This is a genomic window from Caballeronia glebae, from assembly GCF_001545035.1.
Taxonomy (GTDB): domain Bacteria; phylum Pseudomonadota; class Gammaproteobacteria; order Burkholderiales; family Burkholderiaceae; genus Caballeronia; species Caballeronia glebae.
Window position 1 is genome coordinate 1 of record NZ_FCOJ02000042.1, and the last position, 57,671, is coordinate 57,671.

50 protein-coding genes, 1 pseudogene and 1 riboswitch are annotated in these 57,671 nt (G+C 60.8%); of the genes and pseudogenes, 24 read left to right on the forward strand and 27 right to left on the reverse strand.

All coding sequences use genetic code 11. The annotated features are described in order from the left end of the window. A partial coding sequence (locus AWB82_RS24740) for an IS30 family transposase (protein WP_143756833.1) occupies nucleotides 1-651 on the forward strand: 651 nt, incomplete at its 5' end. A 735-nt stretch (nucleotides 652-1,386) separates the two neighbouring features. Here AWB82_RS24740 and AWB82_RS24745 read toward each other — a convergent pair. From AWB82_RS24745 to AWB82_RS24800, 10 genes are all read right to left on the reverse strand, one after another. Beyond that, complete coding sequence (locus AWB82_RS24745; protein WP_086971944.1) at nucleotides 1,387-2,787, reverse strand: 3'-5' exonuclease; 1,401 nt, start codon at nucleotides 2,785-2,787, stop codon at nucleotides 1,387-1,389. 487 nt (nucleotides 2,788-3,274) lie between these two features. After that, on the reverse strand, nucleotides 3,275-5,140 hold the full coding sequence (locus AWB82_RS24750; protein ID WP_086971946.1) for an ADP-ribosylglycohydrolase family protein: 1,866 nt from the start codon (nucleotides 5,138-5,140) through the stop codon (nucleotides 3,275-3,277). Then, nucleotides 5,137-5,829, reverse strand: coding sequence for a DarT ssDNA thymidine ADP-ribosyltransferase family protein (locus AWB82_RS24755; protein ID WP_086971948.1), 693 nt, complete (start codon nucleotides 5,827-5,829; stop codon nucleotides 5,137-5,139). The genes AWB82_RS24750 and AWB82_RS24755 overlap by 4 nt, the downstream gene beginning before the upstream one ends. Beyond that, the gene (locus tag AWB82_RS24760; RefSeq protein ID WP_086971950.1) at nucleotides 5,826-7,226 is read right to left on the reverse strand and encodes a 3'-5' exonuclease; all 1,401 of its coding nucleotides are present in this window, start codon (nucleotides 7,224-7,226) and stop codon (nucleotides 5,826-5,828) included. The genes AWB82_RS24755 and AWB82_RS24760 overlap by 4 nt, the downstream gene beginning before the upstream one ends. 1,210 nt (nucleotides 7,227-8,436) lie before the next feature. Further along, nucleotides 8,437-9,072 carry a hypothetical protein gene (locus AWB82_RS24770; protein WP_143756835.1) on the reverse strand — a complete coding sequence of 212 codons (636 nt, stop codon included), beginning with the start codon at nucleotides 9,070-9,072 and terminating at the stop codon, nucleotides 8,437-8,439. 1,833 nt (nucleotides 9,073-10,905) lie between these two features. Further along, nucleotides 10,906-12,723 carry a glutamine--fructose-6-phosphate transaminase (isomerizing) gene (glmS, locus tag AWB82_RS24780; RefSeq protein ID WP_086971956.1) on the reverse strand — a complete coding sequence of 606 codons (1,818 nt, stop codon included), beginning with the start codon at nucleotides 12,721-12,723 and terminating at the stop codon, nucleotides 10,906-10,908. 82 nt (nucleotides 12,724-12,805) lie between these two features. Next, nucleotides 12,806-14,167, reverse strand: a complete 1,362-nt coding sequence (gene glmU / locus AWB82_RS24785) for a bifunctional UDP-N-acetylglucosamine diphosphorylase/glucosamine-1-phosphate N-acetyltransferase GlmU (protein ID WP_086971957.1) — start codon at nucleotides 14,165-14,167, stop codon at nucleotides 12,806-12,808. A 97-nt stretch (nucleotides 14,168-14,264) separates the two neighbouring features. Next, nucleotides 14,265-15,224 (reverse strand): tRNA 2-thiocytidine(32) synthetase TtcA, encoded by a 960-nt coding sequence (gene ttcA, locus AWB82_RS24790; protein WP_086971959.1) that lies wholly within the window; start codon nucleotides 15,222-15,224, stop codon nucleotides 14,265-14,267. Next, nucleotides 15,221-15,622 carry a dihydroneopterin aldolase gene (locus AWB82_RS24795; RefSeq protein WP_086971961.1) on the reverse strand — a complete coding sequence of 134 codons (402 nt, stop codon included), beginning with the start codon at nucleotides 15,620-15,622 and terminating at the stop codon, nucleotides 15,221-15,223. The genes ttcA and AWB82_RS24795 overlap by 4 nt, the downstream gene beginning before the upstream one ends. A 28-nt stretch (nucleotides 15,623-15,650) precedes the next feature. Then, complete coding sequence (locus AWB82_RS24800) at nucleotides 15,651-16,493, reverse strand: SDR family oxidoreductase (protein ID WP_086971963.1); 843 nt, start codon at nucleotides 16,491-16,493, stop codon at nucleotides 15,651-15,653. A 13-nt stretch (nucleotides 16,494-16,506) separates the two neighbouring features. Here AWB82_RS24800 and AWB82_RS24805 point away from each other — a divergent pair, with 13 nt between their 5' ends. Further along, nucleotides 16,507-17,712, forward strand: a complete 1,206-nt coding sequence (locus AWB82_RS24805; protein WP_086971965.1) for a class I SAM-dependent methyltransferase — start codon at nucleotides 16,507-16,509, stop codon at nucleotides 17,710-17,712. 10 nt (nucleotides 17,713-17,722) lie between these two features. Further along, a complete protein-coding gene (locus AWB82_RS24810; RefSeq protein WP_086971966.1) occupies nucleotides 17,723-17,917 on the forward strand; it encodes a DUF2905 domain-containing protein in 195 nt (64 codons plus the stop codon). 19 nt (nucleotides 17,918-17,936) lie between these two features. Here AWB82_RS24810 and AWB82_RS24815 read toward each other — a convergent pair whose 3' ends face one another. The 4 genes from AWB82_RS24815 to AWB82_RS24830 form a co-directional block, all read right to left on the reverse strand. Then, nucleotides 17,937-19,172, reverse strand: a complete 1,236-nt coding sequence (locus tag AWB82_RS24815; protein WP_086971968.1) for a multifunctional CCA addition/repair protein — start codon at nucleotides 19,170-19,172, stop codon at nucleotides 17,937-17,939. Beyond that, nucleotides 19,169-19,789 (reverse strand): glutathione S-transferase family protein, encoded by a 621-nt coding sequence (locus AWB82_RS24820; RefSeq protein WP_086971970.1) that lies wholly within the window; start codon nucleotides 19,787-19,789, stop codon nucleotides 19,169-19,171. Before AWB82_RS24820 ends, AWB82_RS24815 begins: the two co-directional genes overlap by 4 nt. Nucleotides 19,790-19,807: 18 nt before the next feature. Then, nucleotides 19,808-20,764 carry a complex I NDUFA9 subunit family protein gene (locus AWB82_RS24825; RefSeq protein WP_086971972.1) on the reverse strand — a complete coding sequence of 319 codons (957 nt, stop codon included), beginning with the start codon at nucleotides 20,762-20,764 and terminating at the stop codon, nucleotides 19,808-19,810. A gap of 122 nt (nucleotides 20,765-20,886) precedes the next feature. After that, entirely contained in the window at nucleotides 20,887-22,854 is a 1,968-nt protein-coding gene (locus AWB82_RS24830) for a lytic transglycosylase domain-containing protein (RefSeq protein WP_086971974.1), read from the reverse strand. Nucleotides 22,855-22,873: 19 nt separating this feature from the next. Between AWB82_RS24830 and AWB82_RS24835 the strand changes: the two genes are divergently transcribed. After that, nucleotides 22,874-23,503 (forward strand): 5-formyltetrahydrofolate cyclo-ligase, encoded by a 630-nt coding sequence (locus tag AWB82_RS24835; RefSeq protein WP_086971976.1) that lies wholly within the window; start codon nucleotides 22,874-22,876, stop codon nucleotides 23,501-23,503. Here AWB82_RS24835 and AWB82_RS24840 read toward each other — a convergent pair. Further along, the gene (locus AWB82_RS24840; protein WP_086972063.1) at nucleotides 23,500-24,012 is read right to left on the reverse strand and encodes a winged helix DNA-binding protein; all 513 of its coding nucleotides are present in this window, start codon (nucleotides 24,010-24,012) and stop codon (nucleotides 23,500-23,502) included. The two genes, AWB82_RS24835 and AWB82_RS24840, sit on opposite strands and share 4 nt — an antisense overlap. A gap of 183 nt (nucleotides 24,013-24,195) precedes the next feature. On the opposite strand from AWB82_RS24840, the gene pxpB reads away from it, so the two are divergent. The 20 genes and pseudogenes from pxpB (at nucleotide 24,196) to AWB82_RS39215 (ending at nucleotide 45,508) form a co-directional block, all read left to right on the forward strand. Continuing rightward, a complete protein-coding gene (gene pxpB / locus AWB82_RS24845) occupies nucleotides 24,196-24,849 on the forward strand; it encodes a 5-oxoprolinase subunit PxpB (RefSeq protein ID WP_086971978.1) in 654 nt (217 codons plus the stop codon). Further along, nucleotides 24,846-25,886 carry a 5-oxoprolinase subunit C family protein gene (locus AWB82_RS24850; RefSeq protein WP_086971980.1) on the forward strand — a complete coding sequence of 347 codons (1,041 nt, stop codon included), beginning with the start codon at nucleotides 24,846-24,848 and terminating at the stop codon, nucleotides 25,884-25,886. The genes pxpB and AWB82_RS24850 overlap by 4 nt, the downstream gene beginning before the upstream one ends. A 67-nt stretch (nucleotides 25,887-25,953) precedes the next feature. Next, on the forward strand, nucleotides 25,954-26,703 hold the full coding sequence (gene pxpA / locus AWB82_RS24855; protein WP_086972065.1) for a 5-oxoprolinase subunit PxpA: 750 nt from the start codon (nucleotides 25,954-25,956) through the stop codon (nucleotides 26,701-26,703). A 132-nt stretch (nucleotides 26,704-26,835) separates the two neighbouring features. Next, a complete protein-coding gene (locus tag AWB82_RS24860) occupies nucleotides 26,836-27,555 on the forward strand; it encodes a DUF969 domain-containing protein (RefSeq protein ID WP_086971982.1) in 720 nt (239 codons plus the stop codon). Continuing rightward, nucleotides 27,552-28,508, forward strand: coding sequence for a DUF979 domain-containing protein (locus tag AWB82_RS24865; RefSeq protein ID WP_086971984.1), 957 nt, complete (start codon nucleotides 27,552-27,554; stop codon nucleotides 28,506-28,508). Before AWB82_RS24860 ends, AWB82_RS24865 begins: the two co-directional genes overlap by 4 nt. Nucleotides 28,509-28,953: 445 nt before the next feature. Then, nucleotides 28,954-30,327 carry an undecaprenyl-phosphate glucose phosphotransferase gene (locus AWB82_RS24870; protein ID WP_086971986.1) on the forward strand — a complete coding sequence of 458 codons (1,374 nt, stop codon included), beginning with the start codon at nucleotides 28,954-28,956 and terminating at the stop codon, nucleotides 30,325-30,327. 16 nt (nucleotides 30,328-30,343) lie between these two features. After that, nucleotides 30,344-31,522: a polysaccharide biosynthesis/export family protein gene (locus tag AWB82_RS24875; protein WP_407643040.1), complete on the forward strand. Its 1,179-nt coding sequence runs from the start codon at nucleotides 30,344-30,346 to the stop codon at nucleotides 31,520-31,522. Continuing rightward, nucleotides 31,519-31,956: a low molecular weight protein-tyrosine-phosphatase gene (locus AWB82_RS24880; RefSeq protein ID WP_086971987.1), complete on the forward strand. Its 438-nt coding sequence runs from the start codon at nucleotides 31,519-31,521 to the stop codon at nucleotides 31,954-31,956. The genes AWB82_RS24875 and AWB82_RS24880 overlap by 4 nt, the downstream gene beginning before the upstream one ends. Beyond that, a complete protein-coding gene (locus tag AWB82_RS24885) occupies nucleotides 31,953-34,169 on the forward strand; it encodes a polysaccharide biosynthesis tyrosine autokinase (protein ID WP_086971989.1) in 2,217 nt (738 codons plus the stop codon). The genes AWB82_RS24880 and AWB82_RS24885 overlap by 4 nt, the downstream gene beginning before the upstream one ends. 47 nt (nucleotides 34,170-34,216) lie before the next feature. Then, a complete protein-coding gene (locus tag AWB82_RS24890) occupies nucleotides 34,217-35,476 on the forward strand; it encodes a lipopolysaccharide biosynthesis protein (protein WP_086971991.1) in 1,260 nt (419 codons plus the stop codon). Between the two features lie 27 nt (nucleotides 35,477-35,503). Next, nucleotides 35,504-36,504 (forward strand): annotated as a pseudogene (gene pseB / locus AWB82_RS24895) (UDP-N-acetylglucosamine 4,6-dehydratase (inverting)). After that, nucleotides 36,505-37,662 carry a UDP-4-amino-4,6-dideoxy-N-acetyl-beta-L-altrosamine transaminase gene (pseC, locus tag AWB82_RS24900; RefSeq protein WP_086971993.1) on the forward strand — a complete coding sequence of 386 codons (1,158 nt, stop codon included), beginning with the start codon at nucleotides 36,505-36,507 and terminating at the stop codon, nucleotides 37,660-37,662. Next, on the forward strand, nucleotides 37,659-38,375 hold the full coding sequence (gene pseF / locus AWB82_RS24905) for a pseudaminic acid cytidylyltransferase (RefSeq protein WP_086971995.1): 717 nt from the start codon (nucleotides 37,659-37,661) through the stop codon (nucleotides 38,373-38,375). The genes pseC and pseF overlap by 4 nt, the downstream gene beginning before the upstream one ends. After that, nucleotides 38,353-39,477 carry a UDP-2,4-diacetamido-2,4,6-trideoxy-beta-L-altropyranose hydrolase gene (gene pseG, locus AWB82_RS24910; RefSeq protein ID WP_086971997.1) on the forward strand — a complete coding sequence of 375 codons (1,125 nt, stop codon included), beginning with the start codon at nucleotides 38,353-38,355 and terminating at the stop codon, nucleotides 39,475-39,477. Before pseF ends, pseG begins: the two co-directional genes overlap by 23 nt. Continuing rightward, nucleotides 39,478-40,557 carry a pseudaminic acid synthase gene (gene pseI / locus AWB82_RS24915; RefSeq protein WP_086971999.1) on the forward strand — a complete coding sequence of 360 codons (1,080 nt, stop codon included), beginning with the start codon at nucleotides 39,478-39,480 and terminating at the stop codon, nucleotides 40,555-40,557. A gap of 41 nt (nucleotides 40,558-40,598) precedes the next feature. Beyond that, nucleotides 40,599-41,618 (forward strand): hypothetical protein, encoded by a 1,020-nt coding sequence (locus tag AWB82_RS24920; protein WP_086972001.1) that lies wholly within the window; start codon nucleotides 40,599-40,601, stop codon nucleotides 41,616-41,618. Beyond that, the gene (locus AWB82_RS24925) at nucleotides 41,615-42,823 is read left to right on the forward strand and encodes an O-antigen ligase family protein (RefSeq protein ID WP_086972003.1); all 1,209 of its coding nucleotides are present in this window, start codon (nucleotides 41,615-41,617) and stop codon (nucleotides 42,821-42,823) included. The genes AWB82_RS24920 and AWB82_RS24925 overlap by 4 nt, the downstream gene beginning before the upstream one ends. Nucleotides 42,824-42,894: 71 nt before the next feature. After that, nucleotides 42,895-43,593: a WecB/TagA/CpsF family glycosyltransferase gene (locus AWB82_RS24930; protein WP_143756837.1), complete on the forward strand. Its 699-nt coding sequence runs from the start codon at nucleotides 42,895-42,897 to the stop codon at nucleotides 43,591-43,593. Nucleotides 43,594-43,607: 14 nt separating this feature from the next. Then, on the forward strand, nucleotides 43,608-45,008 hold the full coding sequence (locus AWB82_RS24940; protein WP_143756839.1) for a hypothetical protein: 1,401 nt from the start codon (nucleotides 43,608-43,610) through the stop codon (nucleotides 45,006-45,008). A gap of 50 nt (nucleotides 45,009-45,058) precedes the next feature. Then, a complete protein-coding gene (locus AWB82_RS39215; protein ID WP_086972011.1) occupies nucleotides 45,059-45,508 on the forward strand; it encodes a GNAT family N-acetyltransferase in 450 nt (149 codons plus the stop codon). Between the two features lie 28 nt (nucleotides 45,509-45,536). Here AWB82_RS39215 and AWB82_RS24950 read toward each other — a convergent pair whose 3' ends face one another. From AWB82_RS24950 to AWB82_RS25005, 12 genes are all read right to left on the reverse strand, one after another. Next, nucleotides 45,537-46,628 (reverse strand): TraB/GumN family protein, encoded by a 1,092-nt coding sequence (locus AWB82_RS24950; protein ID WP_086972013.1) that lies wholly within the window; start codon nucleotides 46,626-46,628, stop codon nucleotides 45,537-45,539. A gap of 44 nt (nucleotides 46,629-46,672) precedes the next feature. Further along, nucleotides 46,673-47,677, reverse strand: a complete 1,005-nt coding sequence (locus AWB82_RS24955; RefSeq protein ID WP_086972015.1) for a peptide ABC transporter ATP-binding protein — start codon at nucleotides 47,675-47,677, stop codon at nucleotides 46,673-46,675. Continuing rightward, a complete protein-coding gene (locus AWB82_RS24960; RefSeq protein WP_086972017.1) occupies nucleotides 47,674-48,666 on the reverse strand; it encodes an ABC transporter ATP-binding protein in 993 nt (330 codons plus the stop codon). Before AWB82_RS24960 ends, AWB82_RS24955 begins: the two co-directional genes overlap by 4 nt. Nucleotide 48,667: 1 nt before the next feature. Then, entirely contained in the window at nucleotides 48,668-49,585 is a 918-nt protein-coding gene (locus tag AWB82_RS24965; protein ID WP_086972019.1) for an ABC transporter permease subunit, read from the reverse strand. A 9-nt stretch (nucleotides 49,586-49,594) separates the two neighbouring features. After that, a complete protein-coding gene (locus AWB82_RS24970; protein ID WP_086972021.1) occupies nucleotides 49,595-50,605 on the reverse strand; it encodes an ABC transporter permease subunit in 1,011 nt (336 codons plus the stop codon). 124 nt (nucleotides 50,606-50,729) lie between these two features. Beyond that, nucleotides 50,730-52,361, reverse strand: a complete 1,632-nt coding sequence (locus AWB82_RS24975) for an ABC transporter substrate-binding protein (protein WP_086972023.1) — start codon at nucleotides 52,359-52,361, stop codon at nucleotides 50,730-50,732. A gap of 321 nt (nucleotides 52,362-52,682) precedes the next feature. Next, nucleotides 52,683-53,522 carry a methylenetetrahydrofolate reductase [NAD(P)H] gene (gene metF / locus AWB82_RS24980; protein WP_086972025.1) on the reverse strand — a complete coding sequence of 280 codons (840 nt, stop codon included), beginning with the start codon at nucleotides 53,520-53,522 and terminating at the stop codon, nucleotides 52,683-52,685. A gap of 38 nt (nucleotides 53,523-53,560) precedes the next feature. Then, complete coding sequence (locus AWB82_RS24985) at nucleotides 53,561-53,914, reverse strand: phage holin family protein (protein ID WP_086972026.1); 354 nt, start codon at nucleotides 53,912-53,914, stop codon at nucleotides 53,561-53,563. Nucleotides 53,915-53,992: 78 nt separating this feature from the next. Next, nucleotides 53,993-55,414, reverse strand: coding sequence for an adenosylhomocysteinase (ahcY, locus tag AWB82_RS24990; protein WP_086972028.1), 1,422 nt, complete (start codon nucleotides 55,412-55,414; stop codon nucleotides 53,993-53,995). A gap of 32 nt (nucleotides 55,415-55,446) precedes the next feature. Then, nucleotides 55,447-55,583, reverse strand: a riboswitch (S-adenosyl-L-homocysteine riboswitch). A gap of 28 nt (nucleotides 55,584-55,611) precedes the next feature. Then, nucleotides 55,612-56,400, reverse strand: coding sequence for a glycosyltransferase family 2 protein (locus AWB82_RS24995; protein ID WP_086972030.1), 789 nt, complete (start codon nucleotides 56,398-56,400; stop codon nucleotides 55,612-55,614). 94 nt (nucleotides 56,401-56,494) lie between these two features. After that, nucleotides 56,495-57,217, reverse strand: a complete 723-nt coding sequence (locus AWB82_RS25000; RefSeq protein WP_086972067.1) for an LrgB family protein — start codon at nucleotides 57,215-57,217, stop codon at nucleotides 56,495-56,497. A 10-nt stretch (nucleotides 57,218-57,227) separates the two neighbouring features. Further along, on the reverse strand, nucleotides 57,228-57,671 hold the full coding sequence (locus tag AWB82_RS25005; protein ID WP_086972032.1) for a CidA/LrgA family protein: 444 nt from the start codon (nucleotides 57,669-57,671) through the stop codon (nucleotides 57,228-57,230).

Genomic DNA, 57,671 nt, shown 5'->3' on the forward strand with positions numbered 1-57,671 from the left:
ATCTATGCTCAGCCGCGTGGCGAATTGCGCCGCCAGTTGATTGCCTGCCTGCGCCACGGCCACAACACCCGCATGTCCCGCACGCGCGGTACAGACCGACGCGGGCAGATTCCCGAGATGGTGAGTATTCATGTGCGCCCACCCGAAATCGAGGACCGCCTGCTGCCTGGCCACTGGGAAGGCGATTTCATAAAAGGCGCTGGGAACCAATCCTCCGTTGGCGTGCTGGTTGAGCGCACCAGCCGGTTGGTGCTGCTTGCCAAGATGGAGGACGCTACCGCCGCCTCAGCTCTGGCAGGCTTCTCGGCCAAACTCAACTCGATTCCTGAACCCCTGCGCCAGAGCTTCACCTATGACCAGGGCAAGGAACTCGCGCGGCATCAGGAACTCGCTGCGGCTACCGGCGTGCGCGTGTACTTCTGCGACCCCCATAGCCCCTGGCAGCGCGGCACATGTGAAAACACCAACGGGTTGCTGCGCCAGTACTTGCCCAAGGGAACCGACCTCTCGGTCTACACACAAGACGAACTCGATGCTATCGCCGACAGCTTGAACAACCGGCCGCGCGCAACTCACGCGTTTCATTCACCGTTCGAGGTCTTCGCCGCCACGCTCGCCTCAGCAAGCCAACCTCAAGGCGCTAAACATTAACCCCCCTGTTGCACCTCGGCTTGAAACCGCCAGTCTATAAAAAGAACGACCTCAACCCTTTTTGAATCCTCCGAACGTTCGGGCTCGTCAATCATCCGCATGAACGCCTTATCTGTCTTCCGTCCCCCTTGTTGCGTCATGCGCGCGAGAAAGCGCTAGGCCACTGGCCAGCCCAGAGAAGCCGCCTGACCAAACAAGCGATATGGCTTCGCTTTGTCCTCGTAGTAATGTTTTATTGCACTCTCGTAAATCACTGCCTAAGGCTAACTCTGCGGGGCATTTTTGCTGTCGCTGACCTGCGAGCAAGTAGGTGAGAGCACGGCACCCGATGCATAGTAGTCTTTGTTGAGGGCGCCCGGGGCCTTCGATATCGCTTCAGTCACCTCGCTTACTGGGACGCAAACGAAGTCCTGTCAAGCGAGACTGAGAAGTCCGTTCGTGCAAGGTAGGCTTGAACGAACTTTCCGCTGTCGTCGACCTCGCTGAACGGTTCCTCATGGGCAACAACAAACGGATTTGACAGTCCCATGGCCTTCGAAACAGAGATGGCAAGCTCAGCCGGCGAGTCAGTTGTATTGCCTAGGTTCTATAACGCCCTAAAACCCACTGTTCGCCATTACATAGATGTATCCGATGTTGCTCATTTCGCCCTACGTTGACTGTCTGCGCCTCGCTCTTTGTCGATAGAGCTCACATGCCTACGTGACTCCTCATGTCTTGTGCGAGTGCGTACCATCAGCGTGACGTTCGGTTATATAACGCGTCGTCTGCAGGAAGCAAGCTAGTGACTTCGCCAGTATGGGTCAGCAACAATGCGTCCTTTGCACGGGTTATGCCCACGTACAAGAGGCGCCCATCTTCAGCACATATCTCGTCTATTTCGTCCGGCTCGACCTCTTCTAAATACGGTAGTTCTGTAGCCGACAAGAAGGGGAGGATTACCCTGTCGAACTCAAGCCCCTTAGCCGAATAGTACGTACCGTAGTACGCTCCTTGCCCCGCGTTCCAATCCATACGCTCCGCACGGAGTTCGACTGCAGTCTCGGGGAGATACGGCCTAATTTCATGGAGCTTCTCGTACGTTCGCAGCAGAACTGCCACCCTCTGGGTACGGTGCCATTTAGCCACGACGTTACCTACTAGAACACGCTCCTTCTCGGGGTCGTCGAAGCTCACTAACCAAGGCTTAGCTCCCTCGGCCGCTGATGGAATAGGCGCAACTACGTCTGGTCCTGCTACGAAATATGGCATTTCCGACAGAGCGACCGCAAGGTTGGCGATATCTCGTTTGTTTCGATAATTCAGTTCGAATCGCCAAACCAGGCGCGTCTGAAGGCCTGCCTCGCGCCAACTCATTCCCCGACCTTGACCATAGATTCGCTGCGCTACATCTCCAAAGAACGTGATAGACCCGTCAGACGCAGTTGCTTTTGCCAACGACCGAATCATCTCAAGCGACAAATCCTGCCCCTCATCGATGATGACGTGCTTGTACTTTCGTGGATTCATGTCTTCGTCGAGCGACGCTGACACCGCAGCAGCGATGTCGTCCATGTCGTATAACTTTCCGATTCCTCTCCTAAGTTCTCGGTAGCGCTCAAGAATCTCCCACATGACCGGCCGTAAGGCTCGGTTCATCTGCGCGGAAGCACGGCCCGTGCGGGTCACTGCGTTATAGTGCTCAACAGACTGGATATTGCGTCCGTTCAGCCATTGAATCTCATCAAGAAAAAATTTCAGAGGTCGACGAAAGAAAGGGGCGTCCTTGTGAACTGCTTTGACATCTCCAAGCGCACGCTCAATCAACTTTTGGCGTTGCTGACTAATCGCGATGTTACCGTCGCGAAACTTGCCGCGCGACTTTAGATAATTACGCGCGAATAGGTGATAGTTACACACGTCAACATCGTGAGGAATGTCGATTCCAAAGCTTTTGATGTAATTCATTAACGCTTTGTTGTACGTGACAATCAATGTTCGACCAGCATCAGGAAGGAGCTTGTTCGTGAGATACACAGCACGGTGGATGGCCATCGTGGTCTTACCGCTCCCGGCCGTTCCAAGTACCACATGCTGTCCAGAGCTAGGAAGACAGACCACTTCCCGTTGCTTTCCGATTGGTTTAGGCAATGTCATGTAATTACATCGCTGCTCGCAGCGTCCTTATTATTCTTTGAGTGCGTCGGGACTCAAGCGGTTGGGCTAGCCGGAACACAACTACGCAGCGATTCGGTTGCTTCAACGCTCGCAACCTTGAACACTGTAACCGCAGCCCGAAAAATGCAAAGCAACTTTGCCGCCTTCTAACGAAATTGCTTATTTCGCGTAGAGACATAAGGAGTCGAACAGTTTAACCGGCTAGCGCATGGAAATTGTACCTAAAAGCCCGTAACTGGGCGACTACCTGTGGGCACCCATTGAACCGCTGCTGCCCCCAACCCGGCACCTGCAAACGCTGACTCGACGCATGAAGGAGAAATATCTCTGCTCGGCGCTACTGAAGCGAGACCTTCTGCCCATCTTCCATCGCGCGCACTGCCAATGATGCCTGCCACTCGCTCGGTCTTCGTGAAGTTCAGAAACACGATATTGGCGCTCGATGTACTGAGCCGTTCAGTGCCGCTCAGTTCATCGCGTGAGTCTTCGACCGCTCAAACACCTCGATGGCATACCCGGCCGGGTCGCGACACTCGAAAGAACGAGTATTTCCTCGAACTAGAATCTCAGAGAACTCAACTCCCGCTTTGGTCAGTCTTTCCAAACATGAGCTTACGTCAGAGACGTTGACGAAGAGTTTGACTCCTCCACAAGATACCGGAGCGCTCTCATCCTCTCGAAGGGCAAGAGTTGAAGAGAAACGGACAACCTTCTGCGATGCGCCGGTGACTTTCAATCCAAGAAACCTCTCATAGAACACGCGCGATGTGTTGAGGTCTCTAACTAGCAGGGACATACCCACCGCCGGTTCAAAATCACCGTCCGAGTGGTAGGGACTCTCCACTGTACCTTCTGGCTTTCGAACGACGCCCTGAGCACTTTCGGCTTTTTGTACAGCGCCCTCCGGACTTTCCTCATTCTGTGAGGCGCCTTCCAAATTTATCGTTCTTTGACCGATGGCTTCTGGACTTTCAGCTTTCTTAGAACTGCTGTTTGGAATGAATAAGGTCAATCCAGCGTCTGTCGCAACAACAAGCGTTTCCACAAGGCGTTCGCCGATTTGCTCTTGGCGATTTTCAACTGATGCCACTCGAAGCCCAATAGGCAGCGAAATGCCTGATGCTGCTTCCTTGTCTCCGAGCCGGCCTTTGAATACATTGAGGTCTCGCTTTGTTATCTCTTTGCAAACCGTAGGGGTTTTGCGCATAAAAACCAGATGCTCTGCGGTCCGCCGAATGTAGGCGCCGTCCTGGACCTTTTCGTCATAGTCCTGCAACCAGGACATGCCATTTATCGCTCCCAGAAGACTAGCAGTCATAGATGCAAGAGTGTCTGTATCTGCACCCTCGGCAGTAGCTGCGTAACGCATCCCCTCGGTTGGAGAAGCCGCATATCGAGACGCGTAATACAGTGCTGCAACAGACGTGGTGGTACCAGCGCCATTTGTTCTCGGACTCAGACCTCCGAGTTTTTTCATTACCGCCATGTCGTCCGACAGCACACCGGCGTCAAGACCATCTATGGCGTGACGGCAAAGACTCATCACTTCACTCACCGTAGAGAGCCAAAGCCCATTGAAGTCTTGTACGTACTTTTGTGTAGCCGAAACCCACGAGGGCCACTGACTCGAGATGTCGGGTAGCGTTGCCCAGACCGATATCTCCTCCGCGCATCGATGAAGCAGAGACCCGTAATCGAGCGTGTCGACTCTCTTGAAGGCATTCCACAAGATATACCCAAAAGCTAGCGCGCCCACTAACGCACGTGGATGGCCATGTGTAGTCACAGCGTCGGCAAGGATGTCTCTAGCCAACGCGGAGAAGTGGTCGTCCCTTGCACGAGATACGCAGTGGGGCAATACGCGCATCGCGCCGCCATTGCCTCCCGCTTCAAAGTATCGCTTAGCGACGTCCTTAGCCTCGGAGTCCCACGGAGCAGTTCCCGCGAGCCACGAATTGGCTGCCCGCTTCGTCGCCCCGCCGCCACCGCGCTCGTAGCAGGTCCAGAACGGCAACTCGACGCGAGCAAAATGCTCCCACCAGTTCTGTTCTGTCGCCCGTGAGCGCGAGATTGCGAGGATGAGTTGGGTATCGTCGCTATAGGCGCCCGCCTCGACTTGCTCCCAGCGAGGTGAAAATCTGCTGCCGCTGCGTCTCGTCCAATTGAAGAACTGGCCGTCCCATTTCCGAATATCGACTTTGCCGACAGCTCTGCCCTCGAAAGGCCAGCCGAGGGCGTCCCCCACAGCAGCCCCGACAAACGCTGCGAGAGCACGTTCGGGGCTCGTTGTGGTCGTCTGCTCTACAGGACGGTTCAGAATGCTGTCGGTCATACGGCAGTCTCGATTGGACGGCGCCCCGTCCAAATGTGGTTGGTCAGCGATATTTTATCGAACAGGTCCGGAGCGACGACCATTGGCACCTTCGGTGGCGCAAGACCCAGAGTGTCCCACCGAGCTCTCTCAGTACTGGCCTGCCTCTCCGTCAACATGGCCATACCCTGAATGGCTTCGATAGGGATGGGTCCGCGCACCAGGACCTCTGCTTGGAGGTCCGTCGGTGAGCAGGACAGATGTGTGGCATGACGCCTGAAAACCCTTCCTCCCGCTCCTTGGACTCTGGCGGCAAACATGGACTCGTACCCCGGCCAGCCGTCCGCTATCAACGAGCCGTTCTCGGCAGCCGCATTCCTTTGGCAAAAAAGCGTTCCGGGCGACCACAACACCACCGGGTCGATGAAGAGTATCACCCAGTCGAGGAAAATCAGTTCCTTCTTTGTCACGATGTCAAGGTAGTATCCGTTCGGATACTCAACAGAGCAGCAAATCTTGTCCAGATGCCCGTCCCGACGGTACGCGTCCGTCGGATTGACCTCGTCGCGAGCTTCCATGCTCAGCGTCTGCCGGTCCTTCAGATAACCCGATGCCAAGACATGGATGAGATTCCGTGACGGGGTAAAGTGGCACAGGCGCGTAATGCCCCGTTTGGCACAATCATCCAGGATGTTCTCGTTCACCGTCATCGCGAGGTTCGGTTGTAAAGCGCATCGTCTGCGGGCAGCAACTTGGTGACATCGCCAGTGTAGGTTAGCACCAAGGCAGTCTTTGCCCGAGTGATGCCGACATAGATGAGCCGGCCGTCTTCGGCGAAAATCTCATCCATCTCGTCTGCCTCGATATCCTCCAGACTCGGAATTTCAGCGTCGGACAGGAAGGGAAGAACCACGAGGTCAAACTCAAGGCCCTTGGCTGAATGGTACGTGCCGAAATATGCACCATGCCTTGCCGTCCAATTCGCACCCTCTTCCTTCAGTTGCACCGCCTCGTCTGGCAGATACGGACTGATTTCTCGAATCTTCTCGTGAGTGCGCAGCAAGACCGCCACGCTCTGAGCACGGTAACGCCTTTCCACCACCGTGCCGACCAACTCCCGCTCCTTTTCAGGGTCAGCGAAGTGAACGAGCGACGGCTTCGGCCCATCGGCAGCGGAAACAATCGGCGTAATCATGTCCTGGCCGCCCAAAAAGTAAGGCATATCCGACACGGCAACCGCCAGTGTGGCGATGTTTCGAGTGTTTCGATAGTTTTGCTCGAAGCGCCACACCTGCCGAGTTTGAAAGCCTGCCTCACGCCAGCTCATCCCGCGGCCGTGACCGTAAATTCGTTGCGCCACATCCCCAAAGAACGTGATGGACCCGTCCGGCGGGATAGCCTTCGTCAATGACCGAATCATCTCGAGAGATAGGTCTTGTCCTTCGTCGATGATGACGTGCTTGTACATTCTTGGGCCCTTGTCACGGTCAAGCGATGACGACACCGCCGCCGCTATGTCATCCAGGTCATAGAGCTTCCCTCTTTCCAGCCTCAACTCCCTGTAGCGCTCGAGTATCTCCCACATGATAGGGCGCAGCACGCGACTCATCTGTGCCGAGGCGCGACCCGTACGGGTCACCTCGTTGTAACGGTCGACCGACTCGATGTTGCGCCCACACAACCACTGAATCTCGTCGAGGAAGAACTTCAGCGGACGATGGAAGAAGGGGTGGTCCTCGTAGCCTTCTTTGACATCCACAATCGCTCGCTCGATGAACTGCTCGCGCTGCCGTCCGACAGCGATGCAACCATCTGGGAGTTCGCCACGGGACTTGAGATAGCCCCTGGCAAAGCGATGATAGTTCCGAACGTCAACATCTTCAGGAATCTCGCGTCCGAAGCTATTGATGTAGTTCATTAGCGCCTTGTTGTACGTGACAATCAAGGTGCGGCCTGCGTCCGGAAGCAGGTTGTTCGTCAGGTATCTTGCGCGCGCTATGGCCATCGTGGTCTTGCCACTACCCGCAGTACCGAGCACAACATGTTGTCCGGATGCCGGCAGGCACACTACCTCAAGCTGCTTTCCGATTGGTGTTGGCAATGCCATATTGATGCGAGCCGCTCTCAGCGTTCTCCGTTCTCGTTCTACATGCCTACGGCGATGGAAGTTCGCAACCGTGACAAGCGCTGAATCCGGCTAGACACTTCGGCCGGCAAACCGCGCAAGGTCAGGAAGAGATGCCTGCCCAAGCCTATCGTCCGCCTTTGACGCATGCGCGAAGACGCCTCGCAAGGGCATCCTCTCGATGCGCGGCTTGCGCGAAGGAATCACGTGCATCCTGTGACTCGATAGGCGCCAAGCCGGCTCTCCGTCGCGAATCGAGTAATACTCGTTTTCGACGGTCGCTCGTTGTGAGATGTCCCGCGCCGGTCTGTGTTCAGACCGCGAAGATACAGCTTTGCCGCTGCGCTTCTTTAGACACGCGTTAAATTTACGAGCGCAACAAAAAATCCGCGCGAATGATGCCGCGACGAAGCTGAACCAATCGGGACATCGAAAGTGAACTCTACCTTAATTCGTAAGGCTATCGCGCGGTCACCGTTTCCGGCGAGCAACACCCATCGAAACTTTGGACGTCAGACACTGGCCGCAACCTCAGGCCTCGGTAACTAGGAGCGGTCAGACCTGCGCGATGCAGCGTGTTTGCAAACAGCATTCCCCGCGCTCGGGCGAGCGCACGGCTCCCGGTGGGCGCGTGATGAGGTTTGACACGGCAATAGCAATACACCGCCGGTTCGCGCTCGGCGCGCACGCGAGCCATGGCTGCGACGCGTCTTCGAATAGCGTCATGCTGACAGAGACGTGCGGCGACGTTCGGTCCACGGGCCGCAGGCACAACGAACACGGGACCGTTTTATCGCTAGTCGGATATGCGGAGGTCAGCGTCGAAGAGATGGCCGCTTCCGCGTAGTCGGCGCATTCTTGCGCCGCAGAAGTCTGTCACGAGGTCGTCGTCTGAACCCATGATGACCTTGCCGGACTCCGTACCCGTCAACGTCTGACTACGTTTCGACAAACTGAAATACCCGCGTGAAAGCTCGTGGTCGCAGATGCCGCAGAAATGGCCGAGATAAGAATTTTCCATGCTCATTCGTCTCCGAGGAACGTTAGGCAACTAGCGAATGAGCAGGAGTCTAGTCTCGTATTGGGACACCCTGCGTCTCAGTCCAAGACCGTAATCTGACTCCGGACCGTATCTGGGACGAAACCCGGAGAAGTCTCCGGTCAATCGACCGCGAGCCGGAGCGTAGTGCAGTCAGTCGCTGGCAAGCCCTTCGGGATGCGCGAACTCTTCGGTCTGAGCCTCAATTGAGAGGCGCGTGTTCCTAACCTCGTAATCTTCCGATTCGCGATTATTCACCTCGTCCAACACAGCCGCTTGGTATTCGTCAAAACTCTTGCCGTGTTTTAGCGCCGAAGTCAAAGCAAATACACGGTCTTCAAGGTAGCGAATGCGCTCAGCCATCCGACGCTCAAGCTCGAACAGCTTGCTAGGCAAATCAACAAGAGTGATGTCAGTCCACGCTTTGCGGATTCGCTCGTCTCGCTCAATCTCAGCCGTCGCGAACTGGACAGCGTGCTTGTCGGCAACGTCGAGGATGGTGCGCTTTTGAGGCCAGGGCTGACTTTCCTTGGATTCCTTCCTTGCGCGAAGTCGCTCCTGATTCTCTGGCTTCGACTGGTATTCGAGCAACGCCTTCATCGCCCATTCGGGGCAAAACCGGCTGCTAGGTTTGCCGGGCTCGATTAACCACGCCTGCACGGTGCGAGCTGAGACGTTCCGAGATGCGAGCTTAGAAATTACGGACGCTACGAATTGGCGGTCACCCGCGAATTCGCTCTCCACCATGGAGCGCATCCGGGTGCGGCGCCGTTCGTCGTGCATGGCCACCCACAATTCCTCTTTCAGCGATTCAATCTCCGTCCGAGAGAACTGCTGTCTCGGACCCGATATTGGCCGAATGGTGATATCAGTTGGCGATTGCGTATTCCGAGCGTATTCAATAGTAAAGACGGTTCCGGTCTCTTTATGAGTGCCCTGACTGCTCAGGTACGAATAAATCCAAGTCACAATGCCTTCTCCTACGCGTCCAATGCGCACATTGTGCGCGCACAATGTGCGCATCGTCAACCTTCGGTTGTGTGCCTCGGACGGTAAGCGCTATCTTGAGGACGAGAAGGCTCGGTTTGGCCGTGGCCGCACTGCAAGAGCGAAATTCAAAAGTAATGGCCCGGCGCCTTTGTAGAAGATGCCAGCCGCCGCCCTGCCCACCGTGCTGACCGAAAGTTTTCTCGCGAACGCCATCGCGGATTTCGACCTTGTCTCTCGCGAAGTATCTTTGTAGCGAGCGATGCTTGACCGCATGCGGCGCGCACCGATTGCCTGCAGTGTTCAAGTGAAACTTCGGAGGGGGATAAGGAGCGGAGTCAGTGATGACTCTGCCGTACAGGGACACCGGCGCTGGCGCGTTGTGTATGTCAGCGTTGAACATAGACCGACATCGACTCGCCATGCACCCGCAAAACATCCCCTTGAGGCGTCCTTCTGCGAGGGATGTCATCGAACGTGGGAACGCGTCGTTTGGTGGCGACTGATGCCGGCAGCGGTGCTGCTACCGATTTCATCGGACCCCGCTGCTTCCTACGAACCACCGGTCTCTTCACACTTGCCGGGCGCTTTTCGGCCGACTTGTGGTCACGCGCAACGCTCGATAATGCGGTACGGTGCGCCTCTGGTGGATTCCAGACCTCAACATAATGCTGACCCGCGAACGCCGTAGCGGCCATCGTCAACAGCGCGGTGAAAAGGAAGGTCTTTGGCAAACGTTTTCTCCCGGGTTCGTGCGCGCGGGGCATTGTTGACAGCGCGCGCCGTATTCTGCCACGCGCTCGTGTCTATTCCTGGCGCGTACCCCACTTGCAGAATGCACGCGTGCATCCACTCTCGCGGTACCTCCACGCCGTCGCAACGGTCTTTCCTCGCGTTGGGCGAATATAGTTCCGAATCAGGACGTCGCACGTCTCGATGCTCAGCTCAAATGGGGGACACCGAGTGTACGAGCCGACCCATCGCTGAACGTATAAGCTTCTGGAGACTCTGCTGTCAGATGCGGCGGCTGACGTCGAGGTTGTCGCGCGCGAACTCGGACTGGCAGACCAGATGCGAGAGCGCCTTCGGCGTGCGCTCGACCGTGTTGACTGTGCGCAGAGTGTTTTGAAAGCAGTGCGGGGAACTGCAGGTTCAGCTGATGTGTGGACGGAGCGGCACGCACGGAGATGCGGTCGCAGCGTACCGAATGGTGAACCCACCGGAGACTATGAGAATGACGCTTCCATAGAGGCGATGGAGCACGCTTGGGATGCGACGGAATTGCTTGCTGGAGATTGGCCACAGGACTACCCGGAGGGGGCAGTCGAGTGGCTCATCTTCGAAAAAGAGCGCGCGCTGGCATGACTGCGGCGCATTCCTGACGCCAAGAGCTTGAAAATCACCCCTCGCTAAAAGTGTCCCTCGAGGACGCGGGGGGTGGTTTTTCTTGGAGAAAGGGAGGGGGTAAAAAGCCGAAAAAATTCAGGCTTCGCCTCATACTAATTGATAGTGTCCCCGGCCTTATCTCGTAAGGGTTTGCGGCCGAAATCACCCCCCTCGAGGGACGCTTTTTCTTAGGGGATGAGGGACACTTTCATTCTTAGTGGACAGAAGGGAATAGAGCGTCGTGCCCAATCACTCCACCGTAACCGACTTCGCCAGATTCCTCGGCTTATCGACATCCGTTCCACGCGCACAAGCCGTGTGATACGCCAACAACTGCAACGGCACGACGTGCAGAATCGGCGACAACGCCCCGTAATGCTCCGGCATGCGAATCACGTGAATGCCGTCCTCGCTGACGATGCGGGTATCCGCATCCGCGAACACGTACAGCTCACCGCCGCGCGCGCGCACTTCCTGCATGTTCGACTTCAGCTTTTCGAGCAGCGTGTCGTTCGGCGCGACGGTCACGACCGGCATCGCCTCGGTCACGAGCGCGAGCGGACCGTGCTTCAACTCGCCCGCCGGATACGCCTCCGCGTGAATGTACGAAATCTCCTTGAGCTTCAGCGCGCCCTCAAGCGCGATCGGATAGTGCAGGCCGCGGCCGAGGAACAGCGCATTCTCCTTGCGCGCGAACTCTTCCGACCACGCGATGATCTGCGGCTCCAGCGCAAGCACGCTGTTCAGCGCGGCCGGCAAGTGCCGCAGTTGCGTGAAGTACGCGGCTTCGCGCTTCGCGTCCACGTGACCCCGCATCTTCGCGAGCGTCACCGCGAGCACGAACAGACCGACGAGCTGCGTCGTGAACGCCTTCGTCGATGCCACGCCGATCTCCGTGCCCGCGTGCGTCAGGAAGGCGAGTTCCGTCTGACGCACCATCGCGCTCGTCGCGACGTTGCATACCGCGAGCGTGTGCTTGTGGCCGAGCGACTGCGCGTGCTTGAGCGCGGCGAGCGTATCGGCGGTTTCGCCCGATTGCGAGATCACGACGACGAGCGCCTTCGGATTCGGCACCGATTCGCGATAGCGATATTCGCTCGCGATCTCGACCTGCGTAGGAATCTTCGCGATCGATTCGAGCCAGTACTTCGCCGTCACGCCCGAGTAATAGCTCGTGCCGCACGCGAGAATCAGAATGCTGTCGATCTGCGTGAACGCGTCGCGCGCGGCGTCGCCAAAGAGCGACGGATCGAACTGATCGGCTTGCGGAATCGTGTCGGTGATCGCGCGCGGCTGCTCGAAGATCTCCTTCTGCATGAAGTGGCGATACGGCCCGAGTTCGACCGCGCCGCCATACGCCGTCACCACGCGCACTTCGCGCTCGACGGGCAGGCCTTCGCGATCGACGATCTTCACGCCTTCGAGACCGATCTCCACGACATCGCCTTCTTCCAGGAACGCGAAGCGGTCCGTGCTGCCGGCGAGCGCGAGCGCGTCCGACGCGAGGAAGTTCTCGCCCTCGCCCACACCGACGACGAGCGGCGAACCCTGGCGCGCGCCCACGACCGTGTGCGGTTGATTCCTGTGCATCACCGCGATCGCATACGCGCCGTGCAGTTGTCTCACGGCTTCGCGCACGGTCTGAAACAGGTCGCCGCGATACATGCTGTGGATCAGATGCGCGATGACTTCGGTATCGGTCTGCGACACGAACTCGTAGCCCTTGCCCCTCAGCATCTCGCGCAGCGACTCGTAGTTCTCGATGATGCCGTTATGCACGAGCGCGACGGTATCGCGCGAGAAGATCGGGTGCGCATTGTCCGTGACGGGCGCGCCGTGCGTGGCCCAGCGCGTATGCGCGATACCAGTCATGCCGCCGAGATTCGTATCGCGCACTTGCGCGTCGAGATCGGCCACGCGCGCGACGCTGCGCGCGCGGCGCGGCTCGCCGTTGCTCAGAACGGCCACGCCGCACGAGTCGTAGCCGCGATATTCGAGCCGGCGCAGACCTTCGACCAGCACCGAGACGATGTTACGTTGCGCTACCGCGCCGACAATTCCGCACATGGACGTTCTTCCTTTGAAACTTGCATTCGAAAGCGCGATGCACGAAGCGCCGCGCGCGTTGGGCTGAATCTTCCGTACAGCCTTACGACTTCTTTTTCACCGGGCGTACATAGCCCGTCTTGCTCACCTGCGACTTCTCGTTGAGCACCAGTTCATCTTCGCCGACGTCTTTCCACACCGTCGTGCCGGCCGCGATCGTCACGCCGCGGCCCACGCGCACCGGCGCGACGAGTTGCGTATCCGAGCCGACGAACACGTCGTCCCCGATCACCGTGCGATGCTTGTTCGCGCCATCGTAATTGCAGGTGATCGTGCCCGCGCCGATGTTCACGCGCGCGCCGATATCCGAATCGCCGATGTAGCTGAGATGGTTCGCCTTCGAGCCGCGCCCAAGCACCGCGTTCTTCACTTCGACGAAGTTGCCGACATGCGCCTCGTCGCCAAGCGTGGCGCCCGGACGCAAGCGCGCATACGGACCGAGCACGACATTCGCGCCGGTCGTGCCGCCTTCGATGTGCGTGTACGCATCGACGCGCGTGCCCGCGCCGATCGTCGCATCGCGGATCACGCAATTCGGGCCGATCGTCACGTTGTCGGCCAGCGTCACGCGCCCTTCGAACACACAATTCACGTCGATCGACACGTCTGCGCCGCATTCGAGCGTGCCGCGCACGTCGATGCGCGCCGGGTCCATCAGCGTCACGCCCGCTTCGAGCAGCGCGTTCGCGACGTTGCGCTGATGGACGCGCTCCAGTTCGGCAAGCTGAATCTTGCTGTTCACGCCAAGCGTTTCCCATTCGGCGTCCGGCTGCGCGGTGACGACTTCGACACCCGCTTCGATCGCGCGCTCGACGACGTCCGTCAGGTAGAACTCGCCTTGCGCGTTGGTGTTCTTCAGCGACGCGAGCCACGATTCGAGCGTGCGCGTCGGCGTGATGACGATGCCCGTGTTGATTTCCGCGATGCGCCGCTCTTCCTCGCTCGCATCTTTCTGTTCGACGATCTTCTTCACCTTGCCCGCGCCGTCGCGCACGATGCGGCCATAGCCGGTCGGATCGCCGACGGTCACGGTAAGCACGCCGTAACGCTCGGTGCCCGCCGCGTCGATCAGGCGTTGCAGCGTGCTCGCGCGCGTGAGCGGCACGTCGCCGTACAGCACGAGCGTCGGAACCGACGGATCGAGCAGCGGCAGCGCCTGCTGCACGGCGTGACCCGTGCCGAGTTGTTTGTCCTGCAAAGCAAACTGGACGTCCGGTGCGCCGACTGTTTCGCGGACTTTATCGGCGCCGTGCCCGACGACGACGACGAGGCGCGTCGGCGACAGCGTCCGGGCCGTGTCGATGACGTGCGCGAGCAATGGCTTGCCCGCCAATGAATGGAGTACTTTCGGCAGGGCGGAGCGCATGCGCTTGCCCATGCCGGCAGCCAGAATCACGATGTTCATCGCTGGAAGCCTTGCTGGGTATGACGAGCCGCCAATTTATCACGCGGCTCTTTGGCGCAGTGCGGCGAAGCCCACGCTGCGCCTTATTGGATAAAGGTTACAGATCGTCGAATTGCACAATTGAAACCGTGCCGGACGATCCTGACGGTTCGGTTGCACACGGTTCCTCGTCGAACGCGATATCGCCTTGCGGGTCGGCCTCGCCCGTGGCGCGCAGCCCGGCGAACGGGAAAAGTTTGCTGTCCATCAAATGTGACGGCGCCACGTTCGACAATGCGTTGAACATGTTTTCCACGCGCCCCGGAAAACGCTTGTCCCATTCGCGGATCAGCGCCTTCATTTCCGCGCGTTTCAGGTTCGGCTGGCTGCCGCACAGATTGCACGGAATGATCGGGAATTCGCGCAGTTCGGCGTATTTTTCGAGATCCACTTCCTTCACGTAGGCGAGCGGACGAATGACGATGTTCTTGCCGTCGTCGGATTGTAGCTTGGGCGGCATGCCTTTCAGCTTGCCGCCGTAGAACATGTTGAGCAGCAGCGTTTGCAGGATGTCGTCCCGATGATGGCCGAGCGCGATCTTGGTCGCGCCAAGTTCACCCGCCACGCGATACAGAATGCCGCGGCGCAGTCGCGAGCACAGCGAGCATGTCGTCTTGCCTTCCGGCACGAGCCGCTTGACGATGCTGTACGTGTCCTGATTCTCGATGTGAAACGGAATATCGAGCTTGGCCAGATAGTCCGGCAGAACGTGCTCCGGGAAGCCCGGCTGCTTCTGGTCGAGATTGACGGCGACGATCTCGAAGTTGATCGGCGCGCGCTCGCGCAGGCGCATCAGGATTTCGAGCATCGCGTAGCTGTCCTTGCCGCCCGACAGGCACACCATGACCTTGTCGCCTTCCTCGATCATGTTGAAGTCGCCGATCGCCTCGCCGACCTGGCGCACGATGCGCTTGAACAGCTTGTTGTTCTCGTACGCTTCCTTCTGCTGGCGCTTCGTCAGCGGCTCGCGCGTGGGCTTTTCCGCCTCCGCTGCTGCGATCGTGTCGGGCGCGTTCATGCTCGTTCCTCTTTGATGCGGAAAACTTCGACGCCGACCGCATCGCAATCGGGATAAACGTCGGGCTTCTCCGTCGATACGGCCACCGCGCGCACGTTCGGATGCGCGAGCAAGGCGGCGGCGACGTCGTCGCACAGCGTTTCCTGCAAGTGAATGTGGCCGCGCTTCACGCGCTCGGCGATGGTCGAGCGCATGAAGTCGTAGTCGACCACTTCGGCCAGTTTGTCCGCGACGGGCGTCGACAGCGCGAGCGGCACGTACAGCTCGACGTTGATCACGACACGTTGCTCGCCGCGCTTTTCGAAGTCGTGCACACCGATGTTGATGCGCACTTCGTAGTTGCGCAGAAAGAGCCGCCGGCAATCGGCCAGCCGGGGATGCGAAAGTGCGGCAAGCATGTTGGTTCCAATATTGAGTAGACGCGTTTCAGGGCTTTTGCGCGCCGATCATGTACATCACGTCGCGCGGGCTCGGCACGAGATGCTGGCCGCCGTCGACGACAAGCGTCGTGCCGGTCACGCCATGCGCGTTTGCGAGATAGCACGCGGCCTGCGCGACGTCATCGACCGTCGATGCGCGGTTGAGCGGCGTCACGCGATGCGCCGTCTCGAACGACGCGGGCGTCTGCCCGGTGGAAATCAGCGTCAGACCGGGCGCGAGGCCAACCACGCGCAGTTTCGGACCCAGCGCCTGCGCGAGCGCGACGGTGGCGTTTTCGAGCGCCGCCTTCGTCAGCGTGTACGACAGGTAGTCCGGGTTCATGTTGTACAGCTTCTGGTCCAGCACGTTGATGACGACGCCGCGTAGCGCGTCGTCGGCGGCGGCTGCATCGGGCGTGATCTCGTGCAGCATGCGCGCGAGCGTGATCGGCGCGGCGACGTTGACGGCGGTCATTTCCAGCAGCTTCGCGAAACCGAAGTCGATGGCCGTGTCTTCGTCGAAACGCGACGCGCAGTTCACCACGCAATGCAGGCCGCCGAACGCCTCGGCGCACGCCGGCACGAGCCGCTCGACCTCGGCCTCGACCGCCAGATCCGCCTTCAACGCGACCGCGCGCCGCCCGAGCGCCTCGATCTCCGCGACGGTTTCGTGCGCTTCATGCGCCGAGCGCCCGAAATGCACGGCCACATCCCAGCCTCGCCGCGCGAATTCCAGCGCAATGCCGCGCCCGATGCGCTTTGCCGCCCCGGTCACGAGCACGGCGCGGGTAAGGGAAACGGGACCGGATGACGGCGCGTTGGCGGAAGAAAACGGCTTGGAAGCGCTCATTTACAATACTGGGATGAATCCAAATGCCAGACAATCCGATAGTTTACCTGCTCCGGGCGCCGACGCGCTCGCACAGTCCGACGCGCTTACGGACTTGATCAGCGGGCGCATCGCGGCGGCGGGCGGCTGGCTGCCGTTCGACCGCTATATGGACCTCGCGCTGTACGCGCCCCGCCTCGGCTACTACAGCGGCGGAGCGATGAAATTCGGCCGCCGCGCGGAAGACGGCAGCGATTTCGTCACCGCGCCCGAACTGTCCCCGCTTTTCGCGACGACACTGGCGCGGCCCGTCGCGCAAGCGTTGCAGCAAAGCGACACTCGGCAGTTGATGGAGTTCGGCGCGGGCACCGGCAGGCTCGCGACGGGCTTGCTTAGCGCGCTCGCCGATCTCGACGTGGCCTTCGACAGCTACGCGATCGTCGATCTTTCGGGCGAGTTGCGCGATCGCCAGCGCGAGACCATCGCGAAGCTGGCCCCGGCGCTCGCCGCGAAGGTGAAATGGCTCGATGCGCTGCCCGACCGGTTCGAAGGCGTCGTGATCGGCAACGAAGTGCTCGACGCGATGCCCGTGCGTCTCGTCGTGCGCAAGCTCGGCGCGTGGCACGAGCGCGGCGTCGTGATGCTGAACGACCGCTTTGCCTTCGACGACCGGCCGATCGCGCCGGATGCGCAGATCGAATCGATCGATGCCGCCATCGACGAATCGAATGACGAGCCGTTCGCCGAGTACCTCACCGAAACGCACGAAGCCGCGCTGGCGTTCACGAAAACCGTTTGCACGATGCTCGTGCGCGGCGCGGCGTTTTTCATCGACTATGGCTTTCCGCGGCGGGAGTTCTATCACGCGCAGCGCGCGACGGGCACGCTGATGTGTCACTACCGGCATCGCGCGCACGCGGACCCGTTTCTGTATCCGGGCTTGCAGGACATCACGGCGCACGTGGAATTCACGGGCATCGCGGAAGCGGGCGTCGAAACGGGCGCGGATCTGCTCGGCTTTACGTCGCAAGCGCGATTTCTGATGAATGCCGGCATCACCGATGTCTTGAGCGATCTCGATCCCGCCGACGTGAAGCGCTTTCTGCCCGCTGCGAATGCCGTGCAAAAGCTGCTGTCGGAAGCGGAAATGGGCGAGCTTTTCAAGGTGATCGCGTTCTCGCGCGGCATTCCCGGCACGCTCGACGCATTCGCGACGGGCGATCGTTCTCACACGTTATGAGTGCGCGATCATGATCCGCTGGGTTCTCACGACGTTCATCGCGCTCGCGATTCTTTCGGGCTCGCTGCCTTGGTTGAAGAAGATCGGGATCGGCCGACTGCCGGGGGATTTCACGCTGCGGATCTTCGGGCGTGAGTATTCGTTCCCGTTCATGTCGACGTTGGTGCTGTCGATGTTGTTGTCGTTTCTTGCGCGGGCGCTTTGACGCGCCTCCTGAAAAACGCTCAAACCTTCAAAGCCCCCTTCACCGCTGCAACGCGCGCGTCGTGCACGGCATCCTTGATCTTCGAAGGCTGATCCGCATACTGCTGCGCCACCGCGCCCGCATCGACCGCGCGCGCCGCGACCAGCGCCTCGCGCAGACGCTCGGCCTGCGGATAAGCCTGCTGCTCCAGTCCCAGCCTGCCTCGCGCGTCGGCGAGACACGCCTGCAACGCTTCGGCGAACCGCGCCGGCTTGCGCATCGCATCCGATCGTTCGAACAACCTGACGAGCGCCGCCGCGCCCATATCCATCACGCGATGAATATTGCCGTGCTCACGCGCGACGAGCATCGCCAGATCGCGGCATTCGTTCGGCACGCGCAAGCGCTCGCATAAAGGCCGCAAGAGATCGACGCTGCGTCCTTCATGGCCGATGTGACGCGGCAGGATGTCTTCGGGCGTCGTCGCCTTGCCGAGATCGTGCGTGAGCGCGGCGAAGCGCACCGGCAGCGCGAATCCCCGCGACGCGGCGTAGTCGAGCACCATCATCACGTGTACGCCGGTATCCACTTCCGGGTGATAGTCGGCGCGCTGCGGCACGCCCCACAGCGCATCGACCTCGGGAAGAATCCGCGCGAGTGCGCCGCAACCGCGCAGCACCTCGAACATGCGCGAGGGCTTCTTTTCCATCAGCCCGCGCGACACTTCCTGCCACACGCGTTCGGCGACGAGCGCATCGACTTCGCCGGCCGCGACCATCTTCTTCATCAACTCGGCGGTTTCGGGCGCGACATCGAAATCCGTGAAACGCGCCGCAAAACGTGCGATACGCAGAATACGCACCGGATCTTCGATAAACGCATCGCCGACATGCCGGAACAGCCGGTTCTTCAAATCGCTCTGGCCGTCGAACGGATCGATGACCGGGCCGGTCAGCTCGCCCGCCGGCGTCACTTCGCGCGCCATCGCGTTGATCGTGAGATCGCGGCGCGCGAGATCTTCCTCCAGCGTCACGTCGGGCGAGTAGTAGAACTGGAAGCCGTGATAGCCCGCCGCCGTCTTGCGTTCCGTGCGTGCGAGCGCGTATTCCTCGTGCGTTTGCGGATGCAAAAACACCGGAAAGTCCTTGCCCACCGGCCGATAACCCTGCGCCACCATCTGCTCGGGCGTCGCGCCCACGACGACATAGTCGCGATCCACCACCGGCACGCCGAGCAACTCGTCGCGGATCGCGCCGCCTACTGCATAGATGTTCATCGCGCTTCCTCGCGCGCGCCATCGATCCAGGCGGCCACCGCCGGCAGCGCCGTGATGCGCTTCGCGTAGTCGAGCGACGTCGCGCTCAAATCGGGCGCGTAGGTATTGAAGCGCATGACGACCGGCGCGAACATCGCGTCCGCGATGCCGAACTCGCCGAACAAAAAAGGCCCGCCCGATTTCGCCAGACACTCCGCCCAGATCGCCTCGATGCGCGCGATGTTTTCCAGCACGCCCGGCGTCGCGCCCGTGCCCGGCGCGCGCGTCGTGATTTCCATCGGCATGTTCTGGCGCAAGTCCGCGAAGCCCGCGTGCATTTCCGCGCTGATGCTGCGGGCGTGCGTGCGCTGGGCGGCATCGCGCGGCCACATCGCGTGTTCGGGATGCGTCTCGGCGATCGTTTCGACGATCGCGAGCGATTCCCACACCGAATCGCCCGCATCGGTAATGAGGCACGGCACCTTGCCGGACGGCGAGACTTCGAGAATCTTCGCTTTCGTGTCGGGCCGGCCGAGGCGGATCAGGGTCTCATCGAACGGGATGCCGAAATGTTTGAGCAGCACCCACGGGCGCATCGACCAGGAAGAGTTGAGCTTGTCACCGATAACGAGTTTCATGCGATCACAAAAAGAAGATTAACGATGCGCGGTTGCGCGAAATGCGTTGAAGCGCGAACGCGGCGAGTTGCCGCTCAGATACAGCGGCGCGATGGTCTCGATGCTCGCCGGCTCGTCGATGCCCAGTTCCGGCGCAAGCGGGCCGCTCGCGATGTTCGGCGTTTTCATCGAATCGAGATTGTCGCGCGAGATGACGGGCTGACCGGGCGCCATTTCCATCGTCATCGCCTGAAGCCGGCCGAGGCTCTCCGGCAGCTTGATGATGCGCGAATGCTTGCCGATGGTCGCGCCCGCGAAACGCACGAGTTCCGCGAGCGTGTAGACGCTTGGTCCGGCGAGCTCGTAGACGTGGCCGTTGGCGGCGTCGAGATCGAGCACGTTGACCATCGCCTTCGCCACGTCGCCGACGAAGACGGGCTGGAACTGCGCATCGGCGCAGGCGAGCGGGATCACCGGGAACATGCGCTCAAGGAACGCAAACTGGTTGAGCAGGTTGTCCTCGGGACCGAACACGACCGAACTGCGGAAAACGGTCCAGTCGAGTCCCGATTCACGGACGATCTTCTCGCCGTCGCCCTTCGAGCGCAGATACATGCTCGGACCCGCCGGATCGGCGCCGATCGCGCTCATATGCAACAGCCGCCGCACGCCCTTCGCCTCGCACGCGGCGGCGATCTTGTGCGGCAGTTCCACATGAGCCTTCGCGAACTCCGGCCCATACGGATCGCCGCGCCGCCCCTGAAGAATGCCGACGAGGTTGATCACCGCGTCGGTCTGATCGATGAATGCGGCGAGCTTCACGGGATCGTGTACATCGGTTTCGATGACATCGACGGGCAACAGCGTGAGATGCGCGGCGTTCGAGCGCCGTCGCGTCGCGATGCGCACGTTCTTGCCGAGATCGACAAGCGCATTGACGAGATGGCTGCCGATGAATCCCGAACCGCCGATCAGCGCTACATGTTGGTGTCGCATAGTTCGCCTCTTGGGTCGCGGCCTGACGAATGCAGCTTCAGTTCAGAGCGGCGGGCCGAAAACGAAAACGCCCGCGCGTTCTGTCGTTCGACGCGCGGGCGTGAGGCTTCGCTTTGGGACGGTCAGGGCGCGATGTAGCCCAGACGCGCCTTCAGCGACTGCGGACGGCCTTCGAACAGCGCGGCATAGTAGACGGTGTTCGACAGCACGTTCTTCACGTAATCGCGAGTCTCGGTGAAAGGGATCGTTTCAGCAAAAACCGCGCCCTCCACGGGAGCGCGCAAGTCCTGACGCCACTGGCGCGGCCGGCCCGGACCGGCGTTGTAGCCGGCGGTCGCGAGCACGGGCGAGTTATCGAATTGATTGTAGATCATCGAAAGGTAATTCGTGCCGAGCAGGATATTGGTGTTGATGTCGTTCATCTGCGCGCGCGACACCGTGCCGAGACCGATTTTCTTCGCGACGAGTTGCGCCGTGCCGGGCATGAGTTGCATCAGGCCGCCCGCGCCGACTTCCGACCGCGCATTGATGATGAAGCGCGACTCCTGGCGAATCAGCCCATACGCCCATTCGATGTCGAGACCGGTGTTCTGCGCGTCGCGCTCGACGATATCGCGGAACGGCGACAGATAGCGCAGCGTGAAATCGTGCTCCGTTTTCGTCTTGTCGGCAGTGTTCACGGTGCGGTCGAACATCTCGATGCGCTTCGCGTACTGCGCCGCGGCGATAAGCTGGCGATCCGTCATCGTGCGCAGCGGCCAGTTCCATTCGCGGTTGCCTTCGAGCCGCATGTTCAGCGCGTAGAAACGCTGCGACAACGCGAAGCCCGGCACCGATTGCATCTGCGCGATCTCGGCGTCGGACACCGTGGTGCGCGGCGGCACCGTGATCTTCTGACCGAGCTCTTCCAGCGAGAGCTGGCCGTAGAAGTTGTACTGGTCCGCGATGGTCTGGAATTCCTGATTCGCCGTGGCCGGGTCGCCGGCCTGCTTCACGGCGCGCGCGTGCCAGTAGACCCACGACGGCTGGGCGCGCAGCGCGGGCGGCATCTGTTCGATGGACCAGCGCACCATGTTCCAATCGCCGGCGAGCAGCGCGCTGCGCGTGCGCCATTCATACGCCGGGTTGGACAATTGCGCGTTCGCCGACAGCCGATACCAGTCCGACGCCGCCGGCATGCGCTTGATGGCCGCCTGATAGCCGATCGTGCCCCAGCCGGTCGCGCGCTCCGCGGGCGTGAGGCTCGGGGCGACGGAACTGAACGTGGCGGCGGCCATCGCCGGATCGTTGCGGGCCATGCGCGTGATCGCGAGCAGCGTGAGCTGATGCGCCGGCGTGTTCGGCATCACGCCGCGCGCGAGATAAAGCGGCGGTTTGTTGACGGCGTCGTCCAGCAGCGAACCCTTCGGCTTTTCCTGGCCGAGCGCTTCGACGATATTCGAGCCGGTCGACGTGTAGTTCTGCTCGTAGGCGAGGCGGATCTGCTGCCAGATGTCGTCGCTCGTGAACTGGTTCGATTCCGCGAGCGCGCCGATCAGATCGACGCAGCCGTCGCCGTACCATTTCGGCTCGACGAGCAGCGCGCGCGCTGAATCCGCGACGTTCTCGCCGCGCGACAGGCGCGCTTCGAGCGCATAGCACTTGACCTGCGTGTCGTCATTGAGAACGAAACGGGAATACTGCTGCTCGAAGTTCTTCCAGTCGTGACGGCTGCCGAGCACGACGAGATAGTCGTTGCGCAAGCGGTCGGCGATTGCCTGGCCGTCGTAGCGCTGCAGGAACGAGAGCACCGGCGCGTCGGGCGCGTCGATGCGCGCGTGGCCTTGCGAATCGAAAAGCTGCGGCTTGATCGTGAAGTATTCGATGTAACCCGGCGCCGGATAATCTGGAATCTGCGCGGCGAGCATCGCCGCTTTGCCGGCGTCGTTCGCGCGCGCGGCATCGCGCAACTGCATGAAGACGCGGTCGTCGGACGTGGGCGGCAAATCTGCATCGGGACGGACGGCGGAAGCCGTGCCGCAGGCGACGAGCGTGGCGGCGGCAAGCGCCGCACCGACCGCGAGATATACTCGGTTGAGGCGTTTTGACATCTTTATTTCTGGAGCGCGAATGGTCTTGAACCGGGTCCTGAGATCGGAGGAAAGCATAGCACGCAACGTTTGCGATCAACCCAAGAACCAGCCTAAAAGCGCCTTGCGTGCAACGCTTCTCGCGACGCGCGAGGCGCAATCCGAACAACCCGGCCAGGCCGCGCGAAACGAGGCGCTCGCGCTGCGCATTCAGGATATGCTCGCGCGGCACGAGGCGCGCAGCGTCGGCTTCTATTGGCCGGTCGCGGGCGAGTTCGACGCGCGCGACGCGCTCGCGCGCTGGCTCGGCGCCGACGCGACGCGCACCGCTGCGCTGCCGGTGGTCGTGAAACCGCACGCGCCGATGGTCTTCCACGCCTGGCGTGCCGATGCGCCGATGAAAGAAGGCCGCTACCGGATTCCGGTGCCCGCCGAAGAACAAGTCGTCTTGCCGGAACTGTTGCTGATTCCTTGCGTCGGTTTCGATGCGGATCGGTACCGGCTGGGCTACGGCGGCGGTTATTACGACCGCACGCTCGCCGCATGGCCGAACGGCGCGCGGCCGGTAACGATAGGCGTCGCGTACGAATCGGGCCAATGCAAAACGTTGCCGCGCGAGACGCACGACATGCCGCTCGACGCGATCATCACTGAATCGGCGATCTATTAAAGAGATGCCGCCGCGCGCGCGGCGGTATCGTAGAGGCCGGATGCATTGCGCATCAGTTGCGCGGCCTCGCCGATCTGCTCGTTGCTGAGGCCGCTTTCGCGCAGCGTTTCGATCAGGCACGCCTCGCGCACTTCGCGATACTTGCCGCACAGTTCGCGCCCCGCCGGGGTCGCGCAAAAGAACACTTCCTTGCCGGATTTCTCGCTTTGCACGTAGCCGCGAGCGACCAGTTTCTTCAGCGCATATGTGGCGACGTGCGTGTCCTCGATGTTCAGCACGAAGCAGATGTCGGCGAGCTTCTTCTTGCGGTCGCGATGGCTCACGTGATGCAGCAGCGACACCTCCACCGCCGTCATGTCCTTCGCGCCCGCCGCGGACATGCAGCGCACCATCCAGCGATTGAACGCATTGCCCGCCATGATGAGGCCGTACTCGAACTCCGACAATTCCGCGCTGGCTTCGGAGACGAGATGCTCGGACGAAACGATCTTGGTGGGATGGCGCGGCATGGCGATGACCGATTTGAAGTGCGTTGGAGTGTAGCGCAGCGTCGATTTGGCGAGCGACGAGGCGCCTCGGCGAAAACCTGTATTGATAATTTCTTGATAATTTATTGACAATGTAACATTCTGCGACGGCGCGGCGTTCATCGGATCGACGAATTTCGCGCATCGAAAAGGCAAATCTGAGGCATGACAAGACCACGTATTCACTCGCTAGGCGACACCGCGCTCGTGTGCGAAGCCGCGCCGCCCGCCACGCTCGACTGCCAGCGGCGCATCTGGGCGCTGGCCGAGCACGCGCGTCTCATGCCGCACGTCGTCGAAGTGGTGCCGGGCATGAACAATCTGACGATCGTGTTCGATCCGCTGGAAGCGGACTACGAAACGCTCGCCGCGCACCTCGAAAGCGGCTGGGACGCCGTCGAGGCGACCGATATGCACAGCGCCGAGATCGAGATTCCGGTGCGCTACGGCGGCGCCGACGGGCCCGATCTCGCCGCGCTCGCGAATCACACGGGCTTTTCCGTCGATGAAGTGGTGAAACGTCATACGCAAGCCGAGTACATCGTGTTCTTCCTCGGCTTTCAGCCGGGCTTTGCCTATCTCGGCGGGCTCGATCCCGCGCTCGCGATGCCGCGCCGCGCGGAGCCGCGTCTGGAAGTGCCGGCGGGATCGGTCGGAATCGGCGGGCCGCAGACGGGCATTTATCCGGCGGCGTCGCCGGGCGGCTGGCAGTTGCTCGGGCGCACCGAGCTGAAACTCTTCGATCCGGCCGCAAATCCGCCGACGCTCATGCAGCCCGGCGATCGCGTGCGCTTCACGGCGCTGGAGGTGCGCGCATGATCGACGTGATTCGCGCGGGCGTGCTCACTTCCGTCCAGGATCTCGGCCGGCGCGGCTACCGGCATCTCGGCGTGAGTTCGGGTGGCGCGCTCGATGCGCTGTCGCTGGAAATTGGGAATCGCATCGTCGGGAACAGGCCGGACGCGGCGGGCATCGAGATCACGTTCGGGCCGACGGTGTTGCGCTTCAAGCACGCGACGCGCGTTGCCATCACTGGAACCGATTTCGGCGCGACGCTCGACGACAAACCGGTGTATTCGTGGTGGAGCCTGCCGGTGCGCGCGGGTCAGGAGCTGACGCTGCGCGCCGCGAAGCGCGGCATGCGCTGCTACGTGGCGATCGCGGGCGGCATTGACGTCCTGCCGATGCTCGGCTCGCGCTCGACCGATCTCGCCGCGTGCTTCGGCGGTCTCGGCGGGCGCGCGCTGCGTGACGGCGACCGTCTGCCGGTCGGCGTGCCGCAGCCGCACAAAGGCATCGCGTTTTCGCCGGAAGAACCCGCGTTCGGCGTGAAGGCGCCCGCGTGGTGCAAGTTCGTGCTCGTCGACGAACCCGTGCGGCGCGGACGCCATTCGCCGGGCCTCGCGTGGGCGGTGCCGATTCGCGTGCTGCGCGGCCCGGAATACGCGAGTTTCAGCGACGCCGCGCAGCAGGGTTTCTGGAACGACGAATGGACGATCACGCCGAACAGCAACCGCATGGGCTTTCGTCTCGCGGGCACGGCGCTGGAGCGGCGCGAAAAGATCGAGTTGCTCTCGCATGCGGTGTTACCCGGCACGATTCAGGTGCCGCCGAACGGCCAGCCGATCATCCTCATGGGCGACGCGCAGACCACGGGCGGCTATCCGAAGATTGGCGCGGTGATTAAGGCGGATTTGTGGAAGCTCGCGCAAGTGAAATTGAACGGCGGCGTGCGTTTTGTCGAGACATCCGTGGAAGAGGCGCGCCACGCGCTCGCCGACGAACGTCAATATGTGAGCCAGGTGGAAACGGCCATCGCGATGCACGAAGAACGCATCGCACGCGCGGGCTCCTGAGTCGCGAGCCGTGCGTACGACGCGGCGCATCACATCCAACATCCAACGGAACGACTGCAAAAACATCATGGAAATCGATCTCAATGCCGATCTCGGCGAAGGCTGCGGCTCCGACGAAGCACTGCTCGATCTCGTGAGTTCCGCGAACATCGCGTGCGGCTGGCACGCGGGCGGCGCCACGGCAATGCGCGATTGCGTGCGCTGGGCCGTCGAGAAGCGCGTCGCCATTGGCGCGCATCCGAGCTTCAACGATCCCGAGAACTTCGGCCGCAAGGAAATGGATCTGCCGCCGGAGGAAATCTACGCGGGCGTGCTGTATCAACTCGGCGCGCTCTCGGCGATCGCGCAGGCGGAAGGCGGGCGCATCGCGCACGTGAAGCCGCACGGCGCGCTCTACAACCAGGCGGCGAAAAGCACCGAAATCGCGGATGCCATCGTCTCCGCCGTGCACGACTTCGATCCGTCGCTGCTCGTCTTCGGCCTCGCGAACAGCGGGCTCATCGAAGCGGCGCGGCGTGCGGGCCTGATCGCCATCGAAGAAGTGTTCGCGGATCGCGGTTATCGCGCGGACGGATCGCTCGTGCCGCGCAAGGAGCCGGGCGCGCTGCTCGACGACGAAAACCTCGTGCTCGACCGCACCCTCGCGATGGTGCGCGAGCAGCGCGTGCGGGCCGTGTCCGGCGAATGGGTGCCGCTCAACGCGCAGACGATCTGCCTGCACGGCGACGGCGCGCATGCGCTCGAATTCGCGCGGCGCATCCGTGACGCGCTCGCGGATGCGGGCATCGCGGTGCGCGCCGCGCACGCCGCCGCCTGACGCGCTATTGAAGCATTGGACGCCCCGCCAGCCGGGGCGTTTTAACGAGCGGCCACGGCAGTTCAGAGAGCCGCAAGTAGTAATCCCACGCGCCCGTCACGAGGCGTGATGTCTATATCGTTTGGAGAACTCATGGCAACTGCTGTCAACTTGTGGCCGCTCATCGGCGTGGCCGTCATCATCGTAGGCTTCGTGCTGCGCTTCAATCCGATGCTGATCGTCGCGGCGGCGGCGATCATCACCGGCTTCGCGGCGCACTTTCCCGTCGAGAAAATCCTGACCGCTATCGGCAGCGGTTTTCTCAAGACGCGCAACATTCCGCTCATCATTTTGTTGCCGCTGGCGGTCATCGGCCTGCTCGAACGGCACGGCCTGCGCGAGCGCGCGCAAATGTGGATATCGAGCATCAAGGCCGCGACGGCCGGGCGTCTGCTGATCGTCTATCTGTTCGTGCGCGAGATCACGGCGGCGGTCGGCCTCACGGGACTCGGCGGTCATCCGCAGATGGTGCGTCCGCTGCTCGCGCCGATGGCCGAGGGCGCCACCGAAGCGCGCTACGGCAAGCTCTCCGACGCGGTGCGCAACAAACTGCGCGCGTATTCCGCGGCGACCGATAACGTCGGCCTGTTCTTCGGCGAGGATATTTTCGTCGCGTTCGGCGCGATCGTGCTGATGACCACGTTCCTGAAGGAAGCCGGCATTGTCGTCGAGCCGATGCACGTGGCGGTCTGGGGCATTCCCACCGCGATCTGCGCGTTCCTGATCCACGGTTTCCGGCTCTGGCTGCTCGACCGCAGGCTCGCGCGCGAACTCGGCGCGCTCACGCGCAACGTCGCGGGAGAAAAAGCATGACGCTCACGATCAACTATCTGTTCTATCTCGTCGGCATCATCCTGCTGGTGGTCGGCGGCATGATCATCACGGACAAGTCGCATCCGCGGCGGCTGACCGCAGGCGGATTCTGGCTGATCTACGCGCTGATCTTCCTCGTCGGCGACTGGATTCCGGTGACGGTCGTCGGCGTGCTCGTCGTGGCCATGGCGCTGATCGCCGGCTTTCACGGCGTCACGGGTGCGAAGCCGAGGATGCTCTCCGAGGAAACGCGCCGCCAGAGCGCCGTGCGGCTCGGCAACAAGCTCTTCGTGCCCGCGCTGACGATTCCCGTCGTCACCGTGATTCTCACGCTCGGCGCCAAATATCTCGTGTTCGGCGGCGTGCCGCTGATCGAGCTGAAGAACGTGACGCTGATCGGCTTCGGCGTCGGCTGCGTGATCGCGCTGGCGATCGCGTGCGTGATGACGCGCGATACCGTCGGCCAGTCGATGCGCGAAACGCGCCGTCTCATCGACGCGCTCTCGTGGGCCGCCGTGTTGCCGCAGATGCTCGGCATGCTCGGGCTCGTGTTCTCCGACGCAGGCGTGGGCAAGGCGGTCGCGCATGTGACGACGGCTTACGTCAACATGGACTACCGGCTCGTCGCGGTGGCGGTGTATGTCGTCGGCATGGCGCTCTTCACGATGGTCATGGGCAACGGCTTCGCCGCATTTCCAGTGATGACGGGCGGCGTCGGCGTGCCGATCCTCGTCGGCGTGTTTCACGGCAATCCCGCGACGATGGCCGCGATCGGCATGTTCTCCGGCTACTGCGGCACGCTCATGACGCCGATGGCCGCGAATTTCAATATCGTGCCCGCCGCGTTGCTGGAGTTGCCGGATAAGAACGCGGTGATCAAGGTGCAGGTGCCGACGGCGGTGACGCTTTTAGTGGTAAATATATTTTTGCTTAACTGGTTGATGTTTATCTGATAGATAAGATAAAGCGAAACATAAAAATATCTTTCAATAGACCTATATAGCGCATTCAGGTTAAATCGCCTGAGTGCGCTTTTTTATTTCCGGCCTGCTGCGCCACCCGCTAAGCCACGTCCCTCTTGAGTTTTGCGGGAAAAACATCTCGCTCCGCTTGTCGCTAATTTAGTAATCCCTATCAGATTATTCAAAGTTATTGTCAAAAAAAGCTGCTAGTAATTAGGACGACGCTTATATCTGTCAAACATCGGCTTGATGGAGACTCCACCCTCGGTGCCGGTTCGAAACGATTTCCGTTACGCGTGACATTTTTGCGGTTTTTAAATGTCTCGCGAATGTCGCAAGCGGCCTTCGAATCCCAACCATCCCATCCCGGAATCTAGTTCGGAATACTTCGCAACTCGCGAGCGACAGCCGAGCCATTAGTCCGCCCACGTCCGCCATGCGATTGCCGAGCTATATCCGATTCAATAACGCACCTGCGGGGCGTGATCTACCGCTGCGGCTGATAGAAAGCGTCTTCGTCGCGATCTGCGCGATGGTCATCCATAGGCACGCCGATGGAAGTTACCTGGCGGCCTATCGCAGCACGGTTGTCGCACTCACGATCGTTTTCGCGTGGTGCGCAATGGACGCGCGCGGGACGCCTCGCGCAGCGCCGGTTAAAGGCGCGCTTCTGACGGGACTCGGCTGGGTGTTCTGCGAAGCGCTGGCGGTCGCCGTAGTCAAGCTGATGCATCCGGACTACCAGCCGTCGCTCAGGTCGTTCGCGGCTCTGGGTGCGATGACGGTCGTCGGCATCTTCATTTTCAGGATGGCCCGTGCGCGTGGTGCGCGCACCTATTCGGTGGCTGTCGTGGGGCGCGGCGATCATTGCGCCGCCCTCGTGCGCAACGTCGAGGCCATGCACGAGCCGATTTACCGGATCGAAGCCCGATTCGAGACGGGCGAAGAAACCGCGGCTTCGCTCGACGGCGTGCCGTGCTTTCACGACATCGATGCGTTCGTATCGCATATGCATACGCAGCGGATCGACGAACTGTGGCTCGCCCTGCCGCTCACCGATGAGAAAACGCTGCACCGCTTTATCGATGCGTTTCACAACGAACTCGTGAACATCCGCTTCATCCCGGACGTGTCCAACCTGTCGCGTTTTCAGAGCGGCGCGGTCAATCTCGACGGGGCGCTCGCGATCAATCTCGTCGCCACGCCGCTCACGGCGGACAAGCTCGCCGCCAAGACGATCTTCGACCGCGTGTTCGCCGCCTGCGCGATTCTCGGCACCTCGCCGGTGCTGCTCGCCATCGCGCTCGCCGTCAAGCTCTCGTCGCCGGGACCGGTGCTGTTCAAGCAGCGACGCCGCGGCGCGAGCGGGCAGCCGTTCGAGATCTACAAGTTCCGCACGATGCGCACGCACGCGCCCGGCGACGGCGTGGTTGTCCAGGCCCGGCGCGGCGATCCGCGGGTCACGCGTGTCGGCGCGTTCCTGCGCCGTACGAGCCTTGACGAGTTGCCGCAGTTTTTCAACGTGCTGCGCGGTGAGATGTCGGTCGTGGGGCCGCGTCCGCATGCGATCGAGCACGACGATCTGTATCAGGACATCGTCGACGACTACATCCATCGGTATCGCATCAAGCCGGGCATCACGGGCTGGGCGCAGATCAATGGATTTCGCGGTGAAACCGATTCCGTCGACAAGATGCAGCGGCGCGTCGAACACGATCTCTATTACCTCAGCAACTGGTCGTTCGCGCTGGACATGCGCATTGTGCTCGCGACCGTCGTGCGGGGTTTCGTTCATATCAATGCGTATTGACGCGTAGGACCCCTTCATGAAGCAATCGATTCAACGCGTTCGACCGACGATGTGGCGCGCTGCGTTTCCACGGACGGCACTGGCCATTGCGCTCGCGAGCGTGCTGAGCGCATGCGCGTTCGCGCCGGGCTTCCGCATGCCTGTGACCGCCGATCCGGCGACGAGCGGGAGCGCAGCCGGATCGCACGTCCAGGCCACCGCTGCGACGCCCGCGATTCCCGTTACGGAACTCGACCTCGAAGTCGTGACGCGCTACGCCAAGCAACGCAAGGCGAGTCAGGATCAGGAGGCGAAGCAGCTTTTCGGCGCGCCGCGGACCTACACGGTCGGCGCGGGCGACGTGCTGCAGATCGTCGTCTGGGACCATCCGGAATTCGCGGCGGCGCTCGGCACAGGACAGAACCAGGCGAGTGCGAAGGATGGCGATCCCGCGGTAGGTTTCATTGTCGATCAGAAGGGCAACTTGCGTTTCCCGTATGCGGGCACGATAGCGGCCGCCGGGCTGCGCACCGATGAAATCCAGCAAAAGCTGACGACCGCGCTCTCGACTTATCTCGTCAAGCCGCAAGTCACCGTCCGGATGACGTCGTATCGCTCGCGCCGGGTGTATGTCGACGGCCAGGTGCACAACCCTGGCGCGCTCTCGATAACCGACGTGCCGCTCAACTTCTACGACGCGATCGCGCGCGCCGGCGGTTTCGCCGACAGCGCCGATCAGAGCGATGTCGTACTGGTGCGCGGCGATATCTCGCATCGGATCGACGTGCCGCAACTGCTCGCGCAAGGGCTCAATCCGTCGAAGCTGTATCTGGAGTCGGGCGACCTGCTGCGCGTCACCTCGCGCGACGACAACATCGTCTACGTGATGGGCGAAGTGAACAAGCCGGGCTCGGCCGCGCCGCGCCGCGACGGTCGCATGTCGCTCGCGGATGCGCTCGCGCAGGCGGGCAGCATCAATTCGAGCACGGCCGATACCGCGCAGATGTTCGTGATCCGCCAGAGCGAAGGCATGCCGCAAGTGTTCCACCTCGATAGCCGCTCGCCCGTGTCGATGCTCGTGGCGAACGAATTCGAGCTGCAGCCGAAGGACATCGTTTACGTCGACGGCAGCGGCCTCGTGCGCTTCAACCGCGTGATCAGCTTGCTGATGCCGTTGATCAGCACCGGCCTCACAGCGGGGGTGATCACGAAATGATCCGCTCGGTATTGATGGTGTGCGAGGGGAATATCTGCCGCAGCCCGCTCGCGGCGGCGTTGCTTGCGCGTGAGTTGCCGCATCTCGATGTCACGTCGGCGGGCACGCATGCGCTGATCGGCGAGCCCGCGAACGCGGTGATCGTCGAACTGGCGCAGGCGCACGGGCTCGCGCTGGATGCCCACGTCGCGACGCAAATCGAAGCGTCGCACGCGCGCGACTCAGACCTGATTTTGACGATGACTCAAGCCCAGCGCGCATGGGTGGAGGCCGCTTGGCCGCCCGCGCGCGGCAAGGTGTTCCGTCTTTGTGACGAGCAGGCCACCGATGTCACCGATCCGTACAAGCGCCACCGCGCGGTGTTCGAACTCGCCTTTGCCCAGATTCGGGAAGGCGTCACGCGATGGAGCCGCGCGCTCTCGGAACAACGATGAAAGAACAATACATCAAATCTTCCCCGCTCCCGGTCGACACCGGCGACGATGAAATTCGGCTGGCGGAGATCGTGGGCGTGCTGCGGGAAAATCGCAAGCTGATCGCGGTCGCTACTGCATGCATGTTGATTGCCGGATCGCTGTACGCGTTCCTTTGGACGCCGACTTATCGCGCCGACGCGCTCGTTCAAGTCGACGACGACAGCGGTTCGGGCTCGCTCAACGACAAGCTGGGCGATCTCGCGGCGTTGTTCCAGAACAAGTCGACCTCCGATGCCGAGATCGAACTGATGCGTTCGCGTACGGTCATCGGCGATGCCGTCTCGCGTCTGCATCTCGATATCGATGCGCGCCCGCACTATTTCCCGCTCGTCGGCGCGCCCTATGCCCGTTTTGCGGGCCGGGACGGTCTCGCGAGCGCTGCTTTGGGACTCGACGGCTACGCTTGGGGTGGGGAGCGGATCGGCGTCACGACCTTCGACGTACCCGCCCGGCTTTACGACAAGACCTTCACGCTGATCGCGCGGGGCGGCGAGCGCTACGAACTGCAATCGCCTGAAGGCGTTACGGTTCTGCGCGGCCGATCCCGCGAAACCGTGACGGCGAACATCGACGGCGCGCCCGTCAAGTTGACCGTGGCGTCGCTGCTCGCGCGGCCCGGCACGCGCTTTGACCTTTCGCGCTCGTCCACGCAGCAAACCATCGCTGATCTGCAGAAAGACCTGAAGATCGCGGAGAAGACGAAGCAGTCCGGCATCATCGGCTTGTCGCTCGACGGGGCGAATGCCGAAAGGATCACGACGACGGTCAACACGATCGCGACGCTCTACGTGCAGCGCAACGTCGACCGTAAGTCCGCACAGGCGCAGCAGATGCTCGCCTTCCTCGGCGACCAGTTGCCGCAACTGCGCGCGGACCTGGACCGGGCCGAAGCGCGCTACAACGAATATCGCGCACGCAACGGCGCAGTCGATCTGGAAGAGCAAAGCAAGTTGTTGCTTCAGACGGTCGTCGATAACAAGACGAAACTCATCGAGCTGCAGCAACAGCGCGCCGATCTCGTGCAGCGCTATACCGCGATGCATCCGTCGGTTTTGGCGGTCGACATGCGCATCGGCGAATTGCAGCGTCAAGCCAGCGAGTACGAGAAGCAGGTCGGCACGTTGCCGTCGGTGCAGCAGGACGCGGTGCGTCTGCTGCGCGACGTGAAGGTCAGCAACGATCTGTACACCAGCCTGCTCAACAGCACGCAGCAATTGCGCGTGCTCAAGGCCGGGCAGCTCGGCAATGTCCGAACCGTCGACTACGCCATCACGCCGGAAAAGCCCGTTGCGCCGAAAAAGGCGCTCGCGCTTGCGCTCTCCGTGCTGCTCGGCCTGGTGGCCGGATGCGGTATCGCGCTCGCGCGCCGCATGTTCAATCGCGGTCTCGAAACACCGGTCGAGGTCGAAAGCGCGATCGAGATTCCCGTCTACGCGATCATTTCGCACTCGCCGCGTCAGGCTTCGCTCGACGCGTCGCGCCGACGCGGCACCTCGGGACGTCGTGTGCTTGCGAGTCTCGCTCCTGACGATGTCGCAATCGAAGGCCTTCGCAGTTTGCGTACCGCGCTGCAATTCGGCGTGCTGAAGCAACGCCATAAGGTCGTCATGTTTACGGGGCCGCGGCCGGGTATCGGCAAGTCGTTCGTCTCGGTCAATTTCGCGGCGGTGCTCGCGGCCGGCGGCGAACGCGTGCTGTTGATCGACGGCGACATACGGCGGGGCAATCTGAACGGTCTGCTCGCGCTTTCCAGGAAGCCGGGACTGTCGGAACTGATCGGTGGCGCGCAGCCGGATGCCGTGATCAATCGCGACGTGCTTCCCGGCCTCGACGTCATCACCAATGGCGGCACGCCTGCTCAGCCATCCGAACTTCTGATGAGCGCGCGCTTCGAGAGCGTGCTGGACGATCTGCGTCAGCGCTACGACTACGTGATCGTCGACTCGCCGCCCGTGCTCGCAGTTACCGATGCCGGCCTGATCGGCAGGCATGCCGACGCGACGCTGCTCGTCGTGCGGCACGGCGTGCACACGGCGGCGGAACTCAGTCAAGCCATGCGGCAGCTCTTCAGCGCGGGGGTTTCGGTGGATGGCGCACTGCTTACGTGTACGCCGTCGCGCGGGACTTCCTATGGCGCCTTCACCCAATACGCGAACCGTGGCAGCGAATAACATGCGGACTTCCTTGCTTCCGTTCGATCGCCTGACGAGGAGCGGCCATGACGCTTGACGGAATGTTCGGCGCGCGCCTTATGAGGGTTGCAAATGTATCGTTGCGTGGGCTGACGCTGGCGAGCAAGTTCATCTTGCTTCTCGTTATGGCGAAATTCATGACGCTGTCCGAAGTAGGTCAGTACGGCGTACTGGCCGCAACGGTCAGTTACGCGCTCTTCATTCTCGGTCTAGATTTTTATACTTACAGCACGCGGGAGATGCTGAGCGTCGACCAAATACTGTGGCCGTCCTTGTTGCGCAATCAAGCTGCGTTTTTCGCGGTCTGTTACGCGACGATGCTCCCGGTCTTCTATCTCGCGCTGAAGTGGTCTGACACAGTTTCTGAACGGCTCGTGCTTTGGTTCCTCGTACTCGTTGTGCTGGAGCACCTTGCGCAGGAATTGACTCGTCTTTTGGTAGCCATGTCGCGACCGGTATCCGCGACTGTCCTCGGGTTTCTAAGGGGTGGCCTATGGGCATGCGCTTGCATTGCGGTGATGGTCGTGGCGCCGGCTCTCCGAAATATCGAGACAGTGCTCATCGCATGGGTATTGGGAAGTCTTTGCGCCTCCTGTTTTGGCTTTGCGTGCATTCGCGGGTTGCCTTGGTCCGTCGCAACGAAGCGTCCGGTCGACTGGCGATGGATATGGCGCGGCGTAAGAATCTGCACGCCTCTGCTCGTAGCAACGCTGGCCATTCGTGGGATCTCCGTTTTCGACCGCTACATGCAGGGCTATTTCGCGGGCGACGAAGCGCTCGGCGTCTACACGTTCTATGCAGGCGTAGCTAATGCCATTCAGGCGTTTCTCGATGCAGCCGTTTTTTCTTTTTTGTATCCCCGCTTGGTCAAAGGCGCGAAAAGCGAGGATAGATCTATTTTCGACGCGGCGGTCAGTCAACTGACTCGTGCGACTGTTCTCACAACGACCGTGCTTTCATTCGTGGCCTTGGTCGGAATCAAGCCAGTGCTGACACTGCTGCGAAAGCCAATATATGCCGAGCATTTTGGGATGTTTCTTTGGATTCTGTCGGGAGTCGTCCTTTTCTCATTGAGCATGATTCCGCACTACGTGCTCTACGCGACGCGGCAGGATCGGGCCATTCTTGCCACCAACCTAATTAGCCTTGTCGTATTTATTGTGGCCGCACCTTTGCTCGCGCCGCACTTGAAATCTCTGGCGGTCCCCGTCGCCCTCACCGTCGCATTCGGAACGATGTATGTGTCGAAGCTCGCGCTTTGCCGAAAATTCGGCATGCGAAGATAAATCTTGTCCTACTTGAAAGTTGAAAACATGTTTAACGATAAGTCCATCCTCATCACCGGCGGCACCGGATCGTTCGGAAAGAAATACGTCAAGACGATCCTCGCCCGCTATAGCCCGCGGCGTCTCATCATTTTCTCGCGAGATGAGCTCAAGCAATTCGAGATGCAGCAGGAGTTCAACGCTCCTTGCATGCGCTACTTCATCGGGGATGTCCGGGACTACGATCGTCTGCTACAGGCAATGAGCAACGTGGACTTCGTCATTCATGCCGCAGCGCTTAAACAAGTGCCCGCAGCCGAATACAACCGATGGAGTGCATCAAAACGAACATCCACGGGGCCGAGAACGTCATACGTGCCGCGCTGGCGAACAACGTAGAAAAGGTCATCGCGCTTTCGACGGACAAGGCCGCGAATCCAATCAATCTGTACGGCGCGACGAAACTGGCGTCCGACAAGCTTTTCGTGGCTGCGAACAATATCTCGGGCGGTCACCGAACTCGTTTCTCGGTCGTTCGCTACGGGAATGTGGTCGGTTCCAGAGGTTCCGTCGTGCCTTTTTTCAAGCAACTCGTGGCCGCCGGCGCGACCGCGTTGCCGATCACGCATCCGGAAATGACGCGCTTCTGGATCACGCTGCAGCAGGGCGTCGATTTCGTGCTCACGAATTTCCGGCGTATGCACGGCGGCGAGATCTTCGTGCCCAAAATTCCGTCTATCAAGATCCTCGACCTTGCCCATGCGATGGCGCCGGAAATTGATACGAAGATCGTTGGCATCCGCCCGGGCGAAAAGCTGCACGAGATCATGTGTCCTGCGGACGACTCGCATCTGACGATCGAGTTCAGCGACCACTACGTGCTGAGTCCGACGATTACGTTCAATGGCGGCACGCGCGACTTCAGCCTCAACTCGCTCAACGAGCAGGGATGTCGGGTCGAGCACGGTTTTGAATACAACTCGGGATCGAACAGTCACTTCCTGTCGATCGAGCAGATTTGCGAATTCGACCGATTGGCGGAGGCATAAATGATTCCATACGGCAGACAGGAAATCACCCAGGCCGATATCGACGCAGTAGTCGATGTTCTTGGCTCTGATTTCCTTACGCAGGGTCCAGCAGTACCGAACTTTGAGAACGCGATAGCCAAGCGGGTTGGCGCGCGCTTCGGCGTCGCGGTGAACAGCGCGACATCGGCCTTGCATATCGCTTGCCTTGCGCTCCGACTCGGTGCGGGGGATCTTCTTTGGACGACTCCGATTACCTTCGTCGCCTCGGCGAATTGTGCTCGATATTGCGGCGCGGACGTCGATTTCGTGGATATCGACCCGGCGACCTACAACATCGACGTCGAAGCGCTCGCGCTGAAGCTCAACGACGCGCAGAAGAAAGGCGAATTACCAAAGATCCTCGTCGTCGTTCATCTTTGCGGTCAACCGTGCGACCTCGATGCGATCCACGCGCTGAGCGGAAAGTATGGGTTTCGTGTCATCGAAGACGCCTCGCATGCGATAGGCGCTTCCTATAGGAACGAGCCCGTTGGCAACTGCCGATATTCGGATATCACGGTCTTCAGCTTCCATCCCGTGAAGATTATCACCACGGGTGAAGGCGGAATGGCGATGACGAATGACCCGGAGCTCGCCAGCCGCATGGAGTTGTTCAGGAGCCACGGGATAACCCGTGATGCCGGCTTGATGACGCACACACCAGACGGTCCGTGGTATTACCAGCAGATCGACCTCGGTTTCAATTACCGGATGACGGACATCCAGGCCGCGCTCGGTCTGACGCAATTGACACGCCTTGATGCCTATGTGGCTCGCCGCAAGGCTATCGCGGTTCGTTACGACAGCTCTCTGAACGCATTGCCTGTCCAGACTCCGCTACAGGTCGCAGAAGCCGCGTCGGCATGGCATCTCTATGTGATTCGCCTGCGTCTCGATGAAATCACGCGCTCGCGTGAGGCAGTCGTGCAGACGCTGCGCAGCGCGGGAATCGGCGTCAATGTCCACTACATTCCCGTGCATACGCAGCCTTATTACCGATCGCTCGGATTCCAGGCAGGGGATTTTCCGAAAGCGGAGCGCTACTACAGCGAGGCGATCAGCTTGCCCCTGTACGCGACGATGAGCGATGCGCAGCAAGACGCGGTTGTCGATGCGCTTAATAAGGCGCTGTCATGACGACCGTTGCCGTCATTCCGGCACGCGGCGGCAGTAAGCGAATTCCGGGCAAAAACACAAAGCTGTTTAGCGGCAAGCCGATCATCGGCTGGTCGATCGAGGCGGCGGCGCGCGCGGAATGCTTCGATCGCATCGTGGTCTCGACTGACTGCGCTCGAATTGCCGAAATCGCTTGTGCTTTTGGTGCGGAAGTGCCGTTCATGCGCCCAGTCGAATTGGCGGACGACCATGCGCCGACCATATCGGTGATGAAACATGCATTGTCGTCGCTGGGGTGGGAGGCGGGCGATCTGGCTTGTTGCATCTATGCGACCGCGCCGTTCCTATTGGCCGACGACTTGGCCCTCGGCCTGGAAACACTTCGAACATCGAAAGCCGATTTCGCTGTCAGCGTTACGACGTTCCCATACCCGATTCAACGGGCGCTTCGCATTTCCGCCGAGCGCCGCCTCGCGATGTTCGATCCGCAAAACTATCTCGTCCGATCGCAAGACCTGGAAGAGACCTATCACGACGCAGCGCAATTTTATTGGGGCACGGCGGAGGCTTTCGTCGCCTCGCGCGCGATACTCGGAGAAGGCACGGTTCCTGTCGAGATTCCGCGCCATCGTGCGCAGGACATCGATACACCGGAAGACTGGATTCAGGCGGAAGCGATGCATACCGCATTGATCAATCTCGGAATGGGCAATGCGCATCGTCTTTCGTGCTGATTCGTCATCGTTAATCGGCAGCGGGCATGTGATGCGGTGCCTTGCGCTCGCCCGCGAATTCAAGCGGTCAGGGGCGGAGATTCACTTCGTGTGCGCCCCATATGAAGGAAAACTCGACGGGCTAATCCGGGCATCGGGATGCGCATACCATGAGTTGACCGGAATGGACGAGCGCTTGTCGATGGACCATCGGCTTTGGAATGCAGGCGCAGTGTCCGCTCATGTTGCCGATGTGGGCCGGACTCTCGCGTCGATCGGTGCCGTGGACTGGCTCGTCATCGACAACTATGGACTCGACGCGGGCTTCGAGTCGCCATGTCGCAATTTCGTGAGGCACGTGGCCGTGATCGACGATCTGGCCAATCGCGAACACGACGCTACGCTGCTCGTCGATCAGAACCTGTTCCAGGACGCCGACGAGCGCTATCGCGCACTGCTGCCCGTGAACTGCCTCACATTGCTCGGGCCCAGGTATGCGTTGCTGCGTGAGGAGTTTCGCGCGCAGCGTGAGGCGCGCGTTGAGAGGATTGCGCCTTCGGGCGCGTTGAACGTACTAGCCTTCTTCGGCGGAGGCGACAATAGCAACGAGACAGAAAAATTCCTGCTGGGCTGGCGCGATTCGGTCGATGGAAACCTCTCGGCAGATGTGGTGGTGGGTGGGGGCAATCCGAAAATAGACCGTTTGCGCTCGCTTGCCGCAACGATGCAGCACGTACGCATCCACCATCAGACGTTAGAAATGGCGAGCCTCATGGCCGGAAGCGATTATGCGTTCGGTGCATCAGGCATTGCGAACTGGGAGCGCCTGTGTCTCGGACTGAACGCGAGCGTGGTTTGCGTCGCGGAAAATCAGGTGCAACCGGCTCGTGCATTAGCCCAAGAAGGGCTGATCGATTACATCGGGAGCGCAGACGAAACGAGTCCGTCGACATACGCACAGGCCCTGCACCGTCTCAAGGCGAATCCAACTGATTACCTCCGGCACGCCGAGCGGCTGATGAACTACGTAGACGGATTGGGCGCGCGCCGCGTTGCGCGCGCGATCCTCAATAGGGCAAGTCAAGGGCGCGGCACGCGCTCATTTATTCACTTTGGAACTTGAATGAAACGGAACCTCACGCCAACGATACAGATTGCCGGCAGATCGATTGGCCCGAAACATCCGCCCTACGTCATCGCCGAGCTTTCCGCCAATCACAACGGCGACCTCGGTACAGCCTTGCGCATTATCGATGTGGCAAAAAAAGCCGGCGCGGATGCTGTGAAGCTGCAGACATATCGGCCGGATACGATCACGCTCGATTCGACAAGCCCCGATTTCATGATTCGGGGCGGCCTATGGGACGGTAAATCGCTCTATGAGCTTTATCAATGGGCGCACATGCCGTGGGACTGGCACAAACCGCTGTTCGAGCACGCCCGTCGGCAGGAAATTACCATCTTCAGTTCGCCATTTGACTTTAGCGCTGTAGACCTGCTCGAAGATCTCAACGCACCAGCCTATAAGATCGCGTCCTTCGAGGCAGTCGATCTACCGCTCATCAAATACGCTGCGAGCACCAAGAAGCCGCTGGTCATTTCGACAGGAATGGCGTCCAAAGACGAGATCGCCGAGGCCATCGACGCGGCGCGTTCCGCCGGTTGTCGCGAACTCGCCATTCTTCATTGCGTAAGCGGCTATCCTGCGCTCGCTGAGCACTACAACCTCCGTACCATCGGGAACATGATCGATCACTTCGGCGTGGTAGTCGGACTATCAGATCACACCATCGACAACACGACCGCAGTCGCGAGCGTGGCACTTGGCGCGTCGATCATCGAGAAGCACGTCACGCTCGATCGAAAAGGCGGTGGCCCTGACGATAGCTTCAGCCTCGAACCGGACGGTCTCGTTGCACTCACGACCGAGGCTCGTCGTTGCTGGTCCGCCCTGGGGGACGTGACCTACCAGCTTCAGGAAAGCGAAGCCCCGAATCAAAAATTTCGGCGTTCTCTGTATATCGTGAAGTCCATCGCCGCCGGCGAAGAATTCTCGCCCGAGAACGTCAGGAGTGTTCGGCCGGGTTATGGACTCGCGCCGAAGCACTATCACGCATTGATCGGGCGCGTGGCCTCTCGGGATTTTGCAGCAGGCGAACCCGTACCGCGCGACATACTGATCGTCGGCGATTCCGCCGAATAACTCGACTTCTCCAGAAAAAAGCCCTATTTCAATACCGAGTCATGTCGACCTTATTCGTCGTTCAAAACGACACACACGCCAAGAATTTCAACATTATGGCCCGCGAGGCAGTCGCGAGAGGTGAGGCCGTGTCGATACTACTCCTTGACGGCGCTACGCATGAGTCGACGCAGCGATTCTTCGACGAAAGCCTGAATCCACTGATTAGACACGTTGAACAGACGTCCAATGCGTTCTACCGCTCGGGCAATATGTGCCGCGCCCGCACTTGCCTGCAGTTCCGGGCGTGGGCACGCGAGACGATTGGCACATTCGATCATGTCGTTCTTGGAAATGACGGCGCGCTGCAGAAGATCATCGTCAAGGCAGCGCGAGCGAGAAGCGCGAACTGCCGTGTGAGCGTCGTGCTCGACGGACTGCTCACGCGCGAAAAGGGGCTGCGGGCCCTCACAAAGCGCCGCTTGCAACGGCTGGCCGAAAATTTGAACCTTGATGCTCTTTTCCCGAGCACAGTGGGGATCAGTTGCCTGATCGATGACATCACCGTCATGCACACCTCGGTCGCCGATGTGCTTCGCTTTCACGGCTCGAAGGCACAAGACATCGTGGTCGCGCCGTTGCCGCGTCATGCCGCCATACGCGCGACTGCGCGCCGGTACGAGTCCGGCAAAACGCGCATCTTGTTCTTGGGCGGCGCATATCTCTGGCATAACGAACAAGTCGGCCATAGTCGACAGGTGGAAGACTTCTCGGCGTTCTGCGAATTCGCGACGCGATCGACCGATGTCGAATGCCGTCTCCGTATTCATCCACGCGACGATATCTCGATATATCGGCAACTCGATAGCGCGCGCTTGCAAGTTGGCGGAAGCGAAAACAGTCTTGAGCACGATCTGGCGTGGGCCGACATCGTCGTGGCCTCGCGCTCGTCAGGCCTGTTCGATGCAATGCTCGCGGGGCGACGCGTATTCGTCTATACGGCCCATTTCCCCCTACCGAACGACGACACGTTCTTTAGTTCGCTTCCCTCGGTCTCGACCTTCGAAGAACTCAGGAAATGAAGTCATCCAAATTCCTGTCGCTGGGGATGTATTTCCTGTTCCTGGTCTATCTGCCACTGACGGGATACACATATGTCTCCATTCGCGGCGGATCGCAAATTATTGACAAAAATGTCCGTGCAGGGGTTGTCCTCATATTGTTCGGAATTGTCGCGACGCTGTTTGCACTCACTCGCAGAGTCGATTCCATTCCCCGAAGCGTTGTAGGTTTGGGAAGTTTTTTTCTCTACGGCTTCGCAGTTTCCGTGGTTCGCAATTCGCCTGATGAGTACCTCTCCTACTTTCTTCGGATTGGGTCACTCGTCTTGGTGTTCTGGATTGCCTATTCGTGGGCGAAGAAGAATCGGTGGGATTGGTGGCGCTTCACTCGAAATATTGTCACGGGAAGCACGCTGATCTACGTCGCCCAGTCTCTCGTCGACCTGCTGGCCGGGCGTGCGCTCGCGATGAACGGCGCCGTACGGTTTCCGGGCAGCCTAGGCAGCCCGCCCGGTTACGCATCCGTGTGCATGATTTTCCTCTTGGCGAATATTTATTTCCTCGTATGCACGAGATCGAGGCTTCATCTCCTACTTTCCCTGCTTTTGGTCGTTTGCTCCTTTCTTACGGGAACGCGTGCAATTGCAGTCACCGGACTGCTCGCCCTGATTCTCGCTTTAATTGCATATCACCGATCGATCTATCTTCGCGTGATCCTTCTGTTTGCGACATTTATCTTGGCGCCGGTCGTGGTGGGCTGGATCTTGAACAACACGGAAATAGGCTCGCGAGTTGAACTTTCTTTCAACAATCAAGGAAATGACACGTCAACCAATTTTCGGTTGATGATCCTGTCCACCTATTTCTCCCGGATCTCCATATCGCAGCTTTTGTTCGGCCTTGGCGTAGGAGGCTTCCCGAAATGGTTCGCTGCACAAACGGCGATTGAGGACGTCGGACCACACTTCGAGTTCTTGTGGGCGCTTTCCGAATTAGGGCTCGTGGGCTCTGTCATCTACATACTCGCGGTCTGGGGCAGCACACGGTGGGTCTTTTCGCGAAAAAGGCAACTCGGATGGGCAGAAAGGATCTCGGTTTTAGTTCTGACTTTTTCACAACAGCTGATATTCCAATTCACCAATCCTCTCTACTTTTATCAATTGTGTGTTCCCGCTCTGTTCATGCTTGGCGGGATGTTCGGAAGTGAGCGCAGCAGAAATAGGTGATTGTTTTGAGTGAAAATGGTTTCGTGCAACACAGGAAGTTCAATCTGATCAGAATAATATTCGAGCGAATCTTGAATAGTGAAAACGACGACTGTTCAGGTCAGTCAGTGATATTTCTGAACCCTCATTCCTACATGATTCTGCGCGAGCATCCGGATCTCTTCGCGACAAATAGCAAGGTTGGAATCGACGGTCAAGTGCTAGTAAGGATTCTGTCGCTATTCTGGTCCCGGCACGTCGATCGGGTGAGTTTCGACATGACGTCACTCGCGCCGCGGGTATTTCAAGACGCAGCGGCTTCGCGCAAGCGCGTGTATATCATCGGATCCACGCAGGCCAGTCTCGACCGTTCTCTCTCGGTGCTGGTCGGAGCGTTCCCCGAACTCGATATCTGCGGTAGCCGAAATGGATATTTCCTTAGCGAAGTCGACCGAATTAGTGCGCTCCATGACGTTATGGAGTCCGAAGCGAATGTGATAATTTGTGGCATGGGATCGCCGCATCAAGAACGCTTCCTTCACGAGCTTCGCGCGCTAGGTTGGACGGGTACGGGCTACACATGTGGCGGGTTCCTGCATCAGACCGCCAAGAGAGGCGAGCGGTATTATCCCCGTTGGATCGATCGTCTCCAATTGCGCTGGGCCTATCGAATATACGACGAACCGAAGTTGTTCAAACGCTACTTCTTTGGTTATCCGATAGCCTTGCTTTTCATCGTCAAAGATTGTGTCGGCTATGCGATGGGCAAGTTGTGGAGGTCTCCCTCATGAGGCGCAGACGACAGATGCTGAAGTCATTGCTCGCGCTCCCATTCTCCGCAGTGAACCTGGGCGTCCTTGCACGTTCGGGTCGACCGGTCGGGCCGCCGACGTTCCCGGAGTCTTCGAAACTTGAGGCTACCCTGTTGCGATCTACCGGTGTGCGCTTTGGCCCGGGCGATCTCGAGATTCTCCGTTCGCATTTCGACCTGGCTGCATATACCGGACAAGCAAGCCATGTTTTTCTGCGAAGCCCTGGTCTTCCGGTGGCACAGCAACAACGCTTCTTTCGTCGCGATGTCAGCGGTCGACCTACGGAGGAGCCCCTTATCGACGCTCTGGGAAGAGCATGGCTACACGATCGCAGACAATTGGTCGATGTCAGGAAATTCGGAGGAGTGAAACGCGGTGACGACTATACGGCATCGATTACGCGCGCGCTCACGGAGTCAGATGTCTACGCCTGGATTCCTCCGGACTTGAGCGGGACCGCGCTTGATGTCGCGTTGCCCTCGAACGCGATCTTGGTCATCGACGGTACGATCGAGATGCCGGCCAGTGCACCCTTGCGCGCGGCAATTTTCAGAAATGCAGATCCAGACGCAGGCAATTCGCATATCGCGTTAGTCGGCAACGGTTGTATCGACGGTGCGAAGGCGCGTCAGGCGTTGGAAGCGGAACATGAATTGGTGCGCTTCATTAACTGTTCATCGGTGGCAATACATCTCGCACAAGCTGGCGGAAACCGCTTTTCTAAAAGCATACGAGAGCGCTCGGGTGCCGCAGTACATCTGCTGGGCGGGAGGGATCATTCCGTTTCTATCGATCGTTTGCAGGACTATGGTCGGGAGGGTATCTGGCTCTACGATGTAAGCCACAGCATGGTCAGCGATACAGAAACCAACGGCGGCGGTGAGAGTTGGAGCGGTGTTCAGGTTGGCGGCCCAACGGCGACCCTAAACAGAATCTCGAACGTCGCGACGCACCTTGCGGGCGCCTCCGGCATTGGCTGCGACTCGAAGGAGTCGTTGGTTGTAGACTGTAGCAGCCGCGCCAATGAATATTTCCACGGATTCAACTTCGGACATGCAGGGCAACCCGCTGACGATACAACGGGACTGCGGCTTCGTTCGATTTCCGCAGGAACTGCCGGCACGGCTAGTGCCGACTTCAACGGTTTCAGCATCGTCAATGGAAGCCGACGCGTGAGACTGATTGACTGCGTGGCCGAGCAGGCCTTCAGAGATGGATTCAACACATCGGCAGGTGCGGACGGATCTACACTTGTGCGTTGTGCCGCCTCAGGATCCGGACGCTATGGGGTCAACGCCTGGGGTGCAACGGTCGTCACCCGTGATTGCAGCTTTGATTCGAACGCCGGCGGATCGATATCGCCGTCGGGCAATGGTCGCGTGATCGTTGACTGAGCCGCACTTCGCACAATTCTTTACTGTCTTTCAATCGCGAGACTTTAGACATGTTGACTCTGAGAAAAGCCACTGCCCGAGATTCAGATCTCCTCTACGAGTGGAGGAACGATCCAATCACGCGACGCAGTAGTCACGACACTTCGGAAATCGCACGCGAGCGACATGAACGCTGGTTAGCCGCGAGCCTCGAAAATTCTCGACGGCAAATATTTATCGCTGAGGAACACGAACGCCTCGTGGGCACGGTGCGCGTTGACCACGGCCCCGACGGCACGGCGGAACTTTCGTGGACAGTTGCGCCTGATGCGCGCGGTAAGGGAGTGGCAACGCGCATGGTCCGGCGTGTGGCAGACGAAATCTCTGGCAAATGTCCCGTTCGCGCTGAAGTCAAGGCTGGGAATCACGCGTCGGTGAAAGTGGCCAACGCTGCGGGAATGCATTTGGTCAACGAGGGGCGAGATGTATTGCACTTCTATCGCGCAGCTTCGCCCGAATGATTGGCGACCGATGATAGCGCGTCCGCAGTCATCCCGGTCCCACCAAAAACCCCCTCTTCCTCAACAACTCCAGCACCCCCCTCGCCCCCCCAAGATGCAACGCCCCGATCGCCACAAACACCGGCCTATCCGGCGCGGCCATCCCAACGATCCTCGTGACGAACCGCTGATTCCGCTGATAAACCACGCGGTTATCGACCTGCGCCGCCAGCGCCTTATTCCTCGCCAGCTTGCTCGATTTCGCATCGTCCCAGGCCTTCAACGCATCCGCATCGCCGATGCGCCACAACCTATGCAACTCCTTCACATCGGCGACATTCTCCGCCGGCGACTGCACCAGATCCTGCGCGAGCATCTCTCTCTGCTGCGCCGACGTCAGCCGCGTGAACGTCGAAATCTGCTCGTTCAACGTCTCCAGCCCGACGATCTTCCCGCGCGCCCGAAGATACACATTCTGCAACTGAGCCTCGGTGCCGTAGTCGCTCTGAAACCCGGCCTTGAGCGTGTCGTAGGTTTCGATCAGCATCGACGCGAGCCACGGCCGCGTATGCCTTATATCCTTCAGCGCCGCCGGATTGCTGCGCATACGCGCCTCGACCTTCTTCCACATCGCGTCCGGCAAATAATCGATCAGACACTCGCTGCGGCACATGCCATTCCGATTCACGTCCTCTTGCGAGAGCAATAGTTCGTCGGGAGAAATTTCAAGCGCCAGTGTAGGCGATGCATCGAGCGCCGCGAGTATCGCTTTGCGAAACGGTTGCTCGGGCGGATAGTCGCTCGCGAAACCCACGTGAAGCGTGCCGAGCACATAGATGGTCGTCGCGCCCTTGGTCGCGACATAGAAAGGCATGCGCGGCGGCTGCGCGCGCACCGGGCCGCTCGCGGTCGTGCCGTTCGAGCGGTCCGCTCGCGGCGGCGGCGCAGGATTGGCGGGCGCGGCGGCGGACCCCGCATCGCCCGCGGCTTGCGGCGTGCGCGATCCAATCACCGCAAAGCCTGGCGGCGACACCGAGACGCCCGCCGTAAACAGCAAGAACGACAGCACGAGGGCTGTCGTTTTGGCGAACGCCGCGCGCAGAAGACGCGGCTTGTCGTATGAATCCGGCACGATCGACATCTTAAAACATTCGCGTGACGCGCCGTCCGCCCGCCCAGCGAGATTCAGACTTCGACTTCGCCCACCTCCTCGGCGCGATGACACGAGACCTGGCGTCCATCGACGACACGCAGTTTCGGCTCTTCCACGCGGCATCGCTCGATCGCATACGGGCAGCGCTGATGGAACGTGCAGCCCGACGGCGGATTGAGCGGCGACGGCATCTCGCCCTGCAGCTTGATCTTGATGCGCCGGTCTTCCTCGAAAATCGCGGGCGTCGCGGACATCAGCGAGCGCGTGTACGGATGGCGCGGATTCGCGAAGATCGTCTTCTTGTCGCCCACTTCCGCGACGCCGCCGAAGTACATCACCATCACGTCGTCGGCGATATGCTCCACCACCGACAAGTTATGCGAGATGAACACGTAGCTCGTGCCGAACTGCGCCTGCAGATCCATGAACAGATTCAGGATCTGCGCCTGAATGGACACGTCGAGCGCGGACACCGGCTCATCGGCGACAACGATTTGCGGGTCGAGAATCATCGCCCGCGCGATCGCCACGCGCTGACGCTGTCCGCCAGAGAACATATGCGGATAGCGCGTCGCATGCTCGGGCCGCAAGCCGACGGTGCGCATCATCTTCGCGATGCGCTCGGCACGCTCGGACGACGACATCGACGTGTTGATGGCAAGCGGCTCGCCGAGCGTCTGCTCCACGGTCTTGCGCGGATTCAGCGACGCGAACGGGTTCTGAAACACCATCTGCACGCGCTGACGCAACTCCGCGATCTTCGCGCGGCTCGCGCCCGCGACGTCCTCGCCTTCGATCAGCAAGCGGCCCGACGTGGGCGCTTCGATCATCGTCAACTGGCGCGCGAGCGTGGATTTACCGCAGCCCGATTCGCCCACGACCGCGAGCGTGCGTCCGCGCGTCAACTCGAACGACACGCCGTTGAGCGCCTTCACTGTGCCGTGCTTGAACGCGCTGCGCTTCACGTCGTAGTGCTTCGTGAGCTGGTCGGCGGCGAGCACGATGTCCTGTTTCGATTCCTTCGGTACGGCGTTCATCGCGCGCCTCCTTCCACCACCACATCGATGTTCAACGGCTTGATGCATCGCGCGCGCACGGCGGGATCGTTCTTGTCGAGCTGATAGAGGTTCGGCCGGCCCTTCCAGCAATCGTCGATCACATATTTGCAGCGCGGCGCGAAGAGACAGCCGCTCGGCCGGTCGTCCTTGCCCGGCACCATGCCCGGCAGCGCGGCGAGACGTTCCGCGCCGCGCGAATGCTCGGGAATCGCGGCAAGCAGCGCTTCCGTGTACGGATGATGCGGCTCGCTGAAGATCGTCGGCACGTGATTCGTCTCGATGATCTCGCCCGCGTACATCACCGCGACGCGCTGCGCCACTTCGGACACGACTGCCAGATCGTGCGAAATCAGCACGAGCGCCATGCCGCGTTCCTTCTGCAGCTTCACGAGCAGTTCCATGATCTGCGCCTGGATCGTCACGTCGAGCGCGGTGGTCGGCTCGTCGGCGATCAAAAGCTTCGGATTGCACGCGACCGCCATCGCGATCATCACGCGCTGGTTCATGCCGCCCGACATCTGATGCGGAAACGAGTTGATGCGGCCTTTGGCATCCGGAATGCCGACCTGATCGAGCAGTTCGAGCGCGCGTTTGTCGAGCGCATCGCCGCGCAAGCCTTCGTGCAGCTTCAGCACTTCCTTGATCTGATAGCCGACGGTGTAGCTCGGGTTCAGGCTCGTCAGCGCGTCCTGAAACACCATCGCGATATCCTTGCCGATGATCCTGCGACGCGCGCGCGACGACGCCTTCAGCAAGTCCTTGCCGTCGAACGTGACCTGATCGGCGGTGACTTTGCCGGGCGCGTCGATGAGGCCCATCAGCGCCATCATCGTGACGCTCTTGCCCGAGCCGGATTCGCCCACGACGCCGACCACTTCGCCCGGCTTCACGGAAAGGTCGATGCGATCGACGGCTTGCGTGCCGCCGAACGTCACCTGCAAATTGCGGATAGTCAGAAGATCGTCCATATCAGCCCATCCGTTTGAGTTTCGGATCGAGCGCATCGCGCAGTCCGTCGCCGAGCAGATTGATCACGAGCACCGAGATCAGGATCGACAGACCCGGCATCGTCACGATCCACCATGCGCTTTCGATGTAATCGCGCGCCGATGCCAGCATCGCGCCCCACTCCGCCGCCGGCGGCTGCACGCCGAGGCCGAGAAAGCCGAGCGCGGCGGCATCGAGAATCGCGGACGAGAAGCCGAGCGTCGCCTGCACGATCAGCGGCGCGGCGCAGTTCGGCAGCACTTGCGAGAACATCAGGCGCACGGTGCCCGCGCCCGCGACGCGCGACGCCGTCACGTATTCCTTCTGCAATTCGCCGAGCGCCGACGCGCGCGTGAGCCGCACATAACCCGGCAGCGCGACGATCGCGATCGCGAGCATCGTGTTGACGAGCCCGGGCCCGATGATCGCGACGACCGCGACCGCGAGCAGCAGCGACGGCAACGCGAGCAGCACGTCCATCACGCGCATGATCGGCGTATCGAGCCAGTTGAAGAACGCAGCCATGAGTCCGAGCACGACGCCCGGGATCAGCGCGAGCACCACCGAAACGAAGCCGATCCAGAACGACAGCCGCGCGCCGTACATAAGACGCGAGAGGATGTCGCGGCCGGCTTCATCGGTGCCGAGCACGAACATGCGGTTGCCGCCTTCGAGCCACGCGGGCGGAATTTTCACGTACTCGCGATATTGCTCGATCGGGCTGTGCGGCGCGATCAAGGGCGCGGTGATCGCCACCAGAACCAGCAACACGACGATCAGGCCCGCAACGACAGCACCGCGATTGCGCGAGAAGTTCGCCCAGAACTCCCGCGCCGCGACCATGCGGCCGGAAGGCGGCGTCAGCATTTGCGGAGGGAGATTGTTTTGTATGTCGGCCATATCTTTCAGTTACCTCGTATGGCGAATGCGCGGATTCAACACGCCGTACAACAGATCGACGACCAGGTTCACGACGATCACGAGCGTCGCGATCATCAGAATGCCGCCTTGCACGACCGGATAATCGCGACGCGAAATGGCGTCGATGAGCCACTTGCCGACGCCCGGCCACGAGAACAGCGTCTCGGTCAGCACCGCGCCCGCGAGCAGCGTGCCCACTTGCAGACCGATCACGGTCACGACGGGAATCAGCGCGTTGCGCAGCGCATGAACCACCACGACGCGCAGCGGCGACAAACCCTTCGCGCGCGCCGTGCGGATGTAGTCCTCGCGCAGCACTTCGAGCATCGACGAGCGCGTCATGCGCGCGACGACCGCGAGCGGAATCGTGCCGAGCACGATCGTCGGCAGGATCAGATGGCTTACCGCGGACGTGAACGCGCCTTCATCGGTTGAGAAGAGCGCGTCGATCAGCATGAAACCGGTCACGTGCGGAATGTCGTATTCCACCGCGATGCGGCCCGACACGGGCGTCCAGCCGAGCTTCGCCGAGAAGAACATGATGAGGATCAAGCCCCACCAGAAAATCGGCATCGAGTAACCGGTGAGCGCGGTGCCCATCACGCCGTGATCGACGACCGTGCCGCGCTTCAACGCCGCCGCGACGCCCGCCGGCAAGCCGATGGCCAGCGCAAAGATCATCGCGCAGATGGAGAGTTCGACGGTCGCCGGAAAGCGCGCGAGGAACTCGCCCATCACGCTCGTATTCGTGATGATCGACGTGCCGAGATCGCCCTTCAGCGCGTGACCGACGTAGGTGAGGTATTGGACCGGAAGCGACTGGTCGAGGCCGAGGCGCTTCATGGCTTCGGCGTGCATCGCCGGGTCCACGCCGCGTTCACCCATCATCACTTCGATGGGGTCGCCCGGGATCAGGTGAATGAGTGCGAACGCGAGAATCGTAATGCCGATGAACGTCGGTATCACCATTCCTATGCGTCGCAAAACGAATCGGAACATGATCGCCCTTTTCGGTATTGGAGGACTGAAAACGCATCCGGCGGCTGGGATCGTTGTCGACCCGCGCCGCCGGACCTGTTCGATTAGTTATGGTTTAGTGCAAAAAGTGGTCCGCAGCAAAACCTTATTGCATGCCGACGCCATCGAAGCGCACGTAGCCGAGCGGCTCGATCTTCATGTTCGTCACCTTCTTGCTAACCGGCTGATACACCGTCGAGTGCGCGATCGGCGAGAACGGCAGTTGCTGCTCGAAGATCTGCTGCGCGTCGGTGTACGCCTTCGTGCGCGCCGCGACATCCGTCGTCGAACGGCCCTTTACCACGAGCTCGTCGAACGGCTTGTAGCACCACTTCGAGAAGTTGCTGCCCTTTACCGCGTCGCAGCCGAGCAGCGTGCCGAGCCAGTTGTCGGGGTCGCCGTTGTCGCCGGTCCAGCCGATCAGGAGCGCATCGTGTTCGCCCGCGTGCGCGCGCTTCAGATACTCGCCCCACTCGTACGAAACGATGTTCGCCTTCACGCCGATCTTCGCCCAGTCCGCCTGGATCATTTCCGCCATCAGGCGCGCGTTCGGGTTGTACGCGCGCTGCACGGGCATCGCCCACAGCGTGATCTCGAAGCCATTCGGGAAGCCCGCTTTCGCGAGCAGCGCCTTCGCCTTCGCGGTGTCGTACGCCTGGCCTTTCAGATTCTTGTCATAGGACCATTGCGTCGGCGGCATCGGTGCGGTGGCCGGCTGGCCCGCGCCCTGATACACGGAATCGATGATCGCTTTCTTGTTGATCGCCATGTCGAGCGCGCGGCGCACGTCGGTGTTGTCGAGGCTCTTCTTCGTCACGTTGTACGCGACATAACCTTCGTTGAAGCCCGCCTGCGACGGCGTATCGACGCTCGATACCGCCTTCAGCGTGGAGATGTCGCCCGGACGCGGATAGCTCATCACCTGACATTCGTTGCTCTTCAGCTTCTGCACGCGCACGGCGGCGTCCGGCGTGATCGAGAAGATCAGCTTCGAGATCTGCACCGCGTTCGGCTTCCAATAGTCAGGATTGCCGTCGAAGCGAATGGTCGCGTCCTTCGTGTAGCTGCGGAAAATGAACGGGCCCGTGCCGACCGGCTGCTGGTTGATGTCGGCGGCCTTGCCGTCCTTTATCAGCTTGTCCGCGTATTCGGCGGACAGGATCGACGCGTACTCCATCGCCATGTTCTGGATGAACGGCGCGCTCACTTCCTTCAGCGTGAATTTCACGGTGTAAGGATCGACCTTCTCGACCTTCGAAATCAGCTTGTCCATGCCGAGGTCCGTGAAGTACGGAAACTGCACGTTGTACGCCTTGCGGAACGGATTGTTCGGATCGAGCATGCGGTTGAACGTGAGGACCACGTCGTCCGCGTTGAATTCGCGCGTCGGCTTGAAGAACGACGTCGTCTGGAACTTCACGCCATGACGCAGATGGAACGTGTAGGTCAGGCCGTCCGAGGACACATCCCACTTTTCGGCGAGACCCGGCTCGACCTTCGTGCCGCCGCGCTCGAATTCGACGAGACGGTTATAGACGGTGAAAGTGTTCGCGGTGAAATCGGTGCCGGTGGTGTACTGGGCCGGATCGAAACCGGCCGGGCTGCCTTCCGAGCAATACACGAGCGTCTTGTTCGGAATGGCGGCGTTCGCCGCGTTTGCTGCGAAAAGCGTCGCCGTGGCTACGGCGCCTGCGAGCGCCGATCTGCGGATGGCTCGCAACAGGCTGTTTTTGTGCATGTTTCCTCCAAGTCAATGCCGGCTTCTGGCCGGCTTAGCGCGAGTTTACTTGATCGCACCGCCCGTTTTTCGACGCGTGTGCGCAAAGTCGGGCGCTACCGTAGCACGAACAAAAGTGACATGTGCACTTGGTTTTCCCCACTAGAGTTTGTCGTCGATGGCGCTTTGATAAGAGTAGGTTATCGGCCATGCGCGCAGGTGATAGGTCGGCGGACGCAATATTCCGCGCATCGAGTCGAGCCGACGCAAAAAGGCGAAGAAAAACGCGTATCAGGAAAGAACCGCGCGGCGAGCGCCGCGCGGGTGAAACATTGATGCAGATCAGACGCTCTTGAAGCCGAGACGCTCGCAAACCATCTTCGAAGCCCACGAGCCGTTGAGCGTGTAGAAATGCAGCCCCGGCGCGCCTTCGTCGAGGAGACGGCGGCACAGGCCCGTCACCACGTCCACGCCGAATGCGCGGATCGACTCGCGATCGTCGCCGAAGCTTTCGAGCCGGCGCGCGATCCACCTCGGCACTTCAGCGCCGCACATGTCGGAGAAGCGCATCAGTTGCGAGAAGTTCGTGATCGGCATGATGCCCGGCACGATCGGCACGTCGACGCCGAGTTTCCTCGCTTCCTCGACAAACCTGAAGTACGAATCGGCGTTGAAGAAGTACTGCGTGATCGCCGAATTCGCGCCCGCCTTCACTTTGCGAGCGAAGTTTTCGAGATCCGCGCGCGGCGATCTCGATTGGGGATGGAACTCCGGATACGCGGCCACTTCGATGTTGAACCAGTCGCCGTGCTCCTGGCGGATAAACGCCACGAGCTCCGACGCATACCGCAACTCACCGACTTCGCCCATGCCCGAAGGCAGATCGCCGCGCAGCGCGACGATATGGCGAATGCCGTGCTCGCGATACTGCAAAAGAATGGCGCGCAAATTGTCCCGCGACGAGCCGATGCACGAAAGATGCGGCGCGGCTTCGAAGCCTTCCGCGGCCATTTCGAGCACAGTGTCGAGCGTGCCTTGCTGCGTGGAGCCGCCGGCGCCGAACGTCACGGAGACGAACTTCGGCGAAAGCGTCTTCAACTCGGCGCGGGACGCGCGCAACTTGTCCACGCCTTCCTGCGTCTTCGGCGGGAAAAACTCGAATGAGAGTTCGATCGGTTTCATGATGTTTTATGACGGGCGACAGCGTCCGTGGTCCAACGTCAACCGAAGTTGCGATTGCCGAAAATCAGCGCCGACAGCAACCACGACACGATGCTGTACAGAATCGAGCCGAAGAACGCGGACCAGAAGCCCGTTACTTCGAAGCCCTTCAACAGCGTCGAGCACAGCCAGAAACACAGCGCATTCACGACGAGTATGAAAAGCCCGAGCGTGAGCACTGTAACCGGCAGCGTGAGGATGATGAGGACGGGCCGGATGATCGCGTTGATGAGACCCAACACCACCGCGATGATGAGCGCCGTACCAAAACTGCGAATGTGAATCGAAGGCACGAGGTAGGTGATGATCAAAAGCGCGAGTGCATTGATCAGCCATGTCAGCAGCACGGTCATCGAGGAATCTCCGGTTGATGCGTTGAATCGCGCGGGCGTGGTCGTCACGCCCGCGCAAGATACCGCCGCCGTCAGCGATTAATAGCGATAGTGGTTCGGCTTGAACGGGCCGCTCTTGTCGACGCCGATGTAGCCGGCCTGCTCGTCCGACAGCACGGTCAGTTCCGCGCCGATGCGCCCGAGGTGCAGACGCGCGACCTTTTCGTCGAGATGCTTCGGCAGCACGTAGACCTTGTTCTCGTACTTCTCGCCCTGGCAGAACAGTTCGATCTGCGCGAGCGTCTGGTTCGTGAACGAGTTCGACATCACGAACGACGGATGGCCCGTCGCGCAGCCGAGGTTCACCAGACGGCCTTCAGCCAGAATGATGATCTTCTTGCCGTCCGGGAAGACGATGTGATCGACTTGCGGCTTGATGTTGTCCCACGTGTACTGGCGCGTGGAAGCAATATCGATTTCCGAATCGAAGTGGCCGATGTTGCAGACGATCGCGTTGTTGCGCATCGCCTTCATGTGATCGTGGTTGATGACGTGGAAGTTGCCCGTCGCCGTCACGAAAATGTCGGCGCGGCTCGCGGCGTATTCCATCGTCACGACGCGGTAGCCTTCCATCGCGGCTTGCAACGCGCAGATCGGATCGATTTCCGTGATCCACACCGTCGCGCCCAGACCGCGCAGCGATTGCGCGCAGCCCTTGCCCACGTCGCCGTAGCCCGCGACCAGCGCGATCTTGCCCGCGATCATCACGTCGGTCGCGCGCTTGATGCCGTCGACGAGCGACTCGCGGCAGCCGTACAGATTGTCGAACTTCGACTTCGTGACCGAATCGTTCACGTTGATGGCCGGGAACGGCAGGCGGCCGTCCTTTTCCATCTGATACAGGCGATGCACGCCCGTGGTGGTTTCTTCCGTCACGCCCTGAATGTGCGCGAGGCGCGTGGAGTACCACGTCGGATCGGCGTCGAGGTGCGATGCGATCGACTTGTACAGCGCGATTTCTTCCTCGTTCGTCGGCTTGGCGATGACCGAGCGGTCCTTTTCAGCCTTCGCGCCGAGAATGAGCAGCAGCGTTGCGTCGCCGCCGTCATCGAGAATCATGTTGGCGAATTCGCCGTTCGGCCATTCGAAAATGCGATGCGAGAATTCCCAGTATTCGTCGAGCGATTCGCCCTTGAACGCGAACACCGGCGTGCCGCCCGCGGCGATCGCGGCGGCTGCGTGGTCCTGCGTCGAGAAGATGTTGCACGAAGCCCAGCGCACGTCCGCGCCGAGCGCGGTGAGCGTTTCGATGAGAACGCCCGTCTGGATGGTCATGTGCAGCGAACCGGCAATGCGCGCGCCCTTCAGCGGCTGCTGCGCCTTGTACTCTTCGCGCGTCTGGATGAGACCCGGCATTTCCGTTTCGGCGATGTCGAGTTCCTTGCGGCCCCATGCGGCCAGCGACATGTCGGCGACGACGAAATCCTTGTGATTCTTGGAATCGAGAACTGCGGCGTTCATCACGCCCTCCTTTTCTAAAAAGACTAGAAATGTTGACGTGAGCGCCGTTCGATGCGGTGGCTCAACGGGCGCCTTGACTGCATGGCGCTTTTGAACCGTCCGGATTGAATGCTTCCGAGCCTGGCGGGTGGATTATGAAGAATCGCCCGTCGCAACGCTCCTCGGAAACGAGCGTCGATTGTAGCAAAAAAGCCGCGCTACTTCGCCTGAGCGCCGTGCGAAAGGTTCCTGATTCCGAAGCCGCGCAACTCCTCGAACGCAGCGACGGCGCGACGTGCGACGCGCATCTGTTCTTCAATCAGCGCGGCGGTCTGGGCCGGATCGGGATCGGTCGAGAATCCCATGTTGATGGAAAAGAACCGCGCCGCGTGGATGCCCGCATGAAAATGCATGCGCACACTCCTGTTCCCCGTCAGGCGTCTGTTTTCGAAAAGCAGGAAGAGCGCCTTTGAGAGCGGCATGTCTTCGCCTCCGGCCACGCGAAAGATTTCATCAGCAGGAAAGCCGCCGAGCGCCATGAAAGCCGAGCGGCGAATCACCAGGCTGCTCGGGACAGTGCCCGCTATCAGGCCGGAAAGTCGCTCGAAATCGGGATGACGCGTGATTTCGTCGGGAAAGCCGCAAAACTCGATATTCAGCCGGATGCTCGGCCGATCCGGATGGCGCGCCAGAAACCCCGTTGCGTCCGCCAGCGCGCCGGGCACGTATTCGTCGTCGGCGTCGAGGAAGGCGAGCGTGTCGAAATCGGCGTGCATCGCGCCCCAGTTGCGCGCCCGCGCGGGGCCGCTGTTCTGGCTCAGCGGCAATGATTTCACGCGCGGGCACTGTGCGGCGTAGTGCGCGGCGATGTCCCTCGAAGCGTCGGCCGAGCCGTCGTCCACGACGATGATCTGCGATGCTTCAGGCTGCGCGATGCAACTGTCGAGCGCGCGGGAAAGCGTGGAAGCCGCGTTGAAACAGGGAATGATGACTGACGTGGGGAGCATGGCGCGATTCGGGACGAGATTCAGCCCTCGAATGTATCCGTCGAGCGGCCCGCGCTGAGTCGGACCAATCTCAAAATCATCCGAAGTACGCGAACTAGAACGGCAGCGCGGAGAGTAGAGGAGCCAGCAAGACCATGACGACACCGGCGATCATCATCGTCAGACTGGCGACGACGCCCTCTTCGTTCCCCAATTCGCGCGCCTTCGCCGTGCCAACGCCGTGCGCCGCCGCTCCGAACAGCGCGCCGCGCGCGAGCCGCGTGCGCAGCGGCACCAGCGCGAGCACGATTTCGCCGAAGAGCATGCCGCAGACGCCCGTCGCGATCACGAAGAGCGCGGTCAGGTCCTTCGGCGCGTGGATTTTGTCGGAGACGGCGAGCGCGAACGGCGTGGAGACCGAGCGCGTCGCGAGGCTGCGTTGCAGTTCCGGCGACAAATGGAGCAGTTTCGCGAGCGCAAGCGATCCGCCGACCGCCACCAGAATGCCGACCGTGACGCCGACGGTGAGCGAAATCCAGTGCCGTTTGATCAGTTCGCGGTATTCGTAGATCGGCACCGCGAACGCGACCGTCGCCGGGCCGAGCAGCCACATGAGCCAGCGCGTGTCGGTGTAATAGACCGAGTACGGAATGCGCGCCGCCACGACGATGACCGCGAGCACCGCCGGCACGGCCAGAAGCGGCGTGAGCCACGGCCGCCTGAAGCGCGCATAGAGCTGCTTGGCCGCGAAATACAGCGCGACGGTCAGCACGAAGCAGCCCGCCGCGATGAGGCGCGCGGCGTCGTCTTCGAAGAGGGAGTCGATAAAGTGGTTCATGTCCGCTCGCTCAGGCGCGCGCCGCATGCCGCGCGACGAGCACGCGACGCAATGCGAGATGGCGTTCGAGGCGCGCCGCACGGTCGACGGCGAACGCGACGGCCACCATCACCATCAACGTGCCCGCGACGACCACGAGCGCGAGCCGCCAGCCGTCTTCCATGAAGAGACCGCCATACTGAACCGCCGCGACCGCCGCCGGAATGAAGAACAGGAGCATGTCGGAAAGCAGCCAGTCCGCGCCCGCCTTGACCCAGCGCGGCGCGATGCCGCCGCAGAACAACAGCGCGAGCAGCGCGACGAGGCCGATCACGCCGCCCGGCACGGGCAGCGCCAGCTTGCGCGCGACGAAATCCGCGACGACCCAGATCGCCGCGAGCGCAGCGGACTGCACCGCGACGCGCAGAAAGCGGGCGAAGGCGGACAGCGTTTTGATCGGCAGGGCGTCGGACAT

Excerpts from the sequence above, each read along its gene's own strand:
- AWB82_RS24745 (WP_086971944.1), bottom strand. The coding sequence starts at position 2,787 with ATGACATTGCCTAAACCAATCGGAAAGCAACGGGAAGTGGTCTGTCTT.
- AWB82_RS24750 (WP_086971946.1), bottom strand. The coding sequence starts at position 5,140 with ATGACCGACAGCATTCTGAACCGTCCTGTAGAGCAGACGACCACAACG.
- AWB82_RS24755 (WP_086971948.1), bottom strand. The coding sequence starts at position 5,829 with ATGACGGTGAACGAGAACATCCTGGATGATTGTGCCAAACGGGGCATT.
- AWB82_RS24760 (WP_086971950.1), bottom strand. The coding sequence starts at position 7,226 with ATGGCATTGCCAACACCAATCGGAAAGCAGCTTGAGGTAGTGTGCCTG.
- glmS (WP_086971956.1), bottom strand. The coding sequence starts at position 12,723 with ATGTGCGGAATTGTCGGCGCGGTAGCGCAACGTAACATCGTCTCGGTG.
- glmU (WP_086971957.1), bottom strand. The coding sequence starts at position 14,167 with ATGAACATCGTGATTCTGGCTGCCGGCATGGGCAAGCGCATGCGCTCC.
- ttcA (WP_086971959.1), bottom strand. The coding sequence starts at position 15,224 with ATGAACGCGCCCGACACGATCGCAGCAGCGGAGGCGGAAAAGCCCACG.
- AWB82_RS24795 (WP_086971961.1), bottom strand. The coding sequence starts at position 15,622 with ATGCTTGCCGCACTTTCGCATCCCCGGCTGGCCGATTGCCGGCGGCTC.
- AWB82_RS24800 (WP_086971963.1), bottom strand. The coding sequence starts at position 16,493 with ATGAGCGCTTCCAAGCCGTTTTCTTCCGCCAACGCGCCGTCATCCGGT.
- AWB82_RS24805 (WP_086971965.1), top strand. The coding sequence starts at position 16,507 with ATGAATCCAAATGCCAGACAATCCGATAGTTTACCTGCTCCGGGCGCC.
- AWB82_RS24810 (WP_086971966.1), top strand. The coding sequence starts at position 17,723 with ATGATCCGCTGGGTTCTCACGACGTTCATCGCGCTCGCGATTCTTTCG.
- AWB82_RS24815 (WP_086971968.1), bottom strand. The coding sequence starts at position 19,172 with ATGAACATCTATGCAGTAGGCGGCGCGATCCGCGACGAGTTGCTCGGC.
- AWB82_RS24820 (WP_086971970.1), bottom strand. The coding sequence starts at position 19,789 with ATGAAACTCGTTATCGGTGACAAGCTCAACTCTTCCTGGTCGATGCGC.
- AWB82_RS24825 (WP_086971972.1), bottom strand. The coding sequence starts at position 20,764 with ATGCGACACCAACATGTAGCGCTGATCGGCGGTTCGGGATTCATCGGC.
- AWB82_RS24830 (WP_086971974.1), bottom strand. The coding sequence starts at position 22,854 with ATGTCAAAACGCCTCAACCGAGTATATCTCGCGGTCGGTGCGGCGCTT.
- AWB82_RS24835 (WP_086971976.1), top strand. The coding sequence starts at position 22,874 with ATGGTCTTGAACCGGGTCCTGAGATCGGAGGAAAGCATAGCACGCAAC.
- AWB82_RS24840 (WP_086972063.1), bottom strand. The coding sequence starts at position 24,012 with ATGCCGCGCCATCCCACCAAGATCGTTTCGTCCGAGCATCTCGTCTCC.
- pxpB (WP_086971978.1), top strand. The coding sequence starts at position 24,196 with ATGACAAGACCACGTATTCACTCGCTAGGCGACACCGCGCTCGTGTGC.
- AWB82_RS24850 (WP_086971980.1), top strand. The coding sequence starts at position 24,846 with ATGATCGACGTGATTCGCGCGGGCGTGCTCACTTCCGTCCAGGATCTC.
- pxpA (WP_086972065.1), top strand. The coding sequence starts at position 25,954 with ATGGAAATCGATCTCAATGCCGATCTCGGCGAAGGCTGCGGCTCCGAC.
- AWB82_RS24860 (WP_086971982.1), top strand. The coding sequence starts at position 26,836 with ATGGCAACTGCTGTCAACTTGTGGCCGCTCATCGGCGTGGCCGTCATC.
- AWB82_RS24865 (WP_086971984.1), top strand. The coding sequence starts at position 27,552 with ATGACGCTCACGATCAACTATCTGTTCTATCTCGTCGGCATCATCCTG.
- AWB82_RS24870 (WP_086971986.1), top strand. The coding sequence starts at position 28,954 with ATGCGATTGCCGAGCTATATCCGATTCAATAACGCACCTGCGGGGCGT.
- AWB82_RS24875 (WP_407643040.1), top strand. The coding sequence starts at position 30,344 with ATGAAGCAATCGATTCAACGCGTTCGACCGACGATGTGGCGCGCTGCG.
- AWB82_RS24880 (WP_086971987.1), top strand. The coding sequence starts at position 31,519 with ATGATCCGCTCGGTATTGATGGTGTGCGAGGGGAATATCTGCCGCAGC.
- AWB82_RS24885 (WP_086971989.1), top strand. The coding sequence starts at position 31,953 with ATGAAAGAACAATACATCAAATCTTCCCCGCTCCCGGTCGACACCGGC.
- AWB82_RS24890 (WP_086971991.1), top strand. The coding sequence starts at position 34,217 with ATGACGCTTGACGGAATGTTCGGCGCGCGCCTTATGAGGGTTGCAAAT.
- pseC (WP_086971993.1), top strand. The coding sequence starts at position 36,505 with ATGATTCCATACGGCAGACAGGAAATCACCCAGGCCGATATCGACGCA.
- pseF (WP_086971995.1), top strand. The coding sequence starts at position 37,659 with ATGACGACCGTTGCCGTCATTCCGGCACGCGGCGGCAGTAAGCGAATT.
- pseG (WP_086971997.1), top strand. The coding sequence starts at position 38,353 with ATGCGCATCGTCTTTCGTGCTGATTCGTCATCGTTAATCGGCAGCGGG.
- pseI (WP_086971999.1), top strand. The coding sequence starts at position 39,478 with ATGAAACGGAACCTCACGCCAACGATACAGATTGCCGGCAGATCGATT.
- AWB82_RS24920 (WP_086972001.1), top strand. The coding sequence starts at position 40,599 with ATGTCGACCTTATTCGTCGTTCAAAACGACACACACGCCAAGAATTTC.
- AWB82_RS24925 (WP_086972003.1), top strand. The coding sequence starts at position 41,615 with ATGAAGTCATCCAAATTCCTGTCGCTGGGGATGTATTTCCTGTTCCTG.
- AWB82_RS24940 (WP_143756839.1), top strand. The coding sequence starts at position 43,608 with ATGCTGAAGTCATTGCTCGCGCTCCCATTCTCCGCAGTGAACCTGGGC.
- AWB82_RS39215 (WP_086972011.1), top strand. The coding sequence starts at position 45,059 with ATGTTGACTCTGAGAAAAGCCACTGCCCGAGATTCAGATCTCCTCTAC.
- AWB82_RS24950 (WP_086972013.1), bottom strand. The coding sequence starts at position 46,628 with ATGTCGATCGTGCCGGATTCATACGACAAGCCGCGTCTTCTGCGCGCG.
- AWB82_RS24955 (WP_086972015.1), bottom strand. The coding sequence starts at position 47,677 with ATGAACGCCGTACCGAAGGAATCGAAACAGGACATCGTGCTCGCCGCC.
- AWB82_RS24960 (WP_086972017.1), bottom strand. The coding sequence starts at position 48,666 with ATGGACGATCTTCTGACTATCCGCAATTTGCAGGTGACGTTCGGCGGC.
- AWB82_RS24965 (WP_086972019.1), bottom strand. The coding sequence starts at position 49,585 with ATGGCCGACATACAAAACAATCTCCCTCCGCAAATGCTGACGCCGCCT.
- AWB82_RS24970 (WP_086972021.1), bottom strand. The coding sequence starts at position 50,605 with ATGTTCCGATTCGTTTTGCGACGCATAGGAATGGTGATACCGACGTTC.
- AWB82_RS24975 (WP_086972023.1), bottom strand. The coding sequence starts at position 52,361 with ATGCACAAAAACAGCCTGTTGCGAGCCATCCGCAGATCGGCGCTCGCA.
- metF (WP_086972025.1), bottom strand. The coding sequence starts at position 53,522 with ATGAAACCGATCGAACTCTCATTCGAGTTTTTCCCGCCGAAGACGCAG.
- AWB82_RS24985 (WP_086972026.1), bottom strand. The coding sequence starts at position 53,914 with ATGACCGTGCTGCTGACATGGCTGATCAATGCACTCGCGCTTTTGATC.
- ahcY (WP_086972028.1), bottom strand. The coding sequence starts at position 55,414 with ATGAACGCCGCAGTTCTCGATTCCAAGAATCACAAGGATTTCGTCGTC.
- AWB82_RS24995 (WP_086972030.1), bottom strand. The coding sequence starts at position 56,400 with ATGCTCCCCACGTCAGTCATCATTCCCTGTTTCAACGCGGCTTCCACG.
- AWB82_RS25000 (WP_086972067.1), bottom strand. The coding sequence starts at position 57,217 with ATGAACCACTTTATCGACTCCCTCTTCGAAGACGACGCCGCGCGCCTC.
- AWB82_RS25005 (WP_086972032.1), bottom strand. The coding sequence starts at position 57,671 with ATGTCCGACGCCCTGCCGATCAAAACGCTGTCCGCCTTCGCCCGCTTT.